At 62.3% G+C, this 56601-nt stretch carries 51 protein-coding genes, 4 tRNA genes and 2 pseudogenes (1 of these 57 only partly in view); 20 read left to right on the top strand and 37 right to left on the bottom strand.

Annotated elements, in window-relative coordinates; translation table 11 throughout:
* Positions 1-233: the 3' portion of an Lpp/OprI family alanine-zipper lipoprotein gene (locus BJQ17_RS12190; protein WP_003250288.1), read on the top strand. It extends 19 nt beyond the left edge of the window; 233 of the gene's 252 nt are visible here — the last part of the coding sequence; its start codon lies beyond the left edge, outside the window; the stop codon is at positions 231-233.
* Between the two features lie 132 nt (positions 234-365).
* Here the strand turns inward: BJQ17_RS12190 and BJQ17_RS12185 are convergent, their stop codons facing one another.
* The 3 genes from BJQ17_RS12185 to BJQ17_RS12175 form a co-directional block, all read right to left on the bottom strand.
* Positions 366-1343, bottom strand: coding sequence for a L,D-transpeptidase family protein (locus BJQ17_RS12185; protein WP_070096120.1), 978 nt, complete (start codon positions 1341-1343; stop codon positions 366-368).
* 113 nt (positions 1344-1456) lie between these two features.
* Positions 1457-1747 (bottom strand): hypothetical protein, encoded by a 291-nt coding sequence (locus BJQ17_RS12180; RefSeq protein WP_003250283.1) that lies wholly within the window; start codon positions 1745-1747, stop codon positions 1457-1459.
* Between the two features lie 58 nt (positions 1748-1805).
* Positions 1806-2411 (bottom strand): arylesterase, encoded by a 606-nt coding sequence (locus BJQ17_RS12175; protein WP_003250280.1) that lies wholly within the window; start codon positions 2409-2411, stop codon positions 1806-1808.
* A 10-nt stretch (positions 2412-2421) separates the two neighbouring features.
* Between BJQ17_RS12175 and BJQ17_RS12170 the strand changes: the two genes are divergently transcribed.
* Positions 2422-3108, top strand: coding sequence for an ABC transporter ATP-binding protein (locus BJQ17_RS12170; RefSeq protein WP_070096119.1), 687 nt, complete (start codon positions 2422-2424; stop codon positions 3106-3108).
* The gene (locus BJQ17_RS12165) at positions 3105-5612 is read left to right on the top strand and encodes an ABC transporter permease (protein WP_070096118.1); all 2508 of its coding nucleotides are present in this window, start codon (positions 3105-3107) and stop codon (positions 5610-5612) included. Before BJQ17_RS12170 ends, BJQ17_RS12165 begins: the two co-directional genes overlap by 4 nt.
* A 97-nt stretch (positions 5613-5709) precedes the next feature.
* On the opposite strand, the gene greB is transcribed toward BJQ17_RS12165, so the two are convergent.
* From greB to BJQ17_RS12145, 4 genes are all read right to left on the bottom strand, one after another.
* Positions 5710-6198 carry a transcription elongation factor GreB gene (greB, locus tag BJQ17_RS12160; RefSeq protein WP_003250274.1) on the bottom strand — a complete coding sequence of 163 codons (489 nt, stop codon included), beginning with the start codon at positions 6196-6198 and terminating at the stop codon, positions 5710-5712.
* An 11-nt stretch (positions 6199-6209) separates the two neighbouring features.
* Positions 6210-6518 carry a hypothetical protein gene (locus tag BJQ17_RS12155; protein WP_070096117.1) on the bottom strand — a complete coding sequence of 103 codons (309 nt, stop codon included), beginning with the start codon at positions 6516-6518 and terminating at the stop codon, positions 6210-6212.
* Positions 6519-6766: 248 nt separating this feature from the next.
* On the bottom strand, positions 6767-7204 hold the full coding sequence (locus tag BJQ17_RS12150) for a DoxX family protein (protein ID WP_003250269.1): 438 nt from the start codon (positions 7202-7204) through the stop codon (positions 6767-6769).
* Positions 7205-7315: 111 nt separating this feature from the next.
* A complete protein-coding gene (locus BJQ17_RS12145; protein ID WP_070096116.1) occupies positions 7316-8722 on the bottom strand; it encodes a transglycosylase SLT domain-containing protein in 1407 nt (468 codons plus the stop codon).
* 157 nt (positions 8723-8879) lie between these two features.
* Between BJQ17_RS12145 and BJQ17_RS12140 the strand changes: the two genes are divergently transcribed.
* The 3 genes from BJQ17_RS12140 (at position 8880) to BJQ17_RS12130 (ending at position 11726) form a co-directional block, all read left to right on the top strand.
* Positions 8880-9677 (top strand): TatD family hydrolase, encoded by a 798-nt coding sequence (locus tag BJQ17_RS12140; protein ID WP_054888656.1) that lies wholly within the window; start codon positions 8880-8882, stop codon positions 9675-9677.
* A gap of 126 nt (positions 9678-9803) precedes the next feature.
* Positions 9804-11282 (top strand): methyl-accepting chemotaxis protein, encoded by a 1479-nt coding sequence (locus tag BJQ17_RS12135; RefSeq protein ID WP_003250263.1) that lies wholly within the window; start codon positions 9804-9806, stop codon positions 11280-11282.
* A gap of 75 nt (positions 11283-11357) precedes the next feature.
* Positions 11358-11726, top strand: coding sequence for an Mpo1-like protein (locus BJQ17_RS12130; protein ID WP_004576795.1), 369 nt, complete (start codon positions 11358-11360; stop codon positions 11724-11726).
* A 41-nt stretch (positions 11727-11767) separates the two neighbouring features.
* Here the strand turns inward: BJQ17_RS12130 and BJQ17_RS12125 are convergent, their stop codons facing one another.
* From BJQ17_RS12125 to BJQ17_RS12115, 3 genes are all read right to left on the bottom strand, one after another.
* Entirely contained in the window at positions 11768-12565 is a 798-nt protein-coding gene (locus BJQ17_RS12125; protein WP_070096115.1) for an acyl-CoA thioesterase II, read from the bottom strand.
* Between the two features lie 77 nt (positions 12566-12642).
* Positions 12643-13422, bottom strand: a complete 780-nt coding sequence (locus BJQ17_RS12120; protein WP_070096114.1) for a CHAD domain-containing protein — start codon at positions 13420-13422, stop codon at positions 12643-12645.
* A gap of 14 nt (positions 13423-13436) precedes the next feature.
* A complete protein-coding gene (locus tag BJQ17_RS12115) occupies positions 13437-13715 on the bottom strand; it encodes a lipoprotein (protein WP_003250254.1) in 279 nt (92 codons plus the stop codon).
* A gap of 177 nt (positions 13716-13892) precedes the next feature.
* Between BJQ17_RS12115 and BJQ17_RS12110 the strand changes: the two genes are divergently transcribed.
* The gene (locus BJQ17_RS12110; RefSeq protein ID WP_070096133.1) at positions 13893-14933 is read left to right on the top strand and encodes a patatin-like phospholipase family protein; all 1041 of its coding nucleotides are present in this window, start codon (positions 13893-13895) and stop codon (positions 14931-14933) included.
* Positions 14934-15049: 116 nt separating this feature from the next.
* Here BJQ17_RS12110 and BJQ17_RS12105 read toward each other — a convergent pair whose 3' ends face one another.
* The 11 genes from BJQ17_RS12105 to BJQ17_RS12055 all read right to left on the bottom strand — a co-directional run bounded on the left by BJQ17_RS12105 (position 15050) and on the right by BJQ17_RS12055 (position 24706).
* Positions 15050-16921, bottom strand: a complete 1872-nt coding sequence (locus BJQ17_RS12105; RefSeq protein ID WP_003250248.1) for a SurA N-terminal domain-containing protein — start codon at positions 16919-16921, stop codon at positions 15050-15052.
* A gap of 181 nt (positions 16922-17102) precedes the next feature.
* Positions 17103-17375 carry a nucleoid-associated protein HU-beta gene (hupB, locus tag BJQ17_RS12100; RefSeq protein WP_003250246.1) on the bottom strand — a complete coding sequence of 91 codons (273 nt, stop codon included), beginning with the start codon at positions 17373-17375 and terminating at the stop codon, positions 17103-17105.
* Between the two features lie 152 nt (positions 17376-17527).
* Positions 17528-19924 carry an endopeptidase La gene (gene lon / locus BJQ17_RS12095; RefSeq protein WP_004576798.1) on the bottom strand — a complete coding sequence of 799 codons (2397 nt, stop codon included), beginning with the start codon at positions 19922-19924 and terminating at the stop codon, positions 17528-17530.
* A gap of 164 nt (positions 19925-20088) precedes the next feature.
* Positions 20089-21372 carry an ATP-dependent Clp protease ATP-binding subunit ClpX gene (gene clpX, locus BJQ17_RS12090; RefSeq protein ID WP_003250242.1) on the bottom strand — a complete coding sequence of 428 codons (1284 nt, stop codon included), beginning with the start codon at positions 21370-21372 and terminating at the stop codon, positions 20089-20091.
* A gap of 108 nt (positions 21373-21480) precedes the next feature.
* Positions 21481-22122: an ATP-dependent Clp endopeptidase proteolytic subunit ClpP gene (gene clpP, locus BJQ17_RS12085; RefSeq protein ID WP_003250240.1), complete on the bottom strand. Its 642-nt coding sequence runs from the start codon at positions 22120-22122 to the stop codon at positions 21481-21483.
* A gap of 91 nt (positions 22123-22213) precedes the next feature.
* Positions 22214-23527: a trigger factor gene (gene tig / locus BJQ17_RS12080; RefSeq protein ID WP_003250238.1), complete on the bottom strand. Its 1314-nt coding sequence runs from the start codon at positions 23525-23527 to the stop codon at positions 22214-22216.
* A gap of 248 nt (positions 23528-23775) precedes the next feature.
* Entirely contained in the window at positions 23776-24075 is a 300-nt protein-coding gene (locus BJQ17_RS12075; protein WP_003250236.1) for a DUF6388 family protein, read from the bottom strand.
* Positions 24076-24263: 188 nt separating this feature from the next.
* A tRNA-His gene (locus BJQ17_RS12070) sits at positions 24264-24339 on the bottom strand.
* Between the two features lie 36 nt (positions 24340-24375).
* Positions 24376-24460, bottom strand: a tRNA-Leu gene (locus BJQ17_RS12065).
* A 52-nt stretch (positions 24461-24512) separates the two neighbouring features.
* Positions 24513-24588, bottom strand: a tRNA-His gene (locus BJQ17_RS12060).
* 41 nt (positions 24589-24629) lie between these two features.
* Positions 24630-24706, bottom strand: a tRNA-Arg gene (locus BJQ17_RS12055).
* Between the two features lie 269 nt (positions 24707-24975).
* Between BJQ17_RS12055 and folD the strand changes: the two genes are divergently transcribed.
* Entirely contained in the window at positions 24976-25830 is an 855-nt protein-coding gene (gene folD / locus BJQ17_RS12050; RefSeq protein WP_003250234.1) for a bifunctional methylenetetrahydrofolate dehydrogenase/methenyltetrahydrofolate cyclohydrolase FolD, read from the top strand.
* A 145-nt stretch (positions 25831-25975) separates the two neighbouring features.
* Here the strand turns inward: folD and BJQ17_RS12045 are convergent, their stop codons facing one another.
* From BJQ17_RS12045 to BJQ17_RS12020, 6 genes are read right to left on the bottom strand one after another with little or no spacing between them, the layout of a single operon-like run.
* Positions 25976-27715: an ABC transporter substrate-binding protein gene (locus tag BJQ17_RS12045; protein WP_003250232.1), complete on the bottom strand. Its 1740-nt coding sequence runs from the start codon at positions 27713-27715 to the stop codon at positions 25976-25978.
* A 39-nt stretch (positions 27716-27754) separates the two neighbouring features.
* Positions 27755-28027 carry a DUF2160 domain-containing protein gene (locus tag BJQ17_RS12040; RefSeq protein ID WP_003250230.1) on the bottom strand — a complete coding sequence of 91 codons (273 nt, stop codon included), beginning with the start codon at positions 28025-28027 and terminating at the stop codon, positions 27755-27757.
* 12 nt (positions 28028-28039) lie between these two features.
* Complete coding sequence (locus BJQ17_RS12035) at positions 28040-28840, bottom strand: carbohydrate ABC transporter permease (RefSeq protein WP_003250228.1); 801 nt, start codon at positions 28838-28840, stop codon at positions 28040-28042.
* 3 nt (positions 28841-28843) lie between these two features.
* Positions 28844-29710 (bottom strand): carbohydrate ABC transporter permease, encoded by an 867-nt coding sequence (locus BJQ17_RS12030; protein WP_003250226.1) that lies wholly within the window; start codon positions 29708-29710, stop codon positions 28844-28846.
* Positions 29707-30804 (bottom strand): ABC transporter ATP-binding protein, encoded by a 1098-nt coding sequence (locus BJQ17_RS12025; protein WP_070096113.1) that lies wholly within the window; start codon positions 30802-30804, stop codon positions 29707-29709. The genes BJQ17_RS12030 and BJQ17_RS12025 overlap by 4 nt, the downstream gene beginning before the upstream one ends.
* Positions 30804-31898: an ABC transporter ATP-binding protein gene (locus tag BJQ17_RS12020; protein ID WP_003250223.1), complete on the bottom strand. Its 1095-nt coding sequence runs from the start codon at positions 31896-31898 to the stop codon at positions 30804-30806. Before BJQ17_RS12020 ends, BJQ17_RS12025 begins: the two co-directional genes overlap by 1 nt.
* 223 nt (positions 31899-32121) lie before the next feature.
* On the opposite strand from BJQ17_RS12020, the gene BJQ17_RS12015 reads away from it, so the two are divergent.
* A complete protein-coding gene (locus BJQ17_RS12015; RefSeq protein ID WP_070096112.1) occupies positions 32122-33867 on the top strand; it encodes a sigma-54-dependent Fis family transcriptional regulator in 1746 nt (581 codons plus the stop codon).
* Between the two features lie 110 nt (positions 33868-33977).
* Here BJQ17_RS12015 and BJQ17_RS12010 read toward each other — a convergent pair whose 3' ends face one another.
* The 3 genes and pseudogenes from BJQ17_RS12010 to BJQ17_RS32530 form a co-directional block, all read right to left on the bottom strand.
* Positions 33978-35666, bottom strand: coding sequence for a bifunctional diguanylate cyclase/phosphodiesterase (locus tag BJQ17_RS12010; RefSeq protein ID WP_003250219.1), 1689 nt, complete (start codon positions 35664-35666; stop codon positions 33978-33980).
* 13 nt (positions 35667-35679) lie between these two features.
* Entirely contained in the window at positions 35680-36756 is a 1077-nt protein-coding gene (locus BJQ17_RS12005; RefSeq protein ID WP_370626957.1) for a methyl-accepting chemotaxis protein, read from the bottom strand.
* Between the two features lie 159 nt (positions 36757-36915).
* Positions 36916-37245 (bottom strand): annotated as a pseudogene (locus BJQ17_RS32530) (PAS domain-containing protein); the annotation flags it as partial.
* A 266-nt stretch (positions 37246-37511) separates the two neighbouring features.
* On the opposite strand from BJQ17_RS32530, the gene BJQ17_RS12000 reads away from it, so the two are divergent.
* The 5 genes from BJQ17_RS12000 (at position 37512) to BJQ17_RS11980 (ending at position 41994) form a co-directional block, all read left to right on the top strand.
* Positions 37512-37826, top strand: coding sequence for a helix-turn-helix domain-containing protein (locus BJQ17_RS12000; protein WP_003250216.1), 315 nt, complete (start codon positions 37512-37514; stop codon positions 37824-37826).
* A 227-nt stretch (positions 37827-38053) separates the two neighbouring features.
* A complete protein-coding gene (locus BJQ17_RS11995; protein WP_012053078.1) occupies positions 38054-39364 on the top strand; it encodes a C4-dicarboxylate transporter DctA in 1311 nt (436 codons plus the stop codon).
* A 44-nt stretch (positions 39365-39408) separates the two neighbouring features.
* Positions 39409-40107, top strand: coding sequence for a FadR/GntR family transcriptional regulator (locus BJQ17_RS11990; RefSeq protein WP_070096111.1), 699 nt, complete (start codon positions 39409-39411; stop codon positions 40105-40107).
* 16 nt (positions 40108-40123) lie between these two features.
* Complete coding sequence (locus tag BJQ17_RS11985; RefSeq protein ID WP_003250210.1) at positions 40124-40792, top strand: GntR family transcriptional regulator; 669 nt, start codon at positions 40124-40126, stop codon at positions 40790-40792.
* A gap of 152 nt (positions 40793-40944) precedes the next feature.
* A complete protein-coding gene (locus tag BJQ17_RS11980) occupies positions 40945-41994 on the top strand; it encodes a hypothetical protein (RefSeq protein WP_019752057.1) in 1050 nt (349 codons plus the stop codon).
* A 37-nt stretch (positions 41995-42031) separates the two neighbouring features.
* Here the strand turns inward: BJQ17_RS11980 and BJQ17_RS11975 are convergent, their stop codons facing one another.
* On the bottom strand, positions 42032-42460 hold the full coding sequence (locus BJQ17_RS11975) for a PACE efflux transporter (protein ID WP_029611766.1): 429 nt from the start codon (positions 42458-42460) through the stop codon (positions 42032-42034).
* A gap of 100 nt (positions 42461-42560) precedes the next feature.
* On the opposite strand from BJQ17_RS11975, the gene BJQ17_RS11970 reads away from it, so the two are divergent.
* From BJQ17_RS11970 to BJQ17_RS32520, 3 genes and pseudogenes are all read left to right on the top strand, one after another.
* Entirely contained in the window at positions 42561-43439 is an 879-nt protein-coding gene (locus tag BJQ17_RS11970; protein WP_070096110.1) for a LysR family transcriptional regulator, read from the top strand.
* A 97-nt stretch (positions 43440-43536) separates the two neighbouring features.
* A pseudogene (gene mcpA / locus BJQ17_RS32525) lies at positions 43537-44613 on the top strand (methyl-accepting chemotaxis protein McpA); the annotation flags it as partial.
* Positions 44614-44727: 114 nt separating this feature from the next.
* Positions 44728-45468, top strand: coding sequence for a methyl-accepting chemotaxis protein (locus BJQ17_RS32520; protein ID WP_370290711.1), 741 nt, complete (start codon positions 44728-44730; stop codon positions 45466-45468).
* Between the two features lie 53 nt (positions 45469-45521).
* Here the strand turns inward: BJQ17_RS32520 and BJQ17_RS11960 are convergent, their stop codons facing one another.
* From BJQ17_RS11960 to BJQ17_RS11950, 3 genes are all read right to left on the bottom strand, one after another.
* Positions 45522-46586 carry a membrane protein gene (locus BJQ17_RS11960; protein WP_012053083.1) on the bottom strand — a complete coding sequence of 355 codons (1065 nt, stop codon included), beginning with the start codon at positions 46584-46586 and terminating at the stop codon, positions 45522-45524.
* Between the two features lie 112 nt (positions 46587-46698).
* Positions 46699-47076: a RidA family protein gene (locus tag BJQ17_RS11955; RefSeq protein ID WP_003250199.1), complete on the bottom strand. Its 378-nt coding sequence runs from the start codon at positions 47074-47076 to the stop codon at positions 46699-46701.
* 12 nt (positions 47077-47088) lie between these two features.
* Positions 47089-48225, bottom strand: a complete 1137-nt coding sequence (locus BJQ17_RS11950; protein WP_070096109.1) for an FAD-binding oxidoreductase — start codon at positions 48223-48225, stop codon at positions 47089-47091.
* Positions 48226-48340: 115 nt separating this feature from the next.
* Between BJQ17_RS11950 and BJQ17_RS11945 the strand changes: the two genes are divergently transcribed.
* Together BJQ17_RS11945 and BJQ17_RS11940 are read left to right on the top strand one after the other, a co-directional pair.
* Positions 48341-48934, top strand: coding sequence for a helix-turn-helix domain-containing protein (locus BJQ17_RS11945; RefSeq protein WP_012053085.1), 594 nt, complete (start codon positions 48341-48343; stop codon positions 48932-48934).
* Between the two features lie 125 nt (positions 48935-49059).
* Positions 49060-49845 (top strand): sulfite exporter TauE/SafE family protein, encoded by a 786-nt coding sequence (locus BJQ17_RS11940; RefSeq protein WP_003250191.1) that lies wholly within the window; start codon positions 49060-49062, stop codon positions 49843-49845.
* Positions 49846-49848: 3 nt separating this feature from the next.
* Here the strand turns inward: BJQ17_RS11940 and BJQ17_RS11935 are convergent, their stop codons facing one another.
* Complete coding sequence (locus BJQ17_RS11935; RefSeq protein WP_003250189.1) at positions 49849-50388, bottom strand: histidine phosphatase family protein; 540 nt, start codon at positions 50386-50388, stop codon at positions 49849-49851.
* Positions 50389-50514: 126 nt separating this feature from the next.
* Positions 50515-52749, bottom strand: a complete 2235-nt coding sequence (locus tag BJQ17_RS11930; protein ID WP_070096108.1) for a TonB-dependent siderophore receptor — start codon at positions 52747-52749, stop codon at positions 50515-50517.
* 437 nt (positions 52750-53186) lie between these two features.
* On the opposite strand from BJQ17_RS11930, the gene BJQ17_RS11925 reads away from it, so the two are divergent.
* Complete coding sequence (locus BJQ17_RS11925) at positions 53187-54386, top strand: MFS transporter (protein ID WP_003250183.1); 1200 nt, start codon at positions 53187-53189, stop codon at positions 54384-54386.
* A 223-nt stretch (positions 54387-54609) separates the two neighbouring features.
* On the opposite strand, the gene BJQ17_RS11920 is transcribed toward BJQ17_RS11925, so the two are convergent.
* Positions 54610-56418, bottom strand: a complete 1809-nt coding sequence (locus BJQ17_RS11920) for an ABC transporter ATP-binding protein/permease (protein ID WP_070096107.1) — start codon at positions 56416-56418, stop codon at positions 54610-54612.
* Between the last annotated feature and the right edge of the window lie 183 nt (positions 56419-56601).

Here is a 56601-nt window from a genome sequence, read left to right as displayed (position 1 = left end):
TCTCTGCTCTGGCTCTGGCCGCAGTTCTGGCTACCGGTTGCAGCAGCGTATCCAAAGAAACCGAAGCTCGTCTGACTGCGACTGAAGACGCAGCAGCTCGCGCTCAAGCTCGTGCTGACGAAGCCTACCGTAAGGCTGACGACGCAATGGCAGCCGCTCAGAAGGCTCAGCAGACCGCTGACGAAGCCAACGAGCGCGCTCTGCGTATGCTGGACAAAGCCAGCCGCAAGTAATAATCCTCACGGATTGTTAAGAAGCCGACCCACTTGTGGGTCGGCTTTTTTATTGCCTTTGAATCCGACAAACGCGGCCAGCAGGTACAAAAAGGCCTGCACTAAGGCAGGCCTGGGTGTGTCGAAATCACCTTACTGCAGTTCGGGCGGAATGCTCGACACCATCGGTGCGGCCCCTTGGTTTTCCACCGGCACGGCAATTTCTACCGGCATGCCATCTTCTGCAGCCACCACGTCACGTACCATGTCCCAGTTCATGCGTAGGTTATTGGCCAGGTCTTCACGCTTGAGCAAGGCATTGATAACTGCGGTGTGTTTGTCGACCACTGACGGGTTACCCTGGTCATCCAGCGGCGTGTGTGCCTCAAGATAGACCTTGCCGGCGCTGATACCGAACTTGTAAGGCTCGTTGATGATGCGCACTGGCGTCCCCACCGGCACCATCTTCGACAGTTCAAGCACGTTGTTGTTAAGCATGCGGAAGCAACCGTGACTGGTGCGCATGCCAATGCCGAACTTCTTGTTCGAACCATGGATCAGATAGCCCGGTACGCCCAAGGTGAACTTGAACGGCCCCAGCGGGTTGTCCGGGCCAGCCGGCACCACCGTCGGCAGGATGTCACCGTCCTCAGCGTGCTCTTTGCGAATCGAAGCGGGCGGCGTCCAGGTCGGGTTGGGCGTCTTGGCGGTGATCTTGGTGTTGGCGATCGGCGATCCCCACCCCTCGCGACCAATGCCCAGCGGGAAGGTGTACACCACGCTCTCCCCCTTGGGGAAGTAGTACATGCGGTACTCGGCCAGGTTGATGACGATGCCTTCGCGCGGCCCCGGCGGCAGAACGAAACGGGTCGGCAGGATGATCTCGGTGCCGGCGCCCGGCAGCCAAGGGTCCACGCCGGGGTTGGCGGCAATCATTTCCAGGTAGCCGAGGTCGTTTGCGGTGCCGATATCGGCGAACGTGTCCTCGTACTTTGCCTTGATCACATGCACCTGGCCGACGATGTCTTCACCGGGCGGTGGCAGTGACAGCTCCAGCGCAGCAGCGGGGCCCGCTACCAACAGGGCGGCCAGGGACAGGCTACGGGTGACGGCAGGAAAGCGCGGCAACATCCGGTAAATCCTTCGAAAGATGGGTCAAGAGAATCGATTGTACACCCGCGCCGATGCAAGCGGGAGGCATTGGCACGCTGCAAGCGTTTCAGATGATGAAAGGCGCTTGTCGTTCAGCTGCCATGCAGCTCAGGCCACACCGGGCGCATGCCGCGTCGCTGGGCATCGAGGATGGCACGGCACAGCTCACACAGGCGGCCATCGCGGTAAATCGATCGCGGCACCCCCGACCAACGCGGCTGGGCTGGCAGCAGGCCGCCACACAAGGTACGGTCGACCGGCACGCCCAGCTCAAGCTGGCGGGCCACGAGGTGGACGCGGATTTCCTGGCAGGCGAACAGGTCGAGCTGCTCGTCGGGCTCGATCAGTTGATAGGCATACAGGGACCAGGCAGGGCGCGGCATTTGGAGCACTCGAAACGGGGGGCGCAACATTAGCCGAAAGGCGCCCCCGTTTAAAGCTTCACAGCAAGGGTTTTATCGCTGGCCAGGCATTTTCCAGCAGGCGCTGCTGAGCCCCCTGGGCCGGATGGATGCCATCAGCCTGCATCAGTTCAGGTACGCCCCCTACCCCTTCGAGGAAAAACGGCACCAAAGGAACCTGTTTGTCCGCTGCCAGCTGTTCATACACCTTGGCAAAGGCGGTGGTGTAACGCACACCATAATTGGGCGGCAGGCGCATGCCCAATAGCAGCACCTTGGCCCCTGCCTGACGCGAACGCTCGATCATCGAGGCAAGATTTTGTTGCAATTGTGCAGGCGGCTGCCCGCGCAGGCCATCGTTGCCGCCCAGCTCCAGCACCACCAGGCTTGGTTTATGTGCTGCAAGCAGCGCCGGGAGCCGCGCCTGGCCACCTGCGCTGGTATCGCCACTGATCGAAGCATTGACCACTTTGTCGTCAAAACCTTCGTCCCTGAGACGGGCCTGCAAGAGAGACACCCAGCCCTGACGGCTATCCAGGCCAAAACCGGCGCTGATACTATCGCCAACAACCAGCAGTGTTCCTGCCGCTGCGCTCTGGGCCAGGCAATACAGGGCCAGACCGGCACTCAACCACCACACTCGCATCGGATTCTCCATGAGCCCCAGCATTCTCGTTGCGCAGAACCTTAGCAAAGTGGTCCCCAGCGCGGAAGGTGACCTTACCATCCTCCACGCACTGTCTCTCGACCTGGCCCAAGGCGATAGCCTGGCCATCGTCGGCGCCTCGGGCTCTGGCAAGTCGACCCTGCTCGGCTTGCTCGCCGGCCTCGACCGCCCCAGCGCTGGCAATGTCGTGCTCGCCGGCCACGACCTGGGGCCACTGGATGAAGACCAACGCGCCCGTGTGCGCGCCGAACATGTGGGTTTCGTGTTCCAGTCGTTCCAGCTGCTCGACAGCCTCAATGCACTGGAAAACGTCATGCTGCCACTGGAGCTGGACGGCCGCCGCGATGCCCGCGAACAGGCTCGCACTTTGCTGGAGCGGGTCGGTCTGGGCAAACGCCTGAGCCACACACCTCGGCAGCTGTCGGGCGGCGAGCAGCAGCGCGTGGCAATCGCCCGCGCCTTCGCCGCGCAGCCTGCGGTGCTGTTCGCCGATGAGCCCACCGGCAACCTCGACAGCCACACCGGCGAACGCATCAGCGACTTGTTGTTCGAGCTGAACAAGGAGCGCGGCACTACCTTGGTGCTGGTCACCCATGACGAACGCCTGGCCCGCCGCTGCCGGCGCCAGATCCGCCTGGACGCGGGCAGCCTTGTGGCGCCGATGGAGGCCCGGTGAGCCGTATGCCGCTGTCCCGCCTGTGTGGCCTGGCACTGCGCCAGTTGCTGCGCGATGTTCGCGCCAGTGAAGTGCGCGTGCTGTTCTTTGCCCTGTTGGTGGCGGTAGCTGCCAGCACCGCCATCGGCTATTTCGGCGCCCGCCTCAACGGCGCCATGCAGCTGCGCGCCAGCGAGTTTCTGGGCGCCGATCTGGTACTGCAGGGCAGCGCACCGGCCCGCGAGCAACAGTTCGATGCCGGCAAGGCACTGGGCTTGCGCCATGCACGCGTGGTCGAGTTCACCAGCGTGGTCGGCGGCGACAATGGCATCCAGCTGTCCAGCGTAAAGGCCGCCGACGGCGCCTACCCATTGCGCGGGCAAGTACGCAGCGCTCCGGCACCTTATGCCGAAGAAACACCCGGCGGCGGCCCTGCCCCTGGCGAAGTGTGGGTGGAACCGCGCCTGTTGGCAGCACTGGGGCTGGAAATCGGCGACAGCATCGACGTGGGCATGAAAACCCTGCGCATGAGCCGGGTGCTTACCTACGAACCGGACCGCGCCAACAACTTCTACAGCCTTACCCCACGCGTGATGATGAACCTGGCCGACCTGGAAGCCACCGGCGTGATCCAGCCGGGCAGCCGGGTCACCTACCGTGACCTGTGGCGCGGCGATGCCGAGGCGCTGGCGCAGTACCGTCAGGCCGTGGAAAAAGACCTGGCCGCCAACCAGCGCCTGCGTGACACCCGCGATGGCAACCAACAGATCGGCGGCGCGCTGGGCAAAGCCGAACGCTACCTGAACATGGCCAGCCTGGTGGCTGTGCTGCTGGCAGGCGTGGCCGTGGCACTGTCGGCCAGTCGCTATGCTGCACGCCGACTGGACGCCAGCGCCCTGCTGCGCTGCCTGGGCCTGTCGCGCCACCAGGCATTGGGCTTGTATTGCTTGCAACTGGCCATGCTCGGCCTGGTCGCTGCCCTGGCCGGCGCCTTGCTTGGCTGGCTGGCTCAGCTGGGCCTGTTCCGCCTGCTGCACGGCTTGCTGCCGAGCGTAGTGCCCGCTGGCGGCATCGTTCCAGCGCTGGCAGGTATCGGTACCGGGCTGGTGGCACTGGCTGGCTTTGCCCTGCCGCCGATTGCGGCGCTGGGCCAGGTGCCGCCACTGCGCGTGCTGCGCCGTGACCTGTTGCCGATACCTGCGAGCAGTTGGCTGGTGTACGGCGCCGCCCTGCTCGCCCTGGGCCTGATCATGTGGCGCCTGAGCCTCGACCTGCTGCTCACCTTCGCCCTGCTCGGTGGCGGCCTGGTCGCCGCGCTTCTGCTCGGCGGCCTGCTGTTGCTCGGTTTACGCAGCCTGCGCCAGCTGCTGGCCGGTGCGCCACTCACCTGGCGTCTGGGGCTGGGCCAGCTATTGCGCCACCCCATGGCGGCAGCAGGCCAAGCCCTGGCATTCGGCCTGATACTGCTGGCCATGGCCTTGGTCGCCCTGCTGCGCGCAGAGCTGCTCGATACCTGGCAAGCACAGCTACCCAAGGATGCGCCTAACCACTTCGCCCTGAACATCCTGCCAGATGACCGTGAGCCGTTCATTCAACACCTGCACCAGGTCAATGCCGCTTCAGCGCCGCTGTACCCGGTAACGCCCGGGCGCCTGGTGCAAATCAATGAAAAACCGGTACAGCAGGTGGTCAGCAAGGACTCGGCAGGCGAGCGCGCCGTGCAGCGCGACCTCAGCCTGACCTGGGCCGCCGCGTTGCCCGAAGGCAACGTGCTGACCGCAGGCAGCTGGTGGCAAGCCTTGCCAGCCGACAACGATATCCCCGGGGTTTCGGTGGAGGCGGAACTGGCCAGCAGCCTGAAACTGCAGATGGGCGACCTGCTGACGTTCGATATTGGCGGTCAGCAGCGCCAGGCCCGCGTGAGCAGCCTGCGCAACGTGCATTGGGACAGCTTCCAGCCGAACTTCTACATGATCTTCCAGCCTGGCACGCTGCAGGGGCTGCCGACCACTTACCTGACCAGCTTCTACGTGGCACCGGGGCATGACCTGGATGTCGTCGCGCTGTCACGGGCGTTTCCGGCGGTGACCATCCTGCAGGTGGATGCCTTGCTCGACCAGCTGCGCAGCATTCTCGCCCAGGTAACCCTGGCGGTGGAGTATGTGCTGCTGTTCGTGCTGGCCGCGGGGCTGGCAGTGTTGTTCGCTGGCTTGCAGGCCACGCTGGACGAGCGCATTCGCCAAGGGGCACTGTTGCGCGCACTGGGCGCGGCGCGGCCCTTGCTGGTCAAGGCCCGGCGTATCGAGTTCGGCCTGCTGGGCGCGACCAGCGGGCTATTGGCGGCCGTGGGCTGCGAACTGATTACCTGGGTGCTGTACCGCTATGCGTTCGACTTGCAGTGGAGCCCGCACCCGTGGCTGCTGGTGTTGCCGCTGACAGGGGCACTGCTGGTGGGCGGTGCTGGGGTGCTGGGAACGCGGCGGGCGTTGAGTGCCAGCCCGCTGGCGGTGTTGCGCGAGGCTTGAGGCCTGGCTGGCAGCGTTTCTGCAGGCGCAACCCTGAGGGCTGAGCGATCGCCTGCCGGGACAGCACATGCCTCATGCTGGCGCAAGACGGGCCCGGTCAGTCCGTCGAGACGCCCTGGCCGTAACGGATGCTGCTCACATACCAGGTCGCTTCACCGGTAGGTGTATGCACCACCACCTCATCACCCTCCTCCTTCTTCAGCAAGGCGCGCGCCATGGGGGCATCGATCGAGATGTAATCATTGCGCCCGTAGATCTCGTCGTAGCCGACAATGCGAAACTTCATGGTCTCGCCCTCGTCGTTCTCGATCTCAACCCAGGCACCGAAAAACACTTTGCCTTCCTGCTCGGGCGAGTACGCCACCACTTTCACATCTTCAAGCCGCTTGCGCAGGTATCGCACCCTGCGGTCGATTTCGCGCAGCAGCTTCTTGTTGTACTGGTAGTCCGCGTTCTCGCTGCGGTCACCCAACGAAGCGGCCCAGGCAACCTTTTGGGTAATTTCCGGACGATACACCCGCCACAGGTGGTCCAGCTCTTTCTTCAGCGCCTCATGGCCTTCTGTGGTGATGATATTGGTGCTCAATAGCGCATTCCTCAGCGGCGGGTAATCAGGCCTTGACGCGCGATGCGGGTAAGATGGCCTATGACTTCGGCGGCCTCGTCCGATGCCGGCGCCTGGATCACAGCCAGGTCGAAACGGTCATTGCCATACTGCGCGAGGTGGCAGCCACTGTCGGCGAACTGGATCAGAAAGGCACGCGCCTGCCCCTTGCGCCGTGACAGGCCTTCAAGATGACGCAAAAGGGTGGGTTGATGCCGGCCGCCGAGCAGAATGCGCGGTGTGCGGGACGCCTGGCTGGCAGGCAAAGGGCTTAAACAGACACTGGTACGTGGGCAACTCATGGAGCTTCTCTCCGCCTCGCGAATCCCGCTGGGCAGCGGTGGGAGGCGTCACCGAACCAGCGCTTTAGCGGTATTTCGGACGGCCCGGAGGTGGGGCTTTCCTGCGCCCCGCAAGTAGCTGTTTAAATCGGCGCAGGCGGTATGCTAGAGCGATGAGCCCCAAGTTGCAAGCGACAAGCCGCAAGCAAGAACACGCCGAGTATTGGCCCGCGCTTGCCTGCGGCTCGTAGCTCACAGCTTGCAGCTGATTACCGGGCGATCAGGCGGTCGAGCGAGAAGCGGCCAGCGCCTTCGATCATGACTGCAACAGTGCCGGCCAACAGCGCCAGGGCGAACTCATAGCCGTTGTTGGACATGAACAGGCCGTTGCCGATGTGCACCGAAACGATCGCCACTACCAAGGTCACCGTCAGCGCCAGGGCCGCCGGGCGAGCCAGCAGGCCGACCACCAAGGCCAGGCCGCCGAAGAATTCGGCACTGCCGGACAGCAGGGCCATCAGATAACCCGGCGCCAGGCCGATGCTTTCCATCCATTGGCCGGTGCCTTCCAGGCCGTAGCCACCGAACAGGCCGAAGAGTTTTTGCGCACCATGAGCCATGAAGATGATGCCGACCAGGATGCGGATAACGCTCAAGCCAGCGCCAGCACGTGTAGAGAACAGCGCGTTGAGGGTAGTGTTTTTCATGTCGAAGCGTCCTTGAAGTGAAGCAGTTGTGTGGGTATGGGCGCCATCATAATCAATTCCACTGATATGAAAATCGCAAAAAAACCAACATAACAATCGATAAAATCGATTTTAACGCTTCGCCACGCGCTCCAGTGCCGCGCGTTCGCGGTTGAAGGCCAAATAGTACTTGTTGATGCTATTGACGAAATTGACCGGCCCCATCCCCACTTGCTCCATGGCGATGCGTTCGGTCTGGAAGAACCACTGGTTACCGTTTAGACCTCGCCGTCGAGCCTCTGCACGCATGGCCTGAACCCGCTCGGGGCCGAGGTTGTAGGCTGCCAGCACAAAGGCCATGCGCTCACGCTCGTTGATCTTGGCACTGGCAAAAAACTTGCGCCGGATAAGCGCCAGGTAACGGGCACTGGCCAGGACATTGCCATCTACCGTTGCAGTGTTGCTCACCCCCACCCGCTGGGCTGCCGAAGGGGTAATCTGCATCAGGCCATGGGCACCGCCAGTACCGCGTGCAGCCGGGTTGAGCGTCGACTCCTTGAAGGCCAATGCAGCCAGGTTGAGCCAGTCGATCTGTTGCGCCTGGCCATGCTTCTGCAACACCGCCCGCACCGATGCCAGACGCTGGCGGTCCTTGCTGGCCAACGGGTTGTGTACCCGGTACTGCCGGCGGTAGATGCGCTCGAACGCCGCATCCTGGTTATCTGGCGCGCGGTAACCTTGCAGAAAGTGATCGACTGCGGCCAACAATTGCGGCGCATCACGCCCTACATACCAGCGCATGGCTTGCGGCGCACCCAGGCGCACCCGGCTGTCCAGGCGCAGGCGCGGCATAACCCGGGCCCAACGCCGGGCAATGGGCTGCTCGACCATGGTCAGGTGGTAGATGCCTGCCTGTACCATCTCCAGCACATCCTCCACCGCCAGCGTCGAATCGACCCACTCCACTTTGATCGGCGGCCGCTTGCGCAGTGCCAGTTGCTGGTTGACCTGCTGGATCAGCGGTCCGGCAGCACTGGCGCTGGTCAACGCCACGGTACGCCCTGACAGCTGTTCGACCTTGCTGAAACTTCGCTCGCCTTTGCGCCCGACCAGCATCAGCGGCACTTGGTCGAGTATCGGCGCACTGCTGCGGACACCGCTCACCGTAGTGGGGTCAAGCAGCTCGCCTGGCGCGGCCAGGTCACCCTCGCCGCGGGCCAGGGCGCCCAGCAACTGTTCCTTGGCCCGCGGGATGAGCTTTAGCTGGATCTGCTGGTCGTCGGCAGTACGAGCATTGAGGAAATGCTCCAGGGCACGCAGCCGATAATACTCGATGCCGACTGGCTCGCCCTTGACCTCACCGGAACTGTTGCGGCTCTGGTTGACCAGCACTCGCAGTACTTTGCTGGTGCGAATCTGCGGCAGGTCACGCACCTTGGCAGGCGGTATGTGCTGCTGTGGGCCCGGCGAGCGCGCCTGGACGGGGCCGGTCAAGATCAACCCCAGCGTCAGCAGAAAAATGAGCCAGCATCGCTGCATGCGAAAACGTGTCCGTGGTCGGTGAGCGGCATCCATGGGTTGCACCGCCAAGTGATAAACGACGGTAAATGACCACGGCAACAGCATGAAGTTCTTGGTTTTTTCAGAAAAACGCGCTTTTTGCTATGCTGGCCGCCCCGCGGCACGAGATAGCACCATGCAACTGATCGATATCGGCGTCAACCTGACCAACAGCAGTTTCCACGACCAACAGGCCGCAATCGTCGAGCGCGCGCTGGAGGCCGGCGTTACGCAAATGCTGCTGACAGGCACCAGCCTGGCGGTCAGCGAACAAGCCCTGGAACTGTGCCATCAACTGGATGCAAGCGGCGCCCACCTGTTCGCCACGGCCGGCGTGCACCCTCACGATGCCAAGGCCTGGGATGCCGACAGCGAGCGCCAGCTGCGACGGTTGCTGAGTGAACCGCGCGTACGCGCGGTGGGCGAATGCGGCCTGGATTTCAACCGCGACTTTTCCCCTCGCCCGCTGCAGGAAAAAGCCTTGGAAGCCCAGCTGAGACTGGCTGCGGAGCTGCGTCTGCCGGTGTTCCTGCACGAGCGCGATGCCAGCGAGCGCTTGCTGGCGATTCTCAAGGACTACCGCGACCACCTGACCGGCGCAGTGGTGCACTGCTTCACCGGTGAGCGTGAGGCGCTGTTCGCCTACCTGGACCTGGACCTGCACATCGGCATTACCGGCTGGATCTGCGACGAACGCCGCGGCACTCACCTGCACCCGCTGGTGGGCAACATTCCTCAAGGCCGGCTGATGCTGGAAAGCGACGCGCCCTACCTGCTGCCGCGCAGCTTGCGGCCCAAGCCCAAGAGCGGGCGCAACGAGCCGGCGTTCTTGCCGGAGGTACTGCGCGAGGTGGCCTCGCATCGCGGTGAATCAGCCGAGCACACGGCGGCGCATACCACGGCAACGGCGCGGGCTTTCTTCCAGCTCCCCTGAGTCTCGCGTGTTTCTGCGGGGCGGGTGAACACAGTTGATATGCATCAACACATGTCTAGGAGGATGAGGGCACAATGATGGCACCTTGCCAATATTGTTTCCGCTCAACTCAGAGAAGACCTGCCCATGGGTGCCTGGCTTAGCAATGTTTCCCTGAAGTACAAGTTCTGGGCCGTCAACGCAGTGGCCTTTGTCACCACCTTGCTGCTGGTGCTGTACGCCGTGCACCTGGAGCAACGCGCACGTGCCGAGGCGGCTCAGAGCCAGGCGGTCGCACAAGCCCAGTTGCTGGCCGCCTGGCCAGCCGGGCAAGCACTGCCACGCCCGGCCAACGTTATCAGTTGGTCAACCGGGCAAACGCCAACCTACGCCGGGGAGGCGCTCGATGCCCTGCGCAACGCCCAAGGCTGGGTCGCATTGCCGAGCGCCTGGGTCCTCGGCGAAAACCCACTGCGTGGCGCACAGGTGCTGCGCAGTGGCGACCAGCAGTTAGCTGTGCTGGCCCAGTCACCCAGTTTGCGCCAGGTCTTCTTCGATCGTTTCAGCAATTACGCGGTGTGTGTGCTGATCCTGATGCTGGCCATGCTCGGCGCCTCCCAACTGCTGATCCGCTTCCTGCTCAGCCAACTCAACACCCTCAAGGACGTGATGCTGCACGTGGAAAAAACCGGCGACCTGTCGGCCCGCGTACCGCTAGCCAGTGGCGACGAGGTCGGCCAGATGGCTGGGGCCTTCAACGCCATGCAGTCCACCTATCACCGCGTGGTCAGCACCGTCGCCCACAGCGCAGCACAGTTGGACTCGGGCGCTGCACGCCTGGCCGCCAGCATGAGCGACGTACGCCATGGCATGCTCGGCCAGCAGAGTGAAACCGACCAGGCCGCCACTGCCATCAACGAAATGTCGGCGACCGTGCACCACATTGCCCAGCACGCCGGTGCCACCCGCGATTTGTCACAAACCGCCGACACCTTGGCCGGCAGCGGTCAAGCGGTGGTCAGCCGAGTGCAGGATTCGATTTCCGGGCTTTCCAGCGGCGTGCAACAAACTGCCGAGATGATTCGACAGCTAGCCGAGGACAGCCAGAAGATCAACGGTGTAGTCAGTGTGATCCACAGTATTGCCGAACAGACCAACTTGCTGGCGCTTAACGCTGCCATCGAAGCCGCGCGCGCCGGTGACCTGGGCCGTGGCTTTGCCGTGGTGGCCGATGAAGTGCGCAACCTGGCCAAACGCGTACAAACCTCCACGGATGAGATCACCACCATGGTTTCGGCCCTGCAGTCGGGCACCCGCGATGCGGTGGAGTTCATGCAGGAGAGTTCGTACAAGGCCGACGACTGTGTGCGTCAGGCACAGGAAGCCGGTGAGGCGCTGGCTGAAATCACCGGTGCCGTGGCGCAGATGCGCGAAAGCAATACCCAGATCGCTGTAGCGGCCGAGCAGCAAAGCCAGGTAGCCGAGGAAATGAACCGCGCGGTGGTCAGCATCCGCGATGTCACCGAGCGGACCGTGCAGCAGACGGTCGGTTCAGCGACCACCAGCAGCGAACTGGCGACCCTGGCCGGCGAACTGAACAAGGCCATTGGCCAGCTCAAGCTATAGTCACCATAGCCAGCTTCGATTGGCCCCCGCGTGGGGGCCGCACTAAGCTTTGGGCATGACCGAGAGGAAATCCCCATGAGCAAACGCCTGCCCAATCTTCCCGCCTGGCAATGGCGCGGCTATCACCATAATCACCGCCACCCGGCCAACCTGGTGCTGCATCTGATTGCTGTGCCGTTGTTCATTCTAGGGACACTACTGGTGCTGTCCGGCCTGTTCGGTTTCGACCTCGGCCAGATCGCGGTGGGTGTGATTGCCCTGGTCGCCGCGCTGGGCCTGCAGCGCCAAGGCCACCGCCTTGAAGCCCAGCAGCCCGAGCCGTTCGCCAACCGCCAGGATGCCGTGCAGCGCTTACTGACCGAGCAGTTCATCACCTTTCCGCGCTTTGTGGTGAGCGGGGCCTGGTGGAGGGCCTGGCGGGAGCGGCACAAGCACCGGCACTGAGCCAGCTGCCGGAGCGCTACTTGTGAGCAGCCTGGTAAGGATCAGGCGAAAACGGTGACGGTCTGCCGGCTCAACGCCAACAACTCGCCCTGCGCCGTCCACAATGCCGCAGCAGCATGCCCATAGCCATCCCGCGCATGCTCGGTCTCCACACAGTACCGGCACCAATCCAGGGTCGACAGCTTCGCCGTTGGCTGGATGAACTCGATGGTCCAGGTCAACGTACTGCCCGCAGCGGGCTGCTTGAGAAACGGCATGAGGCTGGGCGGCCAGGCATCGACCAACGCCAACAGGTGCGCCTCGTTCACCTGTTCTTCCACCACATCCCGCAAGCGCACCCAGCCGCCCATCTTGCGCGACTGATTGCCACTGAACGGCAGCCCCCCTACTGCCCAGCGCAGGGCCACATGCCGCATGAACTCAGGGGTAACGCCTTTGATATAGGGCAACTCCGGGGCCGCCTCATCGAGCGCAGGCATTTCGATGGCCGGTAACGCCGGCACTTCGACCACCGAAGGGCGGCCCGCACCGAAATTGCCCTGCACCAAAGTCACCACCTGGCCATCCTGAACCGCGCGGCCCAACAGCGTGCTAACCGCCTTGCCTTCGCGCAAAACCTCCACCTCGAAGCGGATGGGCACATCCGCAGCCGCCGGCGCCACGAAGCTGATGGCCAATGAGCGTACCGGGCGGCTGTCGCAGAGCCTAAGGCGCATGGTTTCATACACCATGGCCGCCATCAGGCCACCAAAGGCAGCGCGCCCCTGGGCCCAGCTGGGCGGAATGCTGACGGAATCCGGGTTGGCCCGTACGGCGTCGAGGAGTTGGTTGAAATTCATTGGCCGGCTCCTGCCTGCAAAGAAAAAGGTCCGCTAATCCTAGCCAGCAAACGCCGGGCAATCAGCCCGCATATCGGTCATTTTCCGTGATAACGCCGCGCCAGCGCCTCTTGCAGGGCATCCAGCGTCACATCTGACTGGCGCTCCGCCTCATGCAACTCCTGCTCCCAACCAGCCTTGCAGGGGAGCAGGTCGGCATGATCGCGGGCTTGCAGCAGCCATTGCAGGCGGTCGTGCCAATCCCCCAGGTTGCCCTGTGCCTTTTTCAACAGACGTTGCAGTTTCTTCCCTGCGTGATCGAGTTGTGGGTAGGCCTCATCGCCATAGCGCGCACGCTTGATCAGCAAACGCAGGCGGTGGCGATCGTGAGCCGGGTCCTGCAACGCTTTGTGCAACTTGCGCCACTGCTTGACCAGGCGCTTGTCGATGCGTTTGCACAGCGACTTGACCAGCCCCTCCCGATCCGCCGCCCGCAGGAACAATGGAAAGGCGTCGAGAATCGCCAATACCCTGGCCAGCTGTGGGCTGGCAGCGACACTGGCGAAGGTCCTGTCACGCCCCTCCAGACGCCGCTGCCCGGCTGCCGCATGACCGCGCCCGATCAGCTCAGCCGCCAGCACCTCGCGATCACGCAGCGGCGTGGTAAGGGTACCCAGCGAACGTGCAGCATCCTCCAGTTGCTCCACACCCGGCAGCCCGCGCAGCGGCCTCAGCAGACTGCGCAGGCGCCGCAAGGTGATACGCAAGTCGTGCAAGGCCTCGCTGTCGGTATTGGCAGCCAGGCGTTCACGACAGGCCAGCAAGCGCACCTGCAAGGTCAGTATCTGGGCAACGACATGGTCGAGCATGGCAGACATACGATGCTCCCTGTTCAGCGCCCGGCGCGAGATTCACGAATGTAGAACCGCGCCTTTTCGGCTTTGCGGGTACAGCTTTCGTAGCCTTCGAACTGCTGCTGGGTCTTGGCCCCGGTCAGCAGTGACAAGGCCTTGGAATAACTTACAGCACCGGCAAAGCCTTCGGCCTTGGCCAGGTCCAGCTCCTTCCAGGCGGCATCCAGCTGGGTCGCGCAGCTGTCACGGTAGGCCGTCTTGCCCGCGCAGCCAGCTAGGGCCAAGGCAATCAGTGGAAGGCAGATCCAGGCTTTCATCAGTAATACCTCTATGGAAAAACGGTGGCTGTTCGACGCTCCGACAGCTGGAAAGTGCCATGCCCAGCCGGCTTTGCCTGGCCAGTTTTATTACAGTAGCTCAGCACGATCTACATTGAAGCACAGGCAGCGATGGGTGCATTGTAGGACCATGATGGCACTGGCCGGGGAATGTTCATGAGTAAACGTGTGGCACTGGTACTGGGATCGGGCGGCGCCCGAGGGTATGCACACATCGGCGTGATCGAAGAAATCGAGCGCCGCGGCTACGACATAGCCTGCGTCGCAGGGTGTTCCATGGGCGCGGTGATTGGCGGTATCTATGCCGCCGGCAAGCTGGACGAGTATCGCAACTGGATCGAAAGCCTCGACTACCTGGATGTGCTGCGCCTGGTCGACGTCAGCTTTCGCCTCGGTGCGATTCGCGGCGACAAGGTGTTCGGGCAGATCCGCAAGATCGTCGGTGAGATAAACATCGAGCAACTGCGCATACCCTACACCGCAGTGGCCGCCGACCTTACCAACCAGCAGGAAATCTGGTTCCAGGAGGGTTGCCTGCATCAGGCCATGCGCGCCTCAGCGGCCATTCCCAGCCTGTTCACGCCAGTGATGCAAGGCAACCGCATGCTTGTCGACGGTGGCATCCTCAACCCGCTGCCAATCGTGCCGGTGGTGTCCAGCCATTGCGACCTGATCATCGCGGTCAACCTCAACGCCACCAACCAGAAGCAGTACCAGTTGCCGGTGATCGAGCGCCCGGCGGCATTCAAGATGCGCTTTGACGCCTTGTTGAGCTCGCTGAGTTCACGCTTGCCATTCCGGCGCAAACCGGCGGAAGAGCTGATCCGCATCGAAAAGGAAATCGTCGCCGAGGGGTTGGCACCGCCAAGCCCGTGGCTTGCCGACAGCGCCGACCCGGAAAACCAGCAACCGGCAGCGGCCCCGGAGCGCGAGGGCGCACCGAAGTCGGCCACCGGCTCTTTCATCATCGACAACGTGGGGCCAGCCTCGCTGCTGGACTTGATCAACCAGAGCTTCGAGGTCATGCAGACTTCGTTGGCACAGTACAAGATTGCCGGCTATCCACCGGATGTGCTGATCAACGTGCCCAAGCGGGTGTGCCGGTTTTTCGAGTTCTACAAAGCGCCGGAGCTCATCGCCCTGGGGCGAGAGATTGCACGCGATACGCTGGACAGTTATGAAGGGGTGAAGCGGTAGCACCTGGTTGGCGCCGCACCTGAAGGCGGTGTGGTGCTCGACAATGACCGTGCTCGCGGCTGGCGAAAACGAAACAGGCCGCACGAGGCGGCCTGTTTCTTCATGCAACGAACACCTTAGTAACGGGTGATGTCTGCATTGGCTTCCAGCTGCTTGCGGTAAGCCGCAAAGTCCTGCTGGCCAGCACGGGACGCGAGGTAGCGGCGAATCTGCTGCTTCTCTTCGTCGGTGGCGGTAGCGCCGTCGTTCACACCCTTGAGCTGCAACACCACCAGGCTTCCGTCACGCAGCACCACACTGCCATAAACAGGCTTGTCCTTGGCTTGCGGCTTGCCCAGACGGAACAGTGCCTGCAGTTCGGCCGGGTCAATACCGTCCTCACCACGGGTGACTGCCTCATAGGCTTTCCAGCCTTGGCCTTCGTGAACGCTGCCTGCTGCGATGGAACCGTCACGCAGGCCGGCAATCAGCTTGTCCGCCTTGGCCTTGAGTTCGGCAGTCGCCTTCTCTTTGGCCAGGTGCTCCCTGATGTTCTTGGCCACAGCGTCCAGCGGCAGTTGCTCTGGTTTGCGGTGTTCCTTGACGCGCAGCACCACGGTGGTCTCAGGGTCGAGCTCGATGGCGGTGCTATTGGCACCCTCATCCAGCACTTCTTCAGAGAACGCCGCCTGCACCACCGCACGGTTGGCGGTAATGCCTTCACCGCCCTCACGGCCGAAGGCCGCGGAGGTGTGCACCTTGAGGTTCAGGTCCTGGGCCGGCTGGGCCAGGTCGGAAGCCTCGTAGGCAGCATCCTGCAGTTGCTTGCTGGCGTCGACATAACGCTGCTCGACCAGCGGCATCTTCAGATCGCGGGTCAGTTTGTCCTTCAGGCTGGCGAAGCTCGGTACTTCTGGCGCCTGGACGCCCAGCAGCTTGATCAGATGGTAGCCAAACTCGGTGCGCACCGGAGCAGATACCTGGCCATTCTGCAGCTGGTACAGCGCCTCTTCGAAGGCCGGGTCGTATACGCCCGGGCCGGCAAAGCCGAGGTCACCACCGCTGGTGGCGGAGCCTGGGTCCTGAGAGAACTCTTTGGCCAAAGCGGCAAAGTCCTCACCCTTGGCCAGACGCTGCTCGATCTCTTCGGCGCGGGCCTTGGCCTGGGCGTCGGTGACCTTGTCGTTGACCTCGATGAGGATGTGCGCGGCATGACGCTGCTCGGCCAGGTTGGCGATTTCCTTCTCGTACTGGGCCTTGAGCTCTTCGTCGGTCACTTTGACCTGATCGAAGAACGCCGACTTCTTCAGCTCGATGTAGTCGATCACGACCTGGTCAGGCGACATGAACTCCTTGGCGTGCTGGTCGTAGTGCGCCTTGACCTCTTCGTCGCTGACCTTGACTGCGGCCGGGTCGGCCTTGAACGTCAGGGAGGCGAAGTCGCGGGTCTGCTTCTCCAGGCGAGCAAAAGCATCGACCTGTTGATCGGTGACGAAGCTGCTGCCGGCCAGGCCGGTGCGCAGTTGGCCGATGAGCATTTCCTCGCCGAGCATCTCGCGGAACTGCATGCGACCGTAGCCCATCTGGCGGATCACCTGGTCGAAACGGTCAGCGCTGAACTTGCCGTCCACCTGGAACTCAGGGGTCTGCAAGATCACCTGATCCAGCGCGGCCTCGGAGAATGCGAACTTGGCATCCTCAGCACCTTGCAGCAGCAGCTTGCGGCTGATCAGCCCCTTGAGTGCCTCCTCTCGCAGCAACTTGTCATCCAACAGCGCCGGGTCGAAATCCTTGCCCAACTGTTGCATCAGTTGACGGCGCTGCATGTCGGCCGCCTGGCTCAGCTCGTTCTGGCTGATGGTCTGGCCGTTCACCTTGGCGGCGTCCTGGCTATGAGTGGCGGCCTGGAAAATGGCTTCGAAACCGGTCAATGCCATCAACACGACGATAAGGCCGATGATGGTCTTGGCAATCCAACCTTGTGAATTGTCCCTGATATTTTGCAGCATGCGTCCCCCAGAAACGGCTGTACCACTGCGTCGACAACCGCGGAGCGTGGGTAGAATCCTGATAAAAGAAAGGCGCATCCGAGGATGCGCCTTTTCTTAGCAAACGTGTCAGGCGGGAACGTTTGCGCCCCGCCATCACCGTGCTCGGACCAGGCCAGGCCGGGTCCGGCTGAAAGACGACTTAGTTGACGGCGTCTTTCAGGCCTTTGCCTGCCTTGAAACCTGGAACCTTGGCGGCTTCGATCTTGATTGCCTTGCCGGTTTGCGGGTTGCGGCCGGTACGCTCGGCGCGCTCCTTGACCGAGAAGGTACCAAAGCCAACCAGTACCACATCGTCACCTTGCTTCAGGGCGCCGGTGACGGATTCGATGACTGCGTCCAGCGCACGGCCGGCTACAGCTTTCGGGATGTCTGCAGATGCGGCGATAGCGTCAATCAGTTCCGACTTGTTCACTCTAAGTCCCCTTATTTCTCTATTGAGTTTGTTTCTAAGTATGTAATGAAAAGCTTATGAAACGTGTGCTGGGAGGCATGGCGACAATAACGTGCCGCTTTATAGCAAGGCGCCGAAAATACTGTCAAGGAAAGCCCCCCAGCCAAAAACTACTAATGCGTGCTGATTCTTTCCTTAGCATCGCCGTCGCGCTTCTCGTCTTTCGCGACAATCTCCGGAGCCACATCTGGCAAGGGCTCCGGGGCGTATTGCAGCGCAATTTGCAGGACTTCGTCAATCCATTTGACCGGTTTGATCTGAAGATCCTGTTTGATATTTTCAGGAATCTCCTTGAGATCGCGAACATTCTCCTCGGGAATGATCACCGTCTTGATCCCGCCACGGTGTGCCGCCAGCAGTTTTTCCTTCAACCCGCCAATGGCCAATACCTGGCCACGCAAGGTGATTTCGCCGGTCATGGCCACGTCGGCACGTACCGGAATCTGCGTCAGCGCCGACACCAGTGCGGTGCACATTCCGATACCGGCACTTGGGCCGTCTTTCGGCGTGGCGCCCTCAGGCATGTGAATGTGCACGTCATGCTTCTCGTGGAAGTCGGCGGCAATCCCCAGGCTGCGGGCGCGGCTGCGTACCACGGTCTGCGCGGCGGTAATCGACTCGACCATGACATCGCCCAGCGAGCCGGTCTTGATCAACTGGCCCTTGCCGGGGATGACCACGGCCTCGATGGTCAGCAACTCGCCACCCACCTGGGTCCAGGCCAGGCCGGTTACCTGGCCGATCTGATCCTGCTGCTCGGCCAGGCCATAGCGGAACTTGCGCACGCCCAGCAGGTGCTCCAGCTGCTCGCTGGCCACCTTGACCTTGACCTGCTTCTGCCCGGTATGTTCCTTGACCACCTTGCGGCAGACCTTGGCAATTTGCCGCTCCAGGCCCCGCACACCGGCTTCACGGGTGTAGTAGCGGATGATGTCGCGAATCGCCGAGATGTCGACTTCCAGCTCTTCCTTCTTCAAGCCGTTGGCCTTGACCTGCTTGGGCACCAGGTACTTGACCGCGATGTTGATCTTTTCGTCCTCGGTGTAGCCAGGCAGACGGATGACTTCCATCCGGTCCAGCAGCGCCGGCGGGATGTTCATCGAGTTCGAGGTGCACAGGAACATCACGTCCGAGAGGTCGTAGTCGACCTCCAGGTAGTGGTCGTTGAAGTTGTGGTTCTGTTCAGGGTCGAGCACTTCCAGCAGTGCCGAAGCGGGGTCACCGCGCATGTCGCTGCCCATCTTGTCGATCTCGTCGAGCAGGAACAACGGGTTGCGCACGCCCACCTTGGTCATCTTCTGGATCAGGCGACCCGGCATGGAGCCGATGTAGGTACGGCGGTGGCCACGGATCTCGGCCTCGTCACGCACGCCACCCAGGGCCATGCGCACGAACTTGCGGTTGGTGGCGGCAGCGATCGACTCGGCCAGCGAGGTCTTGCCGACACCGGGTGGCCCGACCAGGCACAGCACCGGACCGCGGATCTTCTTGACGCGCTTCTGCACGGCAAGGTATTCGAGGATGCGTTCCTTGACCTCTTCCAGGCCATAGTGGTCGGCATCGAGGATTTCCTCGGCCTTGGTCAGGTCCAGACGCACCTTGCTCTGAGCCTTCCACGGCACCTGCACCAACCAGTCGAGGTACGAGCGCACCACGGTAGCTTCGGCCGACATCGGAGACATTTGCTTGAGCTTGTTCAGCTCCGCCTGAGCCTTGGTCAAGGCATCTTTAGGCAGACCTGCGGCTTCGATGCGCTTTTTCAGCTCTTCGACTTCATTGTGGCCTTCGTCACCATCGCCAAGTTCTTTCTGAATGGCCTTCATCTGCTCATTCAGGTAGTACTCGCGCTGGCTGCGCTCCATCTGCTTCTTGACCCGGCCGCGAATGCGCTTTTCGACCTGCAGGAGGTCGATTTCGGCATCCAGCAGTGCCAGCACGTGCTCGACACGGGTAGTCAAGTCGACGATTTCAAGAATTTCCTGCTTCTGCTCGATCTTCAGGGCCATGTGCGCGGCCATGGTGTCGACCAGGCGCCCTGGCTCGTCGATGCTGTTCAGCGAAGACAGCACTTCGGCAGGCACCTTCTTGCCCAGCTGAACGTATTGTTCGAACTGCGACAGCAGCGTGCGCACGAACACTTCCGACTCGCGCTCGGCAGTGTCGGTTTCGTCGATCAGGGAGACTTCGGCACGGATGTGCCCTTCAACTTCGGAGAAGCGCTCGACCGCACCCCGCTGTTCGCCTTCGACCAGCACCTTGACGGTGCCATCAGGCAGCTTCAGCAGTTGCAGCACGGTGGCAACGGTACCGACGCGGTACAGGGCGTCCTCACCCGGATCGTCGTCGGCTGGATTCTTCTGGGCCAGCAGAAGGATCTGCTTTTCGCCCGTCATCGCCGCCTCGAGGGCTTCGATGGACTTTTCGCGCCCCACGAACAGCGGGATAACCATGTGCGGGTAAACAACGACATCGCGCAATGGCAAAAGAGGCAAGTCGAGGGTGGTCTTCATGATTTCGCCTCTACAGCGGCCTTATGGCCGGAAACCGGTGGAAATGATGCTTGGACCTAATGTGGGGGCACGCTTGAGAAATTACAAGCGCTTGCACAGGAAAAGCAGAAAGGGGCCCGTAGGCCCCCTTCTTGCTTGCAACCGAGAACCGGCCATTGCCTGAATCAGGCGTCTGGTGCGGCTTTGGCTTGCGGTTCGCTGTTTTCGTAAATCATCAGCGGCTGCGAGGTACCTTCAATGACGCTCTCGTCGATAACCACCTTGCTGACATCCTTTTTCGAAGGAATCTCATACATGGTATCGAGCAGCACGCCTTCGAGGATCGAACGCAGGCCACGAGCGCCAGTCTTGCGCTCCAGGGCCTTGCGTGCAACGGCCTTGAGCGCATCGCTGCGAAACTCGAGGTCGACGCTTTCCATCTCGAACAGCTTGGCATACTGCTTGGTCAGGGCATTCTTCGGCTCGGTGAGGATCTGCATCAACGCAGCCTCATCCAGCTCGTCGAGGGTAGCCAGTACCGGCAGGCGGCCGACGAATTCCGGAATCAGGCCAAACTTGACCAGATCGTCCGGCTCGACCTCACGCAGGGACTCACCAACCTTCTTGCCCTCTTCCTTGCTGCGCACTTCGGCACCAAAACCGATGCCGCCTTTGGTGGAGCGGTTCTGGATGACCTTTTCCAGGCCCGAGAACGCACCACCGCAGATGAACAGGATGTTGCGGGTATCAACCTGCAGGAATTCCTGTTGCGGGTGCTTGCGGCCGCCTTGCGGCGGGACCGAGGCCACGGTGCCTTCGATCAGCTTCAGCAGTGCCTGCTGCACGCCCTCGCCCGAGACATCACGGGTAATGGACGGGTTGTCCGACTTGCGCGAGATCTTGTCGATTTCGTCGATGTAGACAATGCCCATCTGGGCCTTTTCCACGTCGTAGTCGCACTTCTGCAACAGCTTCTGGATGATGTTTTCGACGTCCTCACCCACATAACCGGCTTCGGTCAGGGTGGTGGCGTCAGCAATGGTGAACGGTACGTTCAACAGGCGTGCCAGGGTTTCGGCGAGCAGGGTCTTACCCGAGCCGGTCGGCCCGATGAGCAGGATGTTGCTCTTGCCCAGTTCGACTTCGTCACCCTTCTTGTCACGCTGGTTCAGGCGCTTGTAGTGGTTGTACACCGCTACGGCCAGCACCTTCTTCGCGCGCTCCTGACCAATCACGTACTGGTCCAGGATGCCGCTGATTTCTTTCGGCGAAGGCAATTTGTGCGCGCTGCTCTCGGCCTGGGCTTCCTGCACCTCCTCACGGATGATGTCGTTGCACAGGTCGACGCACTCGTCGCAGATAAATACCGAGGGCCCGGCAATCAGTTTGCGCACTTCGTGCTGGCTTTTGCCGCAGAAGGAGCAATAAAGCAATTTGCCGCTGTCCTCGCCGTTACGGGTGTCAGTCATTCGATCGATCCAATCCGGTAGGCTTGCAACACAAGATGAAGGCAATTGCGGGCTTTTTCAAGTCCGCAGGTAGGCGCTTTCGACGCCCACCTGCTCTGACCCCCCGGTTCAGGAGGCCAGTTGCCGCTTGTCGTAGACCGAGTCGATCAGGCCGTACTCGGCTGCGCGCGAGGCGCTCATGAAGTTGTCACGCTCGGTGTCACGCTTGATGGTCTCGAGTTCCTGGCCGGTGTGATAGGCCAGCAGCTCGTTCAGACGGGCCTTGATATTGAGGATTTCCTGGGCGTGGATCTCGATATCGGTGGCCTGACCCTGGAAGCCGCCCAGCGGCTGGTGGATCATCACGCGCGAGTTAGGCAGGCAATGACGCTTGCCCTTGGCACCTGCCGCCAGCAGGAAGGCGCCCATGCTGCAGGCCTGGCCGATGCAGATGGTCGAAACGTCCGGCTTGATGAACTGCATGGTGTCGTAGATCGACATGCCGGCGGTGACGGAACCGCCCGGCGAGTTGATGTACAGATGGATATCCTTGTCCGGGTTTTCCGCCTCAAGGAACAGCAGTTGCGCAACGACGAGGTTGGCCATGTAGTCCTCTACCGGGCCAACCAGGAAGATCACTCGCTCCTTCAACAGACGCGAGTAGATGTCGTAAGCGCGTTCGCCACGGGCGGACTGCTCGATAACCATCGGGACCAGGCCGCCTGCGGCCTGGATGTCAGAGCTCTGCTGAATATAAGAATTGCGGGACATGTCCTGCGCTCACTCCCAAATAGTCATGGCTTGAATACGCACAAGCCAGCTCGAAGGCTGGCTTGTGGAGGTTTCCTACGAGAGAAGACCGTTACTCAGCAGCGGCAGGCGCCTCGGCTGGTTTAACGGCTTCTTCGTACGAGACCGACTTGTCGGTCACAGTCGCTTTCTGCAGAACAGTATCTACAACTTGTTCTTCCAGCACAACCGAACGCACTTCGTTCAGTTGCTGGTCGTTCTTGTAGTACCAAGCGATGACCTGCTCAGGCTCTTGGTAAGCCGAAGCCATTTCTTCGATCATCTCGCGAACCTTGGCGTCGTCCGGCTTCAGCTCGAACTGCTTGACCACTTCGGCCACGATCAGGCCCAGCACGACGCGGCGCTTGGCTTGCTCTTCGAACAGTTCGACTGGCAGCTGCTCAGGCTTGATGTTGCCACCAAACTGCTGAACTGCCTGCACGCGCAGACGGTTGACTTCGTTTTCCAGCAGGGCCTTTGGCACTTCGATCGGGTTGGCGGCCAGCAGACCGTCCATGACCTGGTTCTTGACCTTGGTCTTGATCGCCTGACGCAGCTCACGCTCCATGTTCTTGCGAACTTCGGCGCGGAAGCCTTCCAGCGTCGATTCCTTGATGCCGAACTGGGCGAAGAACGCTTCGTTCAGTTCTGGCAGTACAGGTGCCGAAACGCTGTTGACGGTGATGGTGAACTCGGCGGCTTTGCCAGCCAGGTCCAGGTTCTGATAGTCCTCTGGGAAGGTCACGTTGACAACGCGCTCCTCGCCAGCCTTGGCGCCTACCAGGCCCTCTTCGAAGCCTGGGATCATGCGGCCGGAGCCCAGCACCAGCAGGGTGCCCTTGGCCGAACCACCGGCAAACGCTTCACCGTCGACCTTGCCGACGAAGTCGATGTTGACCTGGTCGTCGTTCTGCGCAGCGCGCTCGACGGCCTCGAAGCGGGTGTTCTGCTTGCGCAGCACTTCCAGCATGTTGTCCAGGTCGCTGTCAGCCACTTCGGCGCTCAGGCGCTCGACCTTGATCGACTCGAGGCCCGCAACAGTGAACTCAGGGAAGACTTCGAAGATGGCGACGAACTCCAGATCCTTGCCCTTTTCGAAGGACTTGGGCTCTACAGCCGGGGCGCCAGCCGGGTTCAGCTTCTGCTCGACGATGGCTTCGTAGAAGGAAGCCTGGACCAGGTCACCGAAAGCCTCTTGACGGGCGTCCGCCTCGAAACGCTGACGGATCACGGTCATCGGTACTTTACCAGGACGGAAGCCCGCAATCTTGGCGCGCTTGGCAGTCTGCTGCAGACGCTTGTTGACTTCGTTCTCGACGCGCTCGGCCGGAACGGCGATGGTCATGCGGCGCTCGAGAGCGGAAGTGTTTTCAACAGAAACTTGCATGGATATTCCTCGTTGCACAGACGTTAGCCGGCGTTAGCCCGACTCCAGAATCAAGGGCAAACATTCTAGTGAGTCACGCAGCAGAAGTCACCCCACACGGGACGACTGAAAACAACGCCGGTCGATTAACTTTCAAGGCCCGCACGGCACAGCGCCAGGCCTGCTTCCAAAAGGGCTGCACGGCGCCGGAGGGCGGCCTGCAGCCGAAATACTTTGTCAAACAACTACCCGCAACGCATTCGCCTCCTTTATTGAGGATCAATGTCGTTGAACTGGCAGTACTCCTCCCATTCCAGCCCCAGCGCCTCGGCCACTTCACGGTGCGTTTCCAGGCGCATGGCCTGCAACTGCTCCGGGGATTCAGCAATCAATTGCAGCGCCAGCTCCCAGGGCTCAATACCCTGCTCCTCGGCGGCATCCTCGAACGCCCACTCGATCTGCTGGGCCTGCTCACGCGCATCCAGCTCGCGGATCTCCTCGAGCAACTGCGGATTGGCTTCGGCAAAGCGCTGCAGCGCCAGGGCCTGACGGGCTTCTTTTGCAATCATCGTGATGTCCTTTGCCGGCCGAACAGGCCGGTGTTTCAACCGGCTGAAATCTAACAGCTTTTATTGGGGTGCCACCAGAGGATTACAAGGGGCAGGAGGTGTTTTGGCTGAGGCGCGGCTCATCACCGCTACGCAGACCCAAAACAAAAAGGCGCCCGATCTCACGATCAAGGCGCCTTTCAGGAATATGGGGTGGACGATGGGAATCGAACCCACGACAACTGGAATCACAATCCAGCGCTCTACCAACTGAGCTACGCCCACCATATTGCGGTCTTGCGGTACAACCTTACAGAAGCATGGTGCGGACGAAGAGACTCGAACTCTTACAGCTTGCGCCGCTGGAACCTAAATCCAGTGTGTCTACCAATTTCACCACGTCCGCGTAACGCTTAAAACAAAGGCGCCAGATGCTATCGAGGCGCCCTTGAAAAATATGGGGTGGACGATGGGAATCGAACCCACGACAACTGGAATCACAATCCAGCGCTCTACCAACTGAGCTACGCCCACCATATTGCATTACAACCTACTTGCTTGCCAAAGCTGCCTAATGGCGCACCCGGCAGGACTCGAACCTGCGACCATCCGCTTAGAAGGCGGATGCTCTATCCAGCTGAGCTACGGGCGCTTAAGCTTGAAGCCTAACCGAACGAGACGCTAACAAGGAACTGTTAAACCACTCATTCTGCCCGACTTAGCCAACCAGTGCTAGGCTGTGCCCGACAAGTGCGGCGAATCTTATAGTCGACCCCGAAAGTCGTCAACACCTTTTTCGAAAAAATTTAAATTATTTAAGGGGTTAGGGGATTTGCCCGACCACCCGCCTTTGCCCTTGGCCCATGTCGTGCGAGAATGCACGTTCTTTATTGTTCCTTCTCGATGGTTAATCACGCGTCTATGACTGCACACCTAATCGATGGCAAGGCTATCGCCGCCAGCCTGCGCCAGCAGATCGCTCAACGTGTCGTGGAGCGTCGCCAGCAAGGCCTGCGTACGCCGGGCCTGGCAGTGATCCTGGTCGGCACCGACCCCGCCTCCCAAGTCTATGTCTCGCACAAGCGCAAGGACTGCGAAGAGGTCGGCTTCATTTCGCAGGCTTTCGACCTGCCCAGCGAGACCACGCAACAAGCCCTGACCGAGCTGATCGACCGTCTCAATGACGACCCGGCCGTCGACGGCATCCTGTTGCAACTGCCGCTGCCGGCACACCTGGACGCCTCGTTGCTGCTCGAGCGCATTCGCCCGGACAAGGATGTGGACGGCTTCCATCCGTACAACATCGGCCGCCTGGCCCAGCGTATTCCACTGCTGCGCCCGTGCACACCGAAAGGCATCATGACCCTGCTGGAAAGCACCGGCCAGGACCTGTACGGCATGAACGCGGTGATCGTCGGCGCGTCCAACATCGTTGGCCGCCCGATGGCCATGGAACTGCTGCTGGCCGGCTGCACCGTGACCGTCTGCCATCGCTTCACCAAGGACCTGGCCGGCCATGTCGGGCGTGCCGACCTGGTGGTCGTGGCTGCCGGCAAGCCGGGCCTGGTCAAGGGTGAGTGGGTCAAGGAAGGCGCCATCGTCATCGACGTGGGCATCAACCGCCAGGAAGACGGCAAGCTGGTCGGCGACGTGGTCTACGAGACTGCCCTGCCCCGCGCCGGCTGGATCACACCGGTGCCGGGCGGCGTCGGGCCGATGACCCGGGCGTGCCTGCTGGAGAACACGCTGTACGCGGCAGAAGAGCTGCACAAGTAATACCGCGTAATGCGAAAACGGCACCTTTTGCAGGTGCCGTTTTTTTTGCCCGTGACAAATGACCTCTTCGCGGACGAGCCTGCTCTTGCAAGCGGTTGTCCGGCCCCCCCAGGGGGCGGGGGAAGCCACCACGGTGTTCAGCCGATCACTTCCTGGCCGCCTCCCAAGACTTCAGCAGTTCGTTGTAGCTGACGGTCTCGCCCATGGGCTTTTCGTTGGCCAGCTTGGCTTTCGGCGCACCCGGCTGGTCGAACCAGTACTGGGCGTCCTTCTCCGGATTCAACTTGGGTGCACACGTCGCCTGGGCATTGGAGCGTTGCAGGCGCTCCATCATGCGGTCCTGGTCGCGGGCCAGCCCATCCAGGGCTTCCTGCGGGGTCTTTTCGCCACTGGCGACTTCGGCGATATGGCTCCACCACAATTGCGCCAACCGCGGGTAGTCCGGCACGTTGGTGCCGGTCGGCGTCCACTGCACCCGCGCCGGGCTGCGATAGAACTCCACCAGCCCACCGAGCTTGGGCGCCAACTCGGTCATGGCCTGGGAGTTGATGTCCGACTCACGAATCGGCGTCAGGCCGACGATGGTCTTTTTCAGCGATACGGTCTTTGAGGTGACGAACTGGGCGTACAGCCACGCCGCCAGGCGTTGCTTCTCGGGGGTGGACTTGAAGAAGGTCCACGAGCCGGTGTCCTGGTAGCCGAGTTTCATACCCTCTTCCCAGTATGGCCCCTTCGGTGAAGGCGCCATGCGCCACTTCGGCGTGCCGTCGGCATTCACAACCGGCAAGCCGGGCTTCGTCATGTCGGCGGTGAACGCGGTGTACCAGAATATCTGCTGGGCAATGTTGCCTTGCGCCGGCACAGGGCCGGCTTCGGAGAAGGTCATGCCCTGCGCTTCCTTGGGCGCGTAGGCACGCATCCAGTCCACGTACTTCTGCGTGGCATAGACGGCGGCCGGCCCATTGGTATCGCCGCCGCGGGTCACGCTGGAACCCACCGGATGGCAGTCCTCCACGCGAATGCCCCATTCATCGACCGGCAAACCATTGGGCAGGCCCTTGTCGCCGCCGCCGGCCATCGAGAACCAGGCATCGGTGAAGCGCCAGCCCAGTGACGGGTCTTTCTTTCCGTAGTCCATGTGCCCGTAGACACGCTTGCCGTCGATCTCCTTGACGTCTTCGGTGAAGAACTTGGCAATGTCCTCGTACGCCGACCAGTTCACTGGCACCCCCAGTTCATAGCCGTACTTCTCTTTGAACCTGGCCTTCAACTCAGGCCGTTCGAACCAGTCGGCGCGGAACCAGTACAGGTTGGCGAACTGCTGGTCGGGCAGTTGGTAGACCTTGCCATCGGGCGCGGTGGTGAAGGAAATACCGATGAAGTCCTTCAGGTCGAGGGTCGGCGAGGTGTAGGCTTTGCCCTCGTTGGCCATCAGGTCGGTGATCGATTCCACTTTGCCGTAGCGAAAGTGCGTACCGATCAGGTCGGAGTCGTTGACCCAGCCGTCATAAATGTTCTTGTCCGACTGCATCTGCGTCTGCAGTTTTTCCACCACATCGCCTTCCTGCAGCAGGTCGTGGGTCAACTGGATGCCGGTGATCTCACTGAAAGCCTTGGCCAGCACCTTGGATTCGTATTCATGGGTGGTGATGGTTTCCGACACAACGTTGATCTTCATCCCGCGAAACGGCTCGGCTGCCTTGATGAACCACTGCAATTCGGCCAACTGCTGTTCGGGGGTAAGGGTCGAAGGCTTGAACTCGCTGCCGATCCATTTCTTTGCCGCCTCTTCGTACTGGTCGGCCCAGGCTGTGCCTTGCACGCTGGCCAGTACCAGCAACGCGGCCAGGGTCAAATGTCGCCTGTTGTGTTTGTTGTCGAACATTGTGATCTCCCGTTTCAGTTATCCCACAGGGCCGCTCGCTCAGCCCCAGCGCAACACCACCGCCAGCCACGCCAGCGACAGCAGCGAGGCCACCCACAATGGCCAGTCGCTGACACCGACCACCAGCAGGTGCAGGTAGGCGCTGGCCAGCAGGCCGATGAACAAACGGTCACCACGGCTGGTGACCAGCGGCAAAAAGCCCCGTCGCTCTACGCAGGGGCGACGCAGTTCAAGCAGGGTCATGCCCAGCAGCAACAGGCCCACAGCGGCGAAGAACAGCGCTGTCGGCAGGGTCCAGGCCATCCACTCCATGCGTTGCCCTCCTCACACCCGGCCCAGGGCGAAGCCCTTGGCCACATGATTGCGCACGAACCAGATCACCAGCATGCCCGGCAAGATGGTCAGCACCCCCGCTGCCGCCAGCACACCCCAGTCGATGCCCGATGCCGACACCGTGCGGGTCATCACCGCGGCAATCGGCTTGGCATTCACCGAGGTCAGGGTGCGCGCCAGCAGCAGTTCGACCCAGGAGAACATGAAACAGAAAAACGCCGTGACGCCGATGCCCGAGCCAATCAGCGGTATGAAGATCTTCACGAAGAAGCGCGGAAAACTGTAGCCGTCAATGTAGGCGGTTTCGTCGATTTCCCTTGGCACGCCCGACATGAAACCCTCCAGGATCCACACCGCCAGCGGTACGTTGAACAGGCAATGGGCCAGCGCCACGGCAATGTGGGTATCGAACAGCCCGATCGACGAGTACAACTGGAAGAACGGCAGCAGGAACACCGCCGGTGGCGCCATGCGGTTGGTCAGCAGCCAGAAGAACAGGTGGCGGTCGCCGAGAAAGCGGTAGCGCGAGAACGCATAGGCCGCGGGCAACGCCACGAGCAGTGAAATCAGCGTGTTCAGGCACACGTAGTACAGCGAGTTGATGTAGCCGCTGTACCAGCTGGCGTCGGTGAAGATCACTCGGTAGTTGTCGAGCGTGAACGCCTGCGGCCACAGGGTCAGGCCGCCAAGGATCTCGGCGTTGCTCTTGAACGACATGTTCAGCAACCAGTAGATCGGCACCAGCAGGAAGAAGAAGTACAGCAGCAGGGCCATTGATTTGCGTGTGCTCATGGCCTAGTCCTTGTCGGCATGGGTCATGGCTGTGTAGAACAGCCACGACACCAGCAGGATGATCAGGAAGTACACCAGTGAAAACGCTGCCGCCGGCCCCAGGTCGAACTGCCCTACGGCCATACGCGTGAGGGTCTGGCTGAGGAACGTGGTCGCATTGCCTGGCCCGCCGCCGGTCAGCACGAACGGCTCGGTGTAGATCATGAAACTGTCCATGAAGCGCAGCATCAACGCGATCACCAGCACGTTCTTGAGCTTGGGCAGCTGGATATGGCGAAACACCGCCCAGCCCGAGGCCCGATCGATGCGCGCGGCCTGGTAGTACACGTCGGGGATCGCACGCAGCCCCGAATAGCACAGCAAAGCCACCAACGAAGTCCAGTGCCACACATCCATCACCAGCACGGTGAGCCAGGCGTCGAACGGGTCACCGGCGTAGTTGTAGCTGACCCCGAGCTTGGCCAGGGAAGCGCCGAGCAGGCCGATGTCGGCACGGCCGAAAATCTGCCAGATAGTGCCGACCACGTTCCACGGGATCAGCAACGGGATAGCCATGACGATCAAGCACACCGAGGCCATACGGCCTTTGGTTGGCATGGCCAGGGCGATGCCTATACCCAACGGAATTTCGATCAGCAGGACGCAGGCCGAGTAAATGAACTGGCGCAGCAATGCATCGTGCAGCGCCGGGTCGCGCAGTACCTGGCGGTACCAGTCGGCACCGACGAAGTAGCGGCTGGACTGGTCGAAGATGTCCTGCACCGAGTAGTTGACCACCGTCATCATCGGCACCACCGCGCTGAACGCGACCAGCAGGAACACCGGCAGCACCAGCCACCAGGCCTTGTTGTTCGGCACCTTGTTGTTCATGGCCCGGCCTCCAGCAGCACATCGTCGACATACAGCATCAGCCACTGCGCCGGCAGGCTGACCCAGGCCTTGTCCACAGGCAACGGGCGGTCCTCGCCCAGCCTCGCCTTGAGCGCGACACCGCCCAGTTCGAGGGTGACGATGCGATAGGTACCCAGGTCTTCGACGTCCAGCACCCGTGCCGGGTAGGCACCCTCGAACGGGCTGTCCCACAGCTGCACGAACTCCGGGCGAATGCCCAGCTGCAGCCGCCCGCCCGCCAATGCAGCCAGGCGCTCGCACACGCCATCGGGCAGTACCAACTGGACATCGCCGAACACCACCGCGCCCGCCTCGGCACGCACGTCAATCAAGTTCATGCCCGGGCTACCGATGAAATAACCGACGAACGTATGCCGCGGTCGCTCGAACAGCTCGCGCGGCGTGCCGAACTGGACGATGCGGCCGCCGTGCATCACCGCGATCTTGTCAGCGAAGGTCGAGGCCTCCAACTGGTCGTGGGTGACGTAGATCATGGTGATGTTGAACTGCTCATGGATCTGCTTCAGCTTGCGCCGCAGCTTCCACTTCAGATGCGGGTCGATCACCGTCAGCGGCTCGTCGAACAGGATCGCCGACACGTCATCGCGCACCAGGCCACGCCCCATGGAGACTTTCTGCTTTTCATCGGCGGTGAGGTTGCGTGCTTTCTTGCGCAACACGGCAGTCAGCTCGAGCACTTCGGCAATTTCTTCCACACGGGCACGCACCCGGGCTTCATCGAGCCCCTGGTTGCGCAAGGGGAAGGCCAGGTTGTCGAACACCGTCATGGTGTCGTACACCACCGGGAACTGGAACACCTGGGCGATATTGCGCGCCTGCGGGGACAGCTGGTTGACCGGCTTGCCGTCGAACAGCACCTCGCCATGAGACGGCGTCAGCAGCCCGGAAATGATATTGAGCAAGGTCGACTTGCCGCAGCCCGACGGCCCGAGCAACGCATAGGCACCGCCCTGTTCCCACACATGTTCGAGTGCGTGCAGGGCATAGTCTGCCTCGCTGGCGGGCTGGCGGCTGTAACTGTGCGCCAGCTGGCGCAGGCGGATTTCGGCCATCACCCTCTCCTCGCCTGGCGCAGCCCCGGGGCCTGCACCAACACCCCGGCGCTGTCGAAAACGAACAGCTTGTGCGTGGGGATGAACACGCGTATCGGCGTGTCCACCTGGTATTCGTGCACCCCGGGAAGGTGCAGCACCATGCGCCAGTATTCGTTGCGCACATGCAGAAATGTTTCTGACCCACTGATCTCGGCCAACTCCACCAGCACCGCCAGCTCCAGGTCATCGTCATGGGCCGGCACCAGCGCGATATGGCTGGGGCGCACGCCGAAGCGGTAGTCACCTTCGGCCAGCGGCTCCAGGTCGGCATTGCGGGCAAAGTGCACGGTCTGGGCCAGGCTCACCTCGTTACCCGTGATACGGCCAGACACCAGGTTGATCGGCGGCTCGGAAAACAGCTCGGCAGCCAGCACGCTGCTGGGGCGCTGATAGACCTCGGCGGTGGGCCCGCTCTGCACGATACGGCCTTCGTGCACAAGCGTGGTGGTGCCGCCCAGTGCCAGCGCCTCGTTGGGCTCGGTGGTGGCGTACACAGCAATGCAATGGCGCGCCGCGAACAGCTCGCGCAGCTCCTGGCGCAGGCCTTCGCGCAACTTGTAGTCGAGGTTGACCAATGGCTCGTCGAAGAGGATCAACGAGGCATCCTTGACCAGTGCCCTGGCCATCGCCGTGCGTTGCTGCTGGCCACCGGAGAGCTCCAGTGGCAGGCGTTGCAGGTAGGTTTCGATGCGCAGCATCTCGGCAGTTTCCTGCACCCGCCGTCGGATCTGGTCCTCGGCCATGCGCGCCTGGCGCAGCGGCGAGGCGATGTTTTCGTACACGCTCAAGGTCGGGTAATTGATGAATTGCTGATACACCATCGACACATTGCGCTGACGCACCGGCACACCGGTGACGTCCTGGCCATCCATCAGCACCCGCCCCCGGTCCGGACGGTCCAGCCCGGCCATCAGGCGCATCAGGCTGGTCTTGCCGGCCAGGGTGCGACCCAGCAGCACATTGAACGAACCGGGCTCGAAACGCAGTGACGCCTCGACGATCCACGGCTGGTTGTCGACGCTACGGCTGACCTGCTCCAGCACCAGGGACATGGCGTGGCCTTTTTGTGATTGTTGTCTGCCGGCTACAGCCAGATCCGTGCCAGTCCTTGCCCGGTGCTCTGGTTCGGGGCCTGGGTGGCAGCGCTGGCAAATCGCGGGCGCGCAGGTGAACACAATCACTGCACAACTGGACACTGGCCAGTTTGACAATGAACAGCCGTGGACAACACTGAACGGCGGTCGACCCATGACAACAATCACACAGGACAGGCCCATGGCCGCATCCGCTTCGACCCACACCCGCCTGATCCAGGCTTCCTGGGACCGCTGCCGCGACCACGGCCTGCAGCCGCAGCATGCGCCGGACTTTGACTGCCTGTCCCGCGCCGAGCTCAGCGCCCTGCTGGAGCGGCGCCAAAACCTGCTACGCCTGACCCGCGAGGAAGTGCTACCGCACTATGCGCACCTCTTGGGTAACGCCAGCTACCTGGTGATGCTGGCCGATGCCAGCGGCTGCCTGCTCGACAGCTGGGGCTCGCGGCGTTTCATCGAACCGCGCCAGCACCATGGTTTCAGCGCCGGCGCCCATTGGCACGAACGTGGCGTCGGCACCAATGCCCTGGGCACCACACTGATTTGCGCCGAAGCGATTCACGTCGGCCAGGACGAACACTTCCTGCGCCAGAACCGCTACATGTCCAGCGCCGCCGCCCCCCTGTTCGACGCCGCACGGCAGCTGGTCGGAGTGCTCGACGTAGCCAGCGACGGCTACCTGCCGGCCAGCCAGACGCTTGGGCTGGTGCGCATGATGGGCCAGAGCCTGGAAAACCGCCTGATCCTCGCCGAACATGCTGACCAGCATGCACAACTGATCTTCAACAGCGCCTCCGACAACCTCGACAGCCCTTGGGCCGGCTTGCTGGTGTTCGATGAGCGCGGACAGGTGTTGGCTGCCAATCACCGGGCCGATAGCCTGCTCGGCGTAAACCCGCTGCAGCAAAACATCGAGCAACTGTTCCAGTTACCCCTGCAACAGCTGCTCAGCCATCCCCGACAACAGCCCTTCGCTCTGCAGGCCACCGGGCGCAACCGCTTTCACTGCCAGTGGCACCCCCCACGCGAAACCATTCGACGCCCCGAAGCCGGCAACGCCGAGCCGCGCCTGGAAAAAGCCTTGAAACAAGCCGGCCTGCTATTGGAGAAGGACATCCCGGTGTTGGTGGAGGGCGAAACAGGCGTAGGCAAAGAAGTGTTCGTCGACACCCTGCACCGGGCCAGCAGCCGCGCCAGGCAGCCGCTGGTCGCCGTAAACTGTGCGGCGATCCCGGCCGAACTGGTGGAGTCGGAACTGTTCGGCTATGACAAAGGCGCGTTCACCGGCGCCCACCACAAGGGCAACCCAGGGCTGATCCGCAAGGCCGACCACGGCATCCTGTTTCTGGATGAGATTGGCGACATGCCACTGCCCACCCAGGCCCGCCTGCTGCGCGTACTGCAGTCGCGCAGCATCCAGCCGCTGGGCAGTGGCGAACCGGTGCCGGTGGATATCCGCGTGGTGTCGGCGAGCAATCGCAACCTGGCCGAAGAAGTGCGCGCCGGGCGCTTTCGCCAGGACCTGTACTACCGCATCGCCGGCCTGACACTGGTGCTGCCTCCCCTGCGCGAACGCGCTGACCGGCGCCAGCTGATTGAGCAGGTGCATGCCCGCTACCGCGAGCCCGGGCAACCTGCACGGCTGCCCCCGGCCATAATCGACCTGTTCGATCAACACCCCTGGCCGGGCAACCTGCGCGAACTGGTGAGTGTGCTACAGGTGGCGTTGGCCCTGGCGGCCAACGGGCCGGTCGGCGTCGAGCACCTTCCAGCGGGTTTTCTGGCCGAGTCGAAAACACCGGTGCCGATAGCGACTGAAGAGACGGACCTGCAGAGCCTGGTCGAGCAAGCCAATGGCAACCTGTCGGCGGTGGCCCGCCGACTGGGTATCAGCCGCACCACACTGTACAAGCGGTTGCGTGAGTGATGAATCGATTGGCCCTGAAGCGCGCCGCACAGCAGGTTTTCGAAGCCACCCCTGATCGACAGCAGGTGGCGCCCCCCGTGCAGCTCAAGACCACGGCCCGCTGATGGCCTTCAAGGGTCACGCCACTGCACTGGCTGCCGGTAGGCCTGTGCCCAGGCTTGCACGTCACTGGCGGGCATCGGCCGGGCGATGCAGTAACCCTGCGCCAGCTCGCAGCCCAGGCCCATCAGTACCCGACCGTGCTCGACACTCTCCAGCCCCTCGGCAATCACCTCGCGGCCAAACGCCCGCGCCAGGCCGATCACCGCCTCCGTCAGCGCCAGGTCGTCCTGGTCATGAAGGATGTCACGCACGAACGACTGGTCGATCTTGATCGTCTGGGTCGGCAAGCGTTTCAGGTAACTCAAGGACGAATAACCGGTGCCGAAATCGTCCAGTGAGAAACGCACACCCAGCGCACGGCAGGCATCCAGGCAGCGGCTGACATGCTGCAGGTTGTCGATGGCCACCGACTCGACGATTTCCAGGTCCAGCAGCGCCGGGTCCACCGCCGGGTACGCTGCCAGCAACTGCTGCAGGCGCTCGGCAAAGTCATTGCGCTGCAAATGCCGCGCGGCGATATTCACGCTCAGCGACCAGGGCTGCCCTTGGCGCTGCCAGGCCTGCAACTGGCTCAACGCCTGCCCGATCACCCACTCGCCGATTTCGACGATCAGGTCGGTCTGCTCTACCCATGGCAGGAAATCGCCAGGCGGCACCACACCACGGCCTGGCCGCTGCCAGCGCAATAAGCCCTCGAAGCCCAGTACCTTGCCACTGCGCAGGTTGACCTTGGGCTGGTAGTAAAGACACAGCTCACCGTTGCGCAGCGCCCGGCGCACGCGCGCCACGGTCTGGTGGGTGGCCTTGAGCTCCTGTTCCTGCGACACGTCGAACAGATGGTAACGGTTGCGCCCGCGCTGCTTGGCCACATACATGGCCTGGTCGGCGTGGCGCACCAGGGTGTCGGCATCTTCGTCATCCTGCGGGTACAGGGTCACGCCGATACTGGCGCTGAGCGACAGTGTATGCTCACGCACCACACAGGGCGCCGCCAAGGCACGCAACACCCGCTGCAGGGCTGCATGCAGCTGGTGCTCATCATCGACATCGCGCAGGATCAGCACGAATTCGTCGCCCGACAGCCGCGCCACGGCATCCCCACCACGCAGGATACTCTTCAGGCGCTGCGCCACTTCCACCAGCAGCAGGTCACCCACGGCATGCCCGTAGCCGTCGTTGACCGCCTTGAAACCATCCAGGTCGAGCATGCACACCGCCAGCGAGATGCCTTCGCGGCGCGAGTAGGCCAGAGCCTGGTTCAGCAGGTCGGACAGGTAGGCGCGGTTGGGCAGGCCGGTGAGCACATCGTGACCCACCCGCCACTGCAAGGTATGCAGCAGCTGGCGCTTCTCCGTGACGTCAAAGCGGATCGACACATACTTGCGCACCTGGCCTGTCAGCGGATCGACCAGTGGCACCATGGTGCTGTCGACCCAGTACAACGAACCGTCCTTGGACCGGTTGCAGATTTCGCCCTTCCACACCCGCCCGGCGACCAAAGCCCGCCACATGCCGACAAAGAACGTCGGTTCATGCAGCCCGGAATTGAGGATGCGGTGGTTGGCCCCCAACAGTTCTTCACGGCTGTAGCCCGAGATGCTGCAGAACTGCTGATTGACGTAGGTGATGTTCCCACGCAGGTCGGTTTCCGAAAAGATTGCGGCCGCGTCCACGGCCGCGCGATAGTTATCATCCATAAAGCATCCTGCCTTAGCGGTTGAAGCGCTCCACCAGGGCGCGCAATCCGGCGCACACGTGTTCCAGTTCGGTACCGCGCGAGGCGGCGGCGTTGGCGCTGTGGGCGCTGTGCTGGGCAATACCGGCTACGCCGTTGATCTGCCGCGAAACATCTTCTGCCACCGCCGACTGCTGCTGCGAGGCGGTGGCCATCTGCTGGCTCATGTCGCTGATGCGCTGTACCGCGTCACGAATGCCATGCAGCGCCTGTCGGGCTTCCTGCACCTGGGCAACGCCTTGCTCGGCACCGTCGATGCCTCGGCTGGCGATCGCCACGGCTTCCTCGGCGCCACTGCGCAGGGCATCGATGATGGCCTGGATGTGCAGGGTGGACTGGCGGGTCTTGTCGGCCAATGCCCGGACCTCGTCGGCGACCACGGCAAAGCCCCGGCCCTGCTCGCCCGCACGGGCAGCCTCGATGGCGGCGTTGAGGGCCAGCAGGTTGGTTTGCTCGGCAATGCCGCGGATCATCCCGGCTGCCTCGGCGATGGCGCCGGTCTGACCCGCCAGGTGGCTGACCGCCTGGTTGATCTGCGTCACAGTGCTGGCTAAGTTACGAATGGCCGTGCCGCTGGCATCGGCCACCTGGCTACCTTGCTCGGCCAGCAGGTGCGCCGTGTGTGCCTCGGCGGCGGTCAACTGCACGTGGTTGGCGACTTCGCCAATGGAGGCGGCCATCTGGTTCATTGCAGTGGCGCTCAGGTCGGTTTCGGCACGCTGCTCCAGCAATGCCGCCTCGGTGCTGCGCGACAACTGCCCGGCATCGCGAGCGGCCACGGCCATTTGCCCCGCCAGATCGCTTAGCCGCGTCAATGCGGTTTTCAGGCGTGCCTCTTCGCTGATCAGCATCAGTTGCAACTGCCCGGCAGCACCCGACAGGTCGCTGTAGGTCAAGGCTGCAACCGGGTCGGCGAAGGCACCTTCGGCACCCTGCACAATCTGCTGCAGCTGCCGCCCGAGGGCATTGCGCGCCCATAGACCGCAGGCCACGAACAGCCCCACGGTCAGCCCCTGCCCTACCAGGCCAGGCCACAACTGATTGGCACCCACCGCCAGCAGCCCACCGGCCAGTGGCAAGGCCAAGGCCTGCGTCAGCAAGCTCAGACGGCGCGGCGCCGACAATGCCGCCTGACCGTTGCGTAGCCGCGCATAGAGGGCTTCGGCACGGGCTACTTGCTCGCGCGTGGGGCATACGCGCACCGACTCGTAACCCACGACCCGCCCACCTTCGAGGATGGGGGTGACGTAGGCATTGACCCAGTAGTAGTCGCCGTTACGGCAGCGGTTCTTGACGATACCCATCCAGCTCTTGCCGGCTTTCAGGTAGCGCCACATCAACTCGTACACCGCCGGCGGCATGTCCGGGTGGCGCACCAGGTTGTGCGGGCTGCCGATCAGTTCGGCCTCGCTGTAGCCACTGATGGCGGCAAACTCAGGGTTGCAGTAGGTGATCAGGCTGGCGGTATCGGTAGCAGAAATCAGCCGCTGATCGGGGGGGAAACGTTGCTCGACCGGGGTTACCGGCAGGTTGAGGCGCACGATGAGACTCCATTCGATGACAAGCCGGTACCCAGTACATCGACGGCCATCGGAACCGATTCATGAGGATCCGTTCCAATGGGCAAAAGCGCTTCCTGCCGTTACGGCACGAGGCCGAACGGTACAAGGAAGGTGACGATGACTGACCGGTCAAGCCATGAATTCTACGAAATTCATCACATAAATAAAACAAAGGTGATCGATCATGGCGTTGCGCCACATTGATAGATATCGTTAAGTTCTTGATTCTAAATGGGAATTAAGCGATGACGAGATCAGCTTTGGGTATCGCCCTGCGCCGCTACCGCAAGCTGGCGGGCCTGACCCAGGCACAACTGGCTGAACGAACCGGCTTCGACCCCAAGACCATCAGCCGTTTCGAAACCAGCACCTACACCCCCAGCATCGATGCAATCATGGCGTTTGCCCAGGTGCTGGGCGTCAAGCCCAAGGACTTCTTCGCTGAACCGGACGACGAAGAGGAGCAGCGCGCCTACCTGTTCGGTGTCATCCACAACGCCCCACCCAAAGATCTTGGCAAGCTGATTGCAGCGGTGGATCAGGCACTGGCCAAGCCCTGAGCTATTTCAAGCGCCCCCTTTTACGGCACGCACCGAACTAGAGCATGGCAGGCTGGATTGCCCCACAACTGGTCAGACCGGTAAGGCCAAAAAACCTTGCAATCAGGTATTTTTCGCGCTTTTATGGCCTCGCGCTGAACAAACCGGTAAGACCACAATAATTAAGTCCTGCGCTCTTTCGCCCCGTGCGGCTACCGAAGCAAGGACACCGATCAGAGACTCCTCCCATGCTCAAATGGTGCTCGCGTTCGATTTTCCTGCAAGTCGTACTCGGCCTTGCCCTCGGCATCGCCTGCGGTCTGAGCTTCCCCGACCTCTCCCTGCAACTCAAACCCCTCGGCGACGGCTTCATCAAGCTGATCAAGATGCTCATCGGCCTGATCGTGTTCTGCGTGGTGGTCAGCGGCATTTCGGGTGCGGGTGACCTGAAAAAGGTCGGCCGCATCGGCCTGAAGTCGGTGATCTACTTCGAAGTGCTGACGACCCTGGCGCTGGTGATCGGCCTGGTGTTCGCCTTCACCAGTGGCATTGGCAGCGGTGCCAATATTCACCTGGATCAACTGTCCGCCGCCGATGCCAACGGCTTGGCCGAGCGCGGCCAGCACATCCATGGCGCCACGGCGTTCTTCATGGACCTGATCCCCACCTCGGTGATCGGTGCCTTCGCCGACAACAACATTCTTCAGGTGCTGCTGTTCTCGGTGCTGTTCGGCAGCGCGCTGAACCTGGTGGGCGACTCGGCCGCCGGCATTTCGCGACTGATCAACGAACTGAGCCATGTGATCTTCCGCATCATGGGCATGATCGTGCGCCTGGCGCCGATCGGCGTGTTCGGCGCCATTGCCTTCACCACCAGCAAGTACGGCCTGGCGTCGCTGCAGCACCTGGGCGGGCTGGTGGCGCTGTTCTACCTGACCTGTGCCGGCTTCGTGCTGATCGTGCTGGGCACCGTCATGCGCCTGTCGGGCCTGAAGCTGCTGCCGTTGATCAAGTACCTGCGTGAAGAGCTGACCATCGTCCTGGGCACCGCCTCTTCCGACGCCGTGCTGCCACAGATCATGCGCAAGCTTGAGCACCTGGGCATCGGCAGTTCCACGGTCGGCCTGGTGATCCCTACCGGCTACTCGTTCAACCTCGATGGTTTTTCCATCTACCTCACCCTGGCGATCGTGTTCATCGCCAACGCCACCGGCACGCCACTGGAAATGACCGACCTGCTGACCATCCTGCTGGTGTCGTTGGTGACTTCCAAGGGGGCTCACGGCATCCCAGGCTCGGCACTGGTGATTCTTGCCGCCACCCTGACTGCGGTACCGGCGATCCCTGTGGTTGGCCTGGTACTGGTGCTGGCGGTGGACTGGTTCATGGGTATCGGCCGGGCGTTGACCAACCTGATCGGCAACTGCGTGGCCACCGTGGCCATTGCCCGTTGGGAGAAGGACATTGACCTGGAGCGTGCGCAGAACGTGCTCGACGGCAAGCCTGGCTTTGCCCCCACGCCACGCAAGCAACCCAACGCCCATCAACAGGAATTCTGAGCGAACGTGGCCGGCATTGATGCCGGCCCTTCCAGGAGCGAAACGTGATCAGCTCATCAACCGTCGTCAACTCAGTGGTGGAAAAACTCCGCCAGGCCCTGGCCCGCGGCCAATGGCGCACTGGCGACATGCTGCCAGGCCAGCGCGAACTGGCCGAACAACTGGGCATCAGCCGCCCCAGCCTGCGCGAAGCGGTAACCGTGCTGGAAACACTGGGCCTGGTGCGCTCGTTACCCGGCAAGGGCGTATTGGTGCTGGATGCCGATGCCCAGGCGGCGGGCGTGGAAACCAGCGCAGCGGCCAGCCTGGCCGACGTGCTGGAACTGCGCTACACACTCGAACCGTTCATCGTCGGCCTGGTGGCGCAGTCGGCCAACAGCCAGGACATCGGCCAGTTGCGCCTGACCCTGATGGACATGCGCGAAGCGCTGGAGGCCGATGACAGCGAGGCCGGGGTCAAAGCCTACATTGCCTTCCATGAGGCGCTGTTCGCCCTGACCACCAACCCGATTTTCCAGAGCGTGGTGCAGCAGACCGGCAATGCCCTGAAGCAAAGCGCCGACATGCTGCGCAACTCGCCAGAGCACCTGGCCGCGCGGCTGAAGGAAAACGAAGCGGTGGTGCGCGCCATTCGCGAACGCAGCAGCGCCCAGGCCAGTGCCCAGATGCGTCAGCACATCGTGGCCGAAGGGCTGCGCATGGGCATCGCGCTGAATATCCCGGACGAACATCCACATCCATGACCTCAGGAGAGTGCCCATGAACGCCGCCCCCCACTTGCCTGCCCTGCTCGCGGCCGGCGAAACCCGCCTGTCGGCCGAGCAGATTTATCCGCGGCTGTTCGACGCCATTCTCGAACAGCGCCTGCCGCCGGGCAGTCTGTTGCCCGAACAGGCGCTGGGCCATGCCTTTGGTGTCAGCCGCACGGTGATCCGCCGCGTGCTGGGGCGCCTGTCCGACCAGCAGGTGGTGGTACAGCGCCCCAGCCACACCGCACATCTGGCTGCACCCGACCCAGACCAGGCACGTCAGGTGCTCAGTGCCCGTCGCCTGGCGGAAACCACGCTGATCACCCTGGCCGCGCAACGCGCCCGGCCGGCGCAGGTACGCCAGCTACGGCAACTGGTGGAGCGCGAGCGCCAGCACCATGAGCGTGGCGAACGCTGCGCGGCGATCCGCCTGGGCGGCGAGTTCCATCTGAAACTGGCGCAGGTGGCGGCCAATGCACCACTGGCGCGATTTCTCAATGGGCTGGTGCCGATGACCTCGCTGATCATCGCTCGCTACGAAACGCCGTGCTGCGATCACTGCGCGTGGGAAGAGCATGCGGCAATCATCGATGCCGTGGAGCAAGGTGATGCCGAAGCGGCGCTGGGGTTGATGCACAGGCACCTTGACCGTCTGGAAGAAAAGCTCGACCTGGAATAACCCGACCAAACGGACGCGATCGCTCCCACGCAGGCCGCGCTCACGCAACCACCTGCATCAGAGCGGATGCGGGCGATGGGCTGCACAGCAGCCCCAATAACCCCACCCTATACTTCGAGAACCACCCCAGCCTCTACCAGGGAGGCGGTCGCGTGAGTTCTCGAGTCCTCCTGTTGCTCTGCCTTCTGCTGGCCCTCGGCGGTTGTACCAGCAAGCGCCCCCCTGCCCCGCCGCCACCCACAATACTCACTCCCGCGGCCTGGCAACGCATCGACCAGGAACTGATAGAAGCCTCGGCCGGTGCCGCCGGCTCGGCCAACGACTATGCCCGGCGCTCCATGCGGGTGTGGAAGGAGCAGGTGCAGCAACGCACCGAAAGCGACTTCATCCCTTGGTTCACGGGTTACTGGACCCAGCAGTGGCTGACCCTCAAGGTGGCCTGGTACAAGCTCGACAGTGGCGAGGGTCGGGAACCGGCAGAAAAACGCCTGGCCCTGTACCTGCAGGAGCAGTATCACGCGCGGGTGATCGAGCCGGTAGCCGAGCAGATCAACCCCGAGGGCATCCGCGACCGCGCCTGCGAACTGTACCTGCAACTGCTCGGCCAGCAACTGCCGGCCATCATCAGCCGTTACAACGCGCCGCCCGAGCAGTTCAGCCAGCGTCTCAACCGTATCCCCGCCATCGCCCTGGGGCCACCGGATGCGCGCAATGCCAGCCTGTATCAGCTGCTGCGGGCCAAGTCACTGGACCAGCAACCGGCCTGGCAAGCCATGCGCCAGCACTTGCATCAGCAGGCCAGCAAAGGCCCTGGCAGGACCGATGTCGGGCTCAACTCGGTGGCCACCCAGGCCAGCGAAAAGCTTGGCGCCACCCTGGCCCCGCGCGGTATCGCCAGTGCCGTGGCATCGGCAGTGGGCAAGGTGGCAGGGGCGATGATTTCGATTGCTGCAGCCGGTTACGGGATGATGACCCATGACCGTGATCACCCGCAGATGGTCGAACAACTGCGGGTGATCCTGAACGTGGCGTTGAACCAGGAATGGCAGGAGTTGATGGAGAACCGCCAGAGCGGGGCCATGGCGGGGGTCTATTACCTGTCGGGGCAGGTTGAGGACAGCTTGCTGGCCAGTGCGCCGCGGCCGGTGGAGCAGCAGGTCGAGCAGCAGCAGGCGCCTTTGATCATTCGCCTGCCACCTTAGTGGCGGCCTGCCGGGTCCTTCGCAGCGCAAGGCTGTATCAAGCTGCGGCCAGGGCAGACCTTGGCAAGCCAAACACACGATCAAACGCCCAGTTGTAGGCAAAGGTGTAGCACGGCACCAGGATGATGAACGCCATATCCACCAGCAGCGCCTCCAGCAATGTCATGTCCAGCCACCAGGCAATCAGCGGAATCAAGTAAACCACCAGGGTCAACTGGAAGCCGATGGCATGCACCACCCGCCGCGCCACGCTGCGTCCCCGCTTGGCCTGGCGGCTCTCCCAGTACTCGAACAGGGTGTTGTAGATCAGGTTCCAGAGCATGGCGATGGTGGTGATCATCACCGCCAAGGGCCCGGTATGCGACGCCTGCGTATCTGACAGGTAGGCCAGCCCGAGGGTCGACATGCACAGCCCGATCAGTTCATAGAAAGTCACGTAGACCAGCTTGCGTTTCAATCCCTGCACCCAGGTTACCTCCAAAGACAAAAAGCGACGCGGCGATCATGCTTCAATGCACTTGACAGCAAAAGTCAGCAGCTGTCAGATCAACTGACAGGAGGCTGCCATGAACTTTTCCAGCGACAACATCCAGCTGTTTCTGGCCGTGCTCGACAACGGTTCGTTTTCTTCCGCTGCGCGCGCCCTCAAGCGCGTGCCGTCAGCCGTGAGCATGGCCATTGGCAACCTTGAAGCAGAACTTGGCTATAGCCTGTTCGAACGTGGTCCGCGTGAAGTTCGCCCAACCGCGCAGGCCTTGGCCCTTGAGCCACACGCCAGGCTGATTGCCGAACAACTCGGGCTGCTACAGGTTCATGCCCTGGAGTTGTCCCAAGGGCTGGAGAGCAGCCTGACCCTGGCGGTGGTACCCGACATCGATCACCGCCCGCTGCTGGCGGCCATCGACAACCTCGGTGAGCGCCACCCGTTGCTGGACATTGCCCTGCTCAGCGCCCCGCAGGAAGAAGCCCTGCACTTGCTGGACAGCGGTCGTGCCGACCTCTGCGTAGCCTTTGCCGGCCTGCAGGTCGATGCCCGCCGCGGCTTCCAGCACATCGGCATGGAGTCGCTGGTAGCCACCCTGTCGCCGGCCCACCCGGCCTTGCGTGAGGGACGTATCCACTACCTTGAGGACCTGACCCAGGTGCGTCAGATTCTGGTGCGCAGCCGCGATCTGCCACTGGCTGACCCTCGCCCGCTGATCGGCGCCACACACTGGTCCACCGACAGCTTCGACCTGGCGCTGCAGATGGTTGAAGCTGGCTTGGGCTGGGGTGATCTGCCGTTGTCGCGGGTCGCGCCGCTGCTGGCCAGCGGGCGTCTGGTGCGCCTGGAGTTCCGCAATACACACAACGCGTTGCAACTGCCCGTGCATATCCTGTGGCGCAAACAACAGCCGCTGCAGCAAGCCGCACGCCTGCTGATCGAGCAGTTGGCTGACCCGTGACTGCCGTCCGTCGAAACGCCTGTAAGAAATTTCTCTAAGCACTTCAATCTTTTACCCCTCGAGCCGATATCTCGGTCGACAGGCCCCGCATCGCGTCATGAGCGCGCTGCGCCCTCCCCTCATTGGCTCAAGGTCTCGAAACATGAACCTGAAATTTCGCCACAAGATCCTGCTCAGCGCCTGCGGCGTCGTGGTCCTGGCATTTGCCCTGTTCACGCTCTACAACGACTACCTGCAACGCAATACCATCCGCCAGAATATCGAAGCCTCGGTGCAGCAGTCCGGTGCACTGACCGCCAGCAGTGTGCAGAACTGGATGAGCGGGCGCATTCTGGTGCTGGAGAACCTGGCCCAGGACATCGGCCAGCAAGGCGCCGGCGACACCTTGGCAGGGCTGATCGAGCAGCCGTCCTACACGCGTAATTTCCTGTTCACCTACCTGGGCCAGGCCAACGGCGAATTTACCCAGCGCCCGGATGCCCAGATGCCCGCCGGTTACGACCCGCGCCAGCGCCCTTGGTATGGCGCCGCCGCCAACGCCGGGCAGACCGTGCTGACCGCCCCGTACCAGGGGGCAGTCGGTGGCCTGATGGTGACCATCGCCACGCCGGTGAAGAGCAAGCGCAATGGCGAACTGATCGGTGTGGTCGGCGGTGACGTTACCCTCGACACCCTCGTCGAGATCATCAACTCGGTCGACTTCGGCGGCATCGGTCACGCCTTCCTGGCCGACGCCAATGGCCAGGTGATCGTCAGCCCGAACAAAGACCAGGTGATGAAAAACCTCAAGGACATCTACCCAGGCAGCAACCTGCGGGTTGCCGCCGGCATGCAGGATGTCACCCTCAACGGCCAGGACCGCATCATCTCGTTCGCCCCGGTGGCCGGCCTGCCTTCGGCGCAGTGGTACATCGGGCTGTCGATCGACAGGGACAAGGCCTATGCCGCGCTCAGCCAGTTCCGCACCTCGGCGATCATTGCCATGCTGATTGCCGTGGCCGCCATCGCCGGCCTGCTCGGCCTGCTGATTCCGGTGCTGATGAGCCCGCTGACCACCATGGGCCGCGCCATGCGCGACATCGCCGAGGGTGAAGGTGACCTTACCCGCCGCCTGGCCGTGCAGAACAAGGACGAGTTCGGCGAACTGGCTACCTCGTTCAACCGCTTTGTCGAGCGTATCCATGCCTCGATCAGCGAAGTGTCCTCGGCCACCCGCCTGGTGCATGATCTTTCGGAAAAAGTGGTCAGTGCGTCCAATGCGTCGATCAGCGGTTCTGAAGAACAGAGCATGCGCACCAACAGCGTCGCTGCGGCCATCAACGAACTGGGCGCCGCCACCCAGGAAATCGCCCGCAACGCCGCAGATGCTTCGCAACATGCCAGCGGTGCCAGCGAACAGGCGCACGGTGGCCGTGAAGTGGTTGAAGAAGCCATCAGCGCCATGACTGCCCTGTCGCAACGGATCAGCGAGTCGTGCGCGCAGATCGAAACGCTCAACGCCAGCACCGACGAAATCGGCAAGATCCTCGACGTGATCAAGGGCATTTCCCAGCAGACCAACCTGCTGGCACTGAACGCCGCCATCGAAGCGGCCCGTGCCGGTGAAGCCGGCCGTGGCTTTGCCGTGGTGGCCGACGAGGTGCGCAACCTGGCGCACCGTACCCAGGAGTCGGCGGAAGAAATCCACCGCATGATCACCAGCCTGCAGGTGGGCTCGCGCGAAGCGGTGCACACCATGAACACCAGCCAGGTTTCCAGCGAGCAGACCGTGCAGGTGGCCAACCAGGCCGGCGAACGCCTGGCCAGCGTGACCCAGCGCATTGGCGAAATCGATGGCATGAACCAGTCGGTGGCGACAGCGACCGAAGAACAGACTGCCGTGGTCGAGAGCCTCAACCTGGACATCACCCAGATCAACGCCCTGAACCAGCAAGGGGTGGAGAACCTCAACGAGACCCTGCGCCATTGCGACCAGCTGGCCCAGCAGGCTGGGCGTTTGAAGCAGTTGGTGGGCAGCTTCAGGATTTAAACGCCGGGTTCAGGCGGCAACGGCCTATGCCTGTTGTCGCCTGTACCAGCCCCTTATGCAGCCACCGCCTTCGCAGCCCTGCCCCGCCGTACCCAGGCCAGCAATACCGCCGTCATCAGCACAAAGCCCAGGTAACCGAAGAACGGGTACACCTCACCCACCAGGCTGATGAACCCCACCAGGCTGCAGCCGAACGCCACCACCCCGGTCACCACCGAGCCCCAGCGGAACTTCGTCGTGCCCGCCGGTAACAGCCGCGAGAGGAAGGAAAACAGCGTGCCCACCGCGGTGTTGACGATCATGCCGAAGATGATCAGGCACATCACCAGCCCCAGCAGTGGTGACACTTCGTTGGCAATCGACAGCATCGGCATCGGCTGGTCGGCCACACTGTCCAGGCGCGACAGCAGCCCGGCACTCATCACCAGCATCAGGCCACCTAGCGCTGCACCACCGAGCAGGCCTCCCCACACAGCGGCTTTCTCGCCCTTGGCCGAACCGCCCAGAATGGCCAGGATCGGCGCACCCGCGACGATGTTATACGACACATACAAGAACGCCCCCAGCAGCCAATGGCGGGTGCCGGCCTGTTGCTGGCTGGCCACCTGATCGAGCGCAGCAAAGCTCTGCTCGCGGGTGATCACGGCATACAGCGCTATTGCCGAAGCCACCAGGATCAGCAAGGGTGTGATGGCGCCAATTGCAAGTATCATCTTGCGCACGTCCAGGCACACGATACCGACTACCACCAGCGTCACCAGCACGCTGCCGGTCAGGGCCGGGATGCCGAACTGCTGCTCCAGCAAGGCACCACCACCGGCCAGCATGACCACGGTGACGGCGAACATGAAAAAGGTGATCAACCAGTCGACGAACATGCCCAGGTGACGGCCGCAGATGGCCAGGATCACATCCTTGTGCGAGGTGGCCTGCTGGCGATTGCCCAGCCCCGCCAACGCCATGCCGAGGAAGGTGAACAAGGCGGCGCTGACCAACGCGCCAGCCAACCCCCACACGCCGAAATCGACAAAGAACAACAACAGTTCCCGCCCTGAAGCGAACCCCGCCCCCACGATCACGCCGACAAATGCGCCGGCGATCTTCAGCTGCTCTTGCATGTGAACCTCTGGATTTATTGTTGTTTTGTCATCGCCGTCGCATACCGGTTGTAGGGGCGGCTTTGCAGCCCATCGCGACACAAGGCCGCCTCTACACGGGCTCTTTACCCTGTCAGGCGTCGCCGACGAACGCCTGCACTTCGATCTCCACATCCACGCCCAGGGCCAACGCCGAAGCCACGGTGGAACGCACCGGTAGCGCCGCGCCGAAGAACGCCTTGTACACCTCGTTGAAGCCGGCGAAATGGCGCATGTCCGACAGCCAGACCGTGGCCTTCACCACCTGGTCGAGACGTGCGCCACAGGCCTCCAGGCTTTCGGCGATGCGCTCGCAGGCAGCACGGGTCTGGGTCTGGATATCACCGCGCACCACTTCGCCGCCAGCGCTCATCGGCACCTGCCCGGAGAGGAACAGAAAGCCACCGGCCTTTACGGCGCGGGAAAACGGGAACGGCAAGCTGCTGGGGAAACGTTGAATGTCATTGCTCATGGGATGCTCCTTTCAAGGTTGCTGGAAACGGGTCGGGGACAGGCGCTCGGGCGCCACGCCCTGGCTGACAAGGTCGGGACACACGGGCTGGCCCATCAGCAAGTCGGCGGCCAGGCGCGAGGCGCCCGCTGCCGACTGGATGCCATAGCCACCCTGGGCTGCCAGCCAGAAAAACGCGGGTGCATGCGCATCGAAACCGATCACCAGGTCGCCGTCGGCAACGAATGAACGCAGCCCGGCCCAGGTGTGGCTAGGGCGGCGGATCGCCAAGGTGGTCATGGCTTCAATGTTGTAAATACCCAAGGCCACGTCGAACTCGTCGGGCGCGGCATCCTGTGGCTCAACCGGGTCGGCATTGGCTGGAGACCCCAACAGTTGGCCGGCATCAGGCTTGAAGTAGAAGCTTTCATCGACGCCAATCACTGCAGGCCAGCGGGCAAAGTTTTGTTCTGCCGGGCCGGGGAAGGTGAACGCGCTACGGCGGCACGGTTGCAAGCCGATGCGCGCCACCCCGCACTGCTCGGCCACACGGTCCGCCCAGGCACCTGCAGCATTGACCAGACATCGGGCCTGCAAACGGCTGCCATCAGCCAACTCCACCTGCCACACGCCGTCCAGGTAGCAGGCCTGGATCAGCTCGGCGTTGCAGCGCAGTTCACCGCCGGCGGTGCGATAACCCCGCAAGAAGCCTTGGTGCAAGGCATGTACATCAAGGTCCATCGCACCTGGCTCAAGCACCGCGCCGGCCAGGGTTTCGCCACGCAGGCTGGGTATCAGTGCCAAGGCCGCGTCCCGGTCCAGCAGGCTGACTTCTGTGCCATTGGCCAGGTTCTGCGCGTAAGTTTGCTCAAGCAGTTCACGTTGCTCCAGGCTGGCCACATACAGACAGCCTCGCGGCTCCAGCAGCGGGTGCTCGCAGAAGCCCTGCGGTGGCGCTTCGTAGAAGGCTCGGCTGGCGCGGGTCAGTGCCTGGATCTGTGGGGTGCCGTAAGCCTCCATGAACATGGCCGCCGAACGCCCGGTGGAATGGTAGCCAGGCTGCGATTCACGCTCGACCAGCAGCACGCGCTGCTGACCGGCCAGGCGGTAGCCCAGCGAGGCGCCGGCGATGCCAGCACCGATGATCAGGGTGTCGTAGGTCGGGGTCATGCACGCTCCTGCCAGGCCAATTATCATTTATGAGAATTCTAATATATGAGAATTTAGAAATGCGCAAGGGTCCAAGGTAAGATGCCCGACCAACGCCGCATGCCGAGATCCCTGAATGCCTTCAGCTCTACCCCAGCTTGACCGTGCAGTAGTGGGCCAGCGCCTGCGCCAGGTGCGCAAGGCGCGCCAGATGACCCTCAAGCAATTGTCCGAAGCCAGTGGTGTGCCGCTGTCCACGTTGTCGAAGATGGAACTGGCGCAGGTGTCGGTCAGCTATGAAAAACTGGCCGCTGCTGCGCGGGCGCTGAATGTCGATATTGCCCAGCTGTTCCGCGCCAGCGGCACGGTCAGCGCCCCGGTGCCGGTGACCGTGGTGGTTGACTCACTGCCCGCAGCGGCGGGTTATTCGACCGGCACCTACGACTATTATCCGATTGCCGGGGATTTCCCCGCGCGACGCATGACACCGGCTTATGCCCGCATCATTGCCCGGGAACGCGGCCAGTTCGACGATTTTATCCGCCACCCCGGGCAAGAGTTCGCGCTGGTGCTGAGCGGGCGTGTGCGCATCGAGTTCGAGACCGGCGAAGCGGTCAGCATCGGGCCGCAGGAGACGGCGTATTTCGACAGCCAGGTGGGGCACATCTACCTGTCGGAAAGTGATGACGGTGGTGATGCCCATGTCATGGTGGTGATGACTGATCGTTGATCGGTCACGCCCGCCCAAGGCAAACCCGGTTATAACCTAATAACGAACAAGTCTATTTGGCTATAAAAAAATCTATATGCTGACTGGCATCCGATAACGGGCAAAGTTGGGCAGTCGAGTAGCGTATGGATGTAGGTTCTTTCGGTTTCACCATTGCTGGCCTGGTCGTGGGCTTCATCGTCGGTATGACCGGCGTCGGTGGCGGCTCGCTGATGACCCCGATCCTGTTGTGGTTTGGTATCCACCCGGCGACCGCTGTCGGTACCGACCTGCTGTATGCAGCGATCACCAAGGCCAGTGGCGTCTGGGTGCATGCGCGCAACAAGAACATCGACTGGAAGATCACCGGCCTGCTCAGCCTGGGCAGCGTGCCCGCAGCGGCGCTGACCCTGTGGTTCCTCAGCACCCTGCACACCGACACCTCGGCGCTCAACGCCATCATCAAGCAAGGCCTGGCGGTGGTGCTGATCCTGACCGCGCTGGCCATCCTGTTCAAATCGCGCCTGCAGGCCTTCGCCAGCCGCCATGCCGGTGATCACTACCACCTCAGCGACCGTAGCCTGAACACCCTCACGGTGCTGACCGGCGTGGTGCTTGGAATAATGGTCACCCTCACCTCCATCGGTGCTGGCGCCCTGGGTACAGTGGCGCTGTTCCTGCTGTACCCGTTCCTGGTCACCCGTCGCCTGGTCGGTACCGAAATTGCCCACGCCGTGCCACTGACCTTGGTAGCAGGCCTGGGCCACGCGGGCATGGGCAACATGGATTGGTCGCTGCTGGGCTACCTGCTGCTGGGCTCGCTGCCAGGCATCTATCTGGGTAGCCACCTCACCGGGCGAATCTCCGACCGCGTGCTGCGCCCTTGCCTGGCAACGATGCTGCTGCTGATCGGTTACAAGCTGGCGTTCTGAGCCTTAGCCCAGGCGCAACCGCCACTGCCCGGTAAAGCTCAGTTCCAGACGTGACAGCGGCAGCACGTCAATTCGCTGCCCGGCACTCATCGGACACCCAAGCACCTGTACCAGCATGGCGCGTATGACCATCGGGTGGGTCACGGCCAGCCAGTCACCCGGCCTGTCAAAGGCCGCCAGCCAAGCGGCCAGGCGCTGGCATAGCGCAGCGAACGACTCGCCACCATGCACGGCACTGGCCGGATCCCGCAGCCATTCTGCCAACGCCTGCGGTTGCTCGGCTTGTAGCTGCTTCAACGACAAACCCTGCCAACGCCCAAGGTCGCAATCGGCCAAGCCCGGCTCGACCTGTACTGCCCCCGTTAACCACGCCGCCGTCTCGCAGGCCCGCCGCTCTGGCGCACTCAGCAGTTGCACGCCTGATCGGTCGGCGTCTGCCTGTCGGGCTAGCGGCAGGATGCCGTCATCCGTATGGTGCAGGCGCCCGTTCTTCTGGGCCTGGGTCAGGGCATGGCAAATCAGGGTCAGGCGGATGGCTTTCACCAGGCATTTCTCGCAGCGGGCTGGGGTGCATGGTTTAGCACGCGGCGAGACGTTTGGCTGCAACAATGTCGCCGGCCATTCGCGACCCGATTGACTTGCGATTGGGCCGCAGGGCGGCCCTTTGGATCAGAAGTTGATATTCAGCGCAGCAAACACCGCCCTGCCCGGCTGGTTATACGTGTTTGCCCCCGAGCTGCTGGCGTTGCCGCCGCGCAGGATCTGCTTGTCGAAGACGTTGTTCACGCCCACCCGCACGTCGTAGTTGGCATTGAACTTGTACCCGGCGCTCACGTCCACCAGGCCATAGGCCTCGACGTCCTGCTGGGCGGCCTTGTCGTAGTCCTGCTGGGTGCGGTAGTTGTAGGTCGGCGATTTTTGCTTGCCGAAGTAAGTACCCGCTACCTGGAATGACAGCTGCTCGGTCGCGCGCCAGTCGAGGCTGGTGTTGACGGTGTATTCCGGGATCACCGACAGCGGCTCGCCCGTTTCGCGATCATCGTTGTCGAGCATCCAGGTCAGGTTGGTGTTCCAGTCCAGGGTCGGGGCCAACTCGATGAAGAAGTTGCCTTCGACACCTTCCACCCGCGCCTTGCCGGCGTTGTCCCACTGAGTCACGCGGCTGCCGGTACCCATGGTGTAAAGCACATTGGTATCACCGATGATCTTGTTCTTGTAGTCGTTGCGGAAGTAGGTGGCACTGGTGCGCCAGGTACCACGGTCGTACAGCAGGCCGATTTCCTTGTTGACGCTGATCTCGGGCTTGAGGTCGGCGTTGCCCTGCAGGTAGCAGCCACCATTGTTGGCCTGTTGCACACTGCAGCCATTACCGCGGCTGTACAGCAGGTAGTTGGGGTTGGACTGGTACAGGTTCGGAACCTTGTAGGCACGGGCGATGCCGCCTTTTACCGACAGCGCTTCGGTCAGCTTGTGCGACAGGTTCAGGCTCGGGCTGAAGTTGTCACCGAAGCTTTCGTGGTGGTCGAAACGCAGGCCCGGCGTAAGGGTGGTGCCGCCAACGATGATGTTGTCTTCGACAAACAGCGCATAGCTGCGTGCGGTCATCTTCGAGCTGCTGCGATCGAAGCCGACAAGGCCGTCATTGTGGGTGGGGTCGGAGCTTTGCGGGCGCAACGAACCTTGGTCGTTGAGGGTTTCGTACAGGTACTCGCCGCCCAAGGTAAGCACATGTTCTGTGCTGCCCATGGCGAACGGCAGGTTCACCTCACTGCTCAGGCGTGTGTTACGCAAACGGGACATGGCCCCACCTTCGTCGCTTGGGGCACCTTCGGTGCGGCCAGCCAAGCCCTCGTTAAGGCGCCAGTTGCGTACGTATTCGTAGGCCAGCGTGGTCTTGCTGGTACCCCAGGTGAAATCACCGAGGTGGGTCAGGTCATAAGTACTGCGCTGCATCACGTTGGTTTCGTGGCCGTAGAGGCTGGAGACGAAGTCGACGTCTCCGCCGCCGTTGCTGTTCATGGTGTCGCCGGCAAAAATGTTGCCCTGACGGCTGTAGCCGGCACTGGCTTCCAGGCGATGCTCGTCGTTCAGTTTCCAGCTGAGCAGGCCGTTGATGTCCTTGTTGCGAACGCCTTCTCGCCCCGCAACCAAGGCGCTGGTGGCATGCCCGGCGTTGATGTCCAGATCGTCGGCGTCAGTCTTGGCCAGGCCACCGTACAGGCGCAAACCCAGGTTATCGGTCAGGCCGCCACCGAGGTTGAAGTTGGCTCGCCGGCTGGCGCCTTCTGCGCTGTCTTCGGGCAGTTGCGTGTACAGGCTGACGCTGCCTTTCAGCTCGTCGGAAGGACGCTTGGTGATGATATTGACCACCCCGCCCATGGCGCCGGAGCCGTAGCGTGCGGCGGCCGGGCCACGCAGGATCTCGATGCGCTCGACCGCTTCGGCCGGCACCCAATTGGTTTCACCCCGAGTATCACGGTCACCGTTCCAGCCATAGCGCACAGCGTTGCGCGCGCTGGATGGCTTGCCGTCGATGAGGATCAACGTGTTCTCCGGGCCCATGCCGCGCAGGTCGATCTGCCGGTTGTTTCCGCGTGCGCCACTGGCACTGTTGCCGGTCAGGTTAACCCCGGGCTCGCGGCGGATGATGTCGGACAGGTCATTGGCCGGTGGGTGGCGCTTGATGTCCTCGGCCGTGATGATCGACGTGCCCAGGGCCTGTCGCGCCTCGCGCTCGGCGGTGATCAGGGTGTCCTGGATCACCAGCGCGTTGTCGGCGACGGGCGCTTCCACTACCTCACCCGCACGCCGCTCCTCGGACTCTGCCGCAGTCGCCAGCATGGACGGCGACGCCAGCGCGACGAACGCCAGGGCCAGGCTGTTGGATGAAGTTCTGCACTGCATGGGTACATCTCCTGCGATTCATGAGCGAAAAGGCACATCCCTGTCGGAAACCGGGAGCCCTCGCCCACCGGCCCCGCACTCAGTTCGGCGGCCAACAGGGGTGGTAAATATAGAGAGTCGCAAATGCGAGTAAATCTTATTTACGAAGTTTACATGTTTGTAACTGAACTTTGCTGAACCGTGATCTTTGGCACAGCGAGGCTCGCGAGCCTCGCTGCGGGAGCAACGGTCTTGCTCAACATTTGATAAGCCTTCGCGGTCTGTAAGAGCGGGTTTACCCGCGAACACCGGCGAAGGCACCCTATGACGGAATGACCACCCTGCATTCATGGACAGTTCAGTCATGTCCGCAGGCTGTTGCTGCCATCCACCTATCCGATTTGCATCCTGTGTGCAGGCATCTACAGTTTCGACGTACAACGCTGCGGAGCGGCCAGATGCGTGGCGATGACAACAACTGCGCAAGCACTGCCAAAAGCCAGCCGAAAATGCCCCGCAGCATCTGGGCGCTGGGCTTCGTGTCGATGTTGATGGACATTTCCTCGGAGATGATCCACGCCCTGCTGCCCCTGTACATGGTCAGTGTGCTCGGCGCTTCGGTGATCGCGGTGGGGTTCATCGAAGGAATCGCCGAGTCGACCGCATCGTTCACCAAGGTGTTCTCTGGCGCCCTCAGCGACCGACTGGGTAAACGCAAGCTGCTGACAGTGATCGGCTATGGCCTGAGTGCGCTGATGAAGCCGGTATTTCCCATGGCCTCCGGACTTGAGTGGCTGACTGCGGCACGCTTCGTCGACCGTGTCGGCAAAGGCATTCGGGGGGCACCCCGCGATGCGCTGGTGGCCGATGTTACGCCGGTCGAGCTGCGCGGCGCGGCGTTCGGCCTGCGTCAGGCGCTCGATACCGTGGGCGCTATCCTCGGGCCATTGCTGGCGATCGTGTTGATGTGGCTGACAGCGAGCCATTTCCAGACCGTGTTCTGGGTAGCTATTATCCCGGCGTTCGTGGCGGTGTATATCCTAGTTGCCTTCGTTCACGAACCTGAAGCCTCAGCTATGGGGCGTCGGGTACGCTCACCGTTGGCACTGCACGCGCTTCGGCGCCTGGGGCCGGTCTATTGGCGCCTGATCGGTCTGGCCACGTTGTTCACCCTCGCCCGTTTCAGCGAGGCGTTCTTGCTGCTGCGGGCTCAGAACATAGGCCTGACTCCGCTGTGGGCGCCGGCGGTACTGGTATTGATGGCGATGGCCTACTCACTGTCGGCCTACCCTGCCGGCGTGTTGTCGGACCGAGTGGGGCGCCGTGGCGTGCTGATGGCCGGGCTAGGCCTGCTGATCACTGCCGACCTGCTGCTGGCCCTTTTACCAGGATGGGCCGGGCTTGCCTTTGGGGTAACGGCCTGGGGCCTGCATTTGGGCTTCAGCCAAGGCATCTTCTCTGCCATGATTGCCGACAGCGCCCCCGCCAACTTGCGCGGTACCGCCTTCGGCCTGTTCAACCTGCTGACCGGTGCGGCACTGCTGATAGCCAGCGTGGTAGCCGGATTGCTGTGGGAGAGTGCGGGGTTCCAGGCAACCTTCCTGGTTGGTGCAGGGTTTGCCGTCACCACCCTTGCAGGGCTGACGCTGCTGCGCTGAACCTGGCTAGCCTGGCGGTTCACGGCTGCAGCGCACGCAGGTTGAACAGTTCCATCCTGTAACCCGAACGCTCCCGCCGCAGGGGTCGAACGCCTGGCCAGGGAGCACGGCCTGCCGGTGAAGGCGTTCGAGTGGTTCGGGTCACCAAGGATGTCGGCAATGCTCGCAGTGAAGGGGCCAAGCTGATCGCGATGCTGGATGGCGATCTCCCCCTCAAGCCGAACTAGGCCAGCGCAGCCTCCTGCTCCAGCAACGACCAACCGCCATGCCCATCCACCTCAAGCCGGTGAGTATGGAACGCTGCCAGCGTGCTGCGGTGGCCGACACTGACCAGCAATGCACTCGGCATTTCCGAACGCAACAACGCATACAGGGCATGCTCGAGCCCCTCATCCATCGCCGAGGTGGACTCGTCGAGAAACACCACCTCAGGCCGGTTGAACAGTACCCGGGCGAACGCCAGACGCTGCTGCTCGCCCACCGAGAGGATGTGTGACCAGTCACAGCTGACGTCCAGACGCTCGGCCAGGTGGGCCAGGTTGACCTGGCGCAGTGCCTGCTGCATGAGCAACTCATCCTTGGTATTACTGGCTGCCGGGTAGGCAATGACGGTACGCAAGTCACCCAGCGGCAGGTACGGGCGTTGCGACAGGAACAGTGCCTGATGCCCCGTTGGCCGCCTGACCTTGCCTTCGGCATACGGCCAAAGACCCGCCAGGGCACGCAGCAGCGTGGTTTTACCACTGCCCGATGGCCCTTTGATCAACAACGCCTGGCCGGCATGCAGGCTCAGGTCCAGGTCGGCGATAAGGGCATGTCCGTCCGGGCGCAGCACCTGCAATCCCGCGATCTGCAGCGCATGCGCCTGGTCTTCGGTGGTGACGCGCGGCAACGCACTTGCCTGCTGGTTGGCATCGAGAAAGCCGGTGAGACGGTCAAGGGTCGCGCGGTACTGCGCGAACGCATCGTACGACTCACGGAAGAACGACAAAGAATCCTGCACCTGCCCAAAGGCCTGGGAAGTTTGCATGACGTCGCCCAGCTTGATCGCCCCACTGAAGAAGCGCGGCGCCTGAAGAATGAACGGAAACACAACGGCTACCTGACTGACACCCAAGTTGAAGCCACTGAACTTCAAGTTCCGGTACACCAATGCCCAGGCATTCACGATCAAGACAGCGAAACGGCCGAGCAACGTGCCCCGCTCGACTTGCGAACCTTGGTAGAAGGCAATGTTCTCGGCGTTCTCACGCAGACGCATCAACGCGTAACGGAAGTTGGCGGTGAGTTTCTCGTTGAGGAAGTTAAGCCGGATCAGCGGGCGCCCAAGGCGGAAGGCGACCCAGGTGGCGACGATGACATACAGGTAAACGGCAAATACCATCGCCCGAGGGATCTCTACGCCGGCCACCGTCAACGGTGCCGACAGCCCCCAGAGGATACCGGTGAACGCCACGAGCGAAACCAGCGCACTGACTGCGCCCAGGGCAAGGGTGACCGAGTTGGTGACAAAAGCGTTAACGTCCAGTTCGATACGTTGGTCAGGGTTGTCCACTGGCTCGGCAAGGAACTGGCCACGGTAATAGGCATCGCCCTGCATCCAGTCGTGGGTCAGGCGCTCGGTCAGCCAGACCCGCCACTTGATACTGAATGCCTGGCTGACATAGAAGGTGAACAGCGAGCGCAACACATGGATGGTAGCCAGCACTGCGAAGACGCCGAGCAGGTACCAGAACGCCGCCTGGTCAAGGCCCTGCAAGGCGCTGTAGAAGCCGTTGTACCAGAACGAAAAAAGAACGTTTAGGCGAACCGAAAACAGCGTCAGGACCAGCAGCAGGGCAAACACCAGCAACGGCCGCCAACTGCGCCTGAAACTGAAATAGGGCCCGGCAAGCTGCCAGAACTGGCTGCCCCAGCGTGTACAACGCACGGCCAGAGTTGCGGCTGCAGTGAAGCTGACAAGGGTGATGAACGAGGCGATTGCCAGCCAGCTTAGGCTCTCTTGCAGAGCCTGATGCCAGTTCATTTCCATGGTAAGTATCCGTGCTGAGTATTTCCGCGAGCGTAGCATTACGCTGTCATTCGTCAGGTATAAATGACGCACATTTCATGATTTGTAGGAGCGGGTTTACCCGCGAACACCGGCGAAGCCGGTGCCCTCCACCGAGCTGCCTGTTCCCACAGTGATTCGAGCAGGTTCAGTTTTTTTGCCCAC

It is taken from the genome of Pseudomonas sp. NBRC 111139 (assembly GCF_001753955.1).
Classification (GTDB): Bacteria; Pseudomonadota; Gammaproteobacteria; order Pseudomonadales; family Pseudomonadaceae; genus Aquipseudomonas; species Aquipseudomonas alloputida.
This window is presented reverse-complemented; position numbering and strand designations above follow the sequence as displayed.

Coding starts and splice junctions, on each gene's coding strand:
- BJQ17_RS12185 (WP_070096120.1), bottom strand. CDS start 1,343: ATGTTGCCGCGCTTTCCTGCCGTCACCCGTAGCCTGTCCCTGGCCGCC.
- BJQ17_RS12180 (WP_003250283.1), bottom strand. CDS start 1,747: ATGCCGCGCCCTGCCTGGTCCCTGTATGCCTATCAACTGATCGAGCCC.
- BJQ17_RS12175 (WP_003250280.1), bottom strand. CDS start 2,411: ATGCGAGTGTGGTGGTTGAGTGCCGGTCTGGCCCTGTATTGCCTGGCC.
- BJQ17_RS12170 (WP_070096119.1), top strand. CDS start 2,422: ATGAGCCCCAGCATTCTCGTTGCGCAGAACCTTAGCAAAGTGGTCCCC.
- BJQ17_RS12155 (WP_070096117.1), bottom strand. CDS start 6,518: ATGAGTTGCCCACGTACCAGTGTCTGTTTAAGCCCTTTGCCTGCCAGC.
- BJQ17_RS12150 (WP_003250269.1), bottom strand. CDS start 7,204: ATGAAAAACACTACCCTCAACGCGCTGTTCTCTACACGTGCTGGCGCT.
- BJQ17_RS12145 (WP_070096116.1), bottom strand. CDS start 8,722: ATGCAGCGATGCTGGCTCATTTTTCTGCTGACGCTGGGGTTGATCTTG.
- BJQ17_RS12140 (WP_054888656.1), top strand. CDS start 8,880: ATGCAACTGATCGATATCGGCGTCAACCTGACCAACAGCAGTTTCCAC.
- BJQ17_RS12135 (WP_003250263.1), top strand. CDS start 9,804: ATGGGTGCCTGGCTTAGCAATGTTTCCCTGAAGTACAAGTTCTGGGCC.
- BJQ17_RS12130 (WP_004576795.1), top strand. CDS start 11,358: ATGAGCAAACGCCTGCCCAATCTTCCCGCCTGGCAATGGCGCGGCTAT.
- BJQ17_RS12125 (WP_070096115.1), bottom strand. CDS start 12,565: ATGAATTTCAACCAACTCCTCGACGCCGTACGGGCCAACCCGGATTCC.
- BJQ17_RS12120 (WP_070096114.1), bottom strand. CDS start 13,422: ATGTCTGCCATGCTCGACCATGTCGTTGCCCAGATACTGACCTTGCAG.
- BJQ17_RS12115 (WP_003250254.1), bottom strand. CDS start 13,715: ATGAAAGCCTGGATCTGCCTTCCACTGATTGCCTTGGCCCTAGCTGGC.
- BJQ17_RS12110 (WP_070096133.1), top strand. CDS start 13,893: ATGAGTAAACGTGTGGCACTGGTACTGGGATCGGGCGGCGCCCGAGGG.
- BJQ17_RS12105 (WP_003250248.1), bottom strand. CDS start 16,921: ATGCTGCAAAATATCAGGGACAATTCACAAGGTTGGATTGCCAAGACC.
- lon (WP_004576798.1), bottom strand. CDS start 19,924: ATGAAGACCACCCTCGACTTGCCTCTTTTGCCATTGCGCGATGTCGTT.
- clpX (WP_003250242.1), bottom strand. CDS start 21,372: ATGACTGACACCCGTAACGGCGAGGACAGCGGCAAATTGCTTTATTGC.
- clpP (WP_003250240.1), bottom strand. CDS start 22,122: ATGTCCCGCAATTCTTATATTCAGCAGAGCTCTGACATCCAGGCCGCA.
- tig (WP_003250238.1), bottom strand. CDS start 23,527: ATGCAAGTTTCTGTTGAAAACACTTCCGCTCTCGAGCGCCGCATGACC.
- BJQ17_RS12075 (WP_003250236.1), bottom strand. CDS start 24,075: ATGATTGCAAAAGAAGCCCGTCAGGCCCTGGCGCTGCAGCGCTTTGCC.
- folD (WP_003250234.1), top strand. CDS start 24,976: ATGACTGCACACCTAATCGATGGCAAGGCTATCGCCGCCAGCCTGCGC.
- BJQ17_RS12045 (WP_003250232.1), bottom strand. CDS start 27,715: ATGTTCGACAACAAACACAACAGGCGACATTTGACCCTGGCCGCGTTG.
- BJQ17_RS12040 (WP_003250230.1), bottom strand. CDS start 28,027: ATGGAGTGGATGGCCTGGACCCTGCCGACAGCGCTGTTCTTCGCCGCT.
- BJQ17_RS12035 (WP_003250228.1), bottom strand. CDS start 28,840: ATGAGCACACGCAAATCAATGGCCCTGCTGCTGTACTTCTTCTTCCTG.
- BJQ17_RS12030 (WP_003250226.1), bottom strand. CDS start 29,710: ATGAACAACAAGGTGCCGAACAACAAGGCCTGGTGGCTGGTGCTGCCG.
- BJQ17_RS12025 (WP_070096113.1), bottom strand. CDS start 30,804: ATGGCCGAAATCCGCCTGCGCCAGCTGGCGCACAGTTACAGCCGCCAG.
- BJQ17_RS12020 (WP_003250223.1), bottom strand. CDS start 31,898: ATGTCCCTGGTGCTGGAGCAGGTCAGCCGTAGCGTCGACAACCAGCCG.
- BJQ17_RS12015 (WP_070096112.1), top strand. CDS start 32,122: ATGGCCGCATCCGCTTCGACCCACACCCGCCTGATCCAGGCTTCCTGG.
- BJQ17_RS12010 (WP_003250219.1), bottom strand. CDS start 35,666: ATGGATGATAACTATCGCGCGGCCGTGGACGCGGCCGCAATCTTTTCG.
- BJQ17_RS12000 (WP_003250216.1), top strand. CDS start 37,512: ATGACGAGATCAGCTTTGGGTATCGCCCTGCGCCGCTACCGCAAGCTG.
- BJQ17_RS11995 (WP_012053078.1), top strand. CDS start 38,054: ATGCTCAAATGGTGCTCGCGTTCGATTTTCCTGCAAGTCGTACTCGGC.
- BJQ17_RS11985 (WP_003250210.1), top strand. CDS start 40,124: ATGAACGCCGCCCCCCACTTGCCTGCCCTGCTCGCGGCCGGCGAAACC.
- BJQ17_RS11970 (WP_070096110.1), top strand. CDS start 42,561: ATGAACTTTTCCAGCGACAACATCCAGCTGTTTCTGGCCGTGCTCGAC.
- BJQ17_RS32520 (WP_370290711.1), top strand. CDS start 44,728: ATGCGCACCAACAGCGTCGCTGCGGCCATCAACGAACTGGGCGCCGCC.
- BJQ17_RS11960 (WP_012053083.1), bottom strand. CDS start 46,586: ATGCAAGAGCAGCTGAAGATCGCCGGCGCATTTGTCGGCGTGATCGTG.
- BJQ17_RS11955 (WP_003250199.1), bottom strand. CDS start 47,076: ATGAGCAATGACATTCAACGTTTCCCCAGCAGCTTGCCGTTCCCGTTT.
- BJQ17_RS11950 (WP_070096109.1), bottom strand. CDS start 48,225: ATGACCCCGACCTACGACACCCTGATCATCGGTGCTGGCATCGCCGGC.
- BJQ17_RS11945 (WP_012053085.1), top strand. CDS start 48,341: ATGCCTTCAGCTCTACCCCAGCTTGACCGTGCAGTAGTGGGCCAGCGC.
- BJQ17_RS11940 (WP_003250191.1), top strand. CDS start 49,060: ATGGATGTAGGTTCTTTCGGTTTCACCATTGCTGGCCTGGTCGTGGGC.
- BJQ17_RS11930 (WP_070096108.1), bottom strand. CDS start 52,749: ATGCAGTGCAGAACTTCATCCAACAGCCTGGCCCTGGCGTTCGTCGCG.
- BJQ17_RS11925 (WP_003250183.1), top strand. CDS start 53,187: ATGCGTGGCGATGACAACAACTGCGCAAGCACTGCCAAAAGCCAGCCG.
- BJQ17_RS11920 (WP_070096107.1), bottom strand. CDS start 56,418: ATGGAAATGAACTGGCATCAGGCTCTGCAAGAGAGCCTAAGCTGGCTG.